The organism is Paraburkholderia sp. BCC1884 (assembly GCF_900996225.1).
In the GTDB taxonomy this organism is placed as follows: domain Bacteria; phylum Pseudomonadota; class Gammaproteobacteria; order Burkholderiales; family Burkholderiaceae; genus Paraburkholderia.
The window spans coordinates 689426-745782 of the sequence record NZ_CAAJGL010000090.1 but is presented as its reverse complement, the minus strand read 5'-3'; the positions used below and the strand labels follow the sequence as shown (position 1 = coordinate 745782).

The 56357-nt window shown below is 62.7% G+C and carries 56 protein-coding genes, 1 tRNA gene and 1 pseudogene (2 of these 58 running past the window's edge); 38 read left to right on the top strand and 20 right to left on the bottom strand.

Going from position 1 to position 56357, the window contains the following annotated elements; all coding sequences use genetic code 11:
- Together FQ705_RS22270 and FQ705_RS22265 are read right to left on the bottom strand one after the other, a co-directional pair.
- Positions 1-115: the 5' end (the start) of a response regulator transcription factor gene (locus FQ705_RS22270; protein WP_260854586.1), read on the bottom strand. 500 nt of this gene lie to the left of the window's left edge; 115 of the gene's 615 nt are visible here — the first part of the coding sequence; it begins with the start codon at positions 113-115; its stop codon lies off the left edge, out of view.
- A 306-nt stretch (positions 116-421) separates the two neighbouring features.
- Entirely contained in the window at positions 422-1762 is a 1341-nt protein-coding gene (locus tag FQ705_RS22265; RefSeq protein ID WP_144144289.1) for an MFS transporter, read from the bottom strand.
- A 95-nt stretch (positions 1763-1857) separates the two neighbouring features.
- Here FQ705_RS22265 and FQ705_RS22260 point away from each other — a divergent pair, with 95 nt between their 5' ends.
- The 7 genes from FQ705_RS22260 (at position 1858) to FQ705_RS22230 (ending at position 8498) form a co-directional block, all read left to right on the top strand.
- Entirely contained in the window at positions 1858-2745 is an 888-nt protein-coding gene (locus FQ705_RS22260) for a LysR family transcriptional regulator (RefSeq protein ID WP_144144287.1), read from the top strand.
- A 496-nt stretch (positions 2746-3241) separates the two neighbouring features.
- Entirely contained in the window at positions 3242-3958 is a 717-nt protein-coding gene (locus tag FQ705_RS22255; RefSeq protein ID WP_144144285.1) for a c-type cytochrome, read from the top strand.
- The gene (locus FQ705_RS22250; RefSeq protein ID WP_144144283.1) at positions 3955-5304 is read left to right on the top strand and encodes a c-type cytochrome; all 1350 of its coding nucleotides are present in this window, start codon (positions 3955-3957) and stop codon (positions 5302-5304) included. The genes FQ705_RS22255 and FQ705_RS22250 overlap by 4 nt, the downstream gene beginning before the upstream one ends.
- 24 nt (positions 5305-5328) lie before the next feature.
- The gene (locus tag FQ705_RS22245; protein WP_144144282.1) at positions 5329-5505 is read left to right on the top strand and encodes a cytochrome c oxidase subunit 2A; all 177 of its coding nucleotides are present in this window, start codon (positions 5329-5331) and stop codon (positions 5503-5505) included.
- Between the two features lie 2 nt (positions 5506-5507).
- On the top strand, positions 5508-6080 hold the full coding sequence (locus FQ705_RS22240; RefSeq protein WP_144144280.1) for a cytochrome C oxidase subunit II: 573 nt from the start codon (positions 5508-5510) through the stop codon (positions 6078-6080).
- On the top strand, positions 6067-7692 hold the full coding sequence (locus FQ705_RS22235) for a b(o/a)3-type cytochrome-c oxidase subunit 1 (protein ID WP_144144278.1): 1626 nt from the start codon (positions 6067-6069) through the stop codon (positions 7690-7692). Before FQ705_RS22240 ends, FQ705_RS22235 begins: the two co-directional genes overlap by 14 nt.
- Positions 7689-8498, top strand: coding sequence for a c-type cytochrome (locus FQ705_RS22230; protein ID WP_144144276.1), 810 nt, complete (start codon positions 7689-7691; stop codon positions 8496-8498). The genes FQ705_RS22235 and FQ705_RS22230 overlap by 4 nt, the downstream gene beginning before the upstream one ends.
- Before the next feature lie 57 nt (positions 8499-8555).
- On the opposite strand, the gene FQ705_RS22225 is transcribed toward FQ705_RS22230, so the two are convergent.
- Positions 8556-10193, bottom strand: coding sequence for a methyl-accepting chemotaxis protein (locus tag FQ705_RS22225; RefSeq protein WP_144144273.1), 1638 nt, complete (start codon positions 10191-10193; stop codon positions 8556-8558).
- Between the two features lie 307 nt (positions 10194-10500).
- Here FQ705_RS22225 and FQ705_RS22220 point away from each other — a divergent pair, with 307 nt between their 5' ends.
- Entirely contained in the window at positions 10501-11301 is an 801-nt protein-coding gene (locus FQ705_RS22220; protein WP_144144271.1) for a DUF4239 domain-containing protein, read from the top strand.
- Positions 11302-11382: 81 nt separating this feature from the next.
- Here the strand turns inward: FQ705_RS22220 and FQ705_RS22215 are convergent, their stop codons facing one another.
- Both FQ705_RS22215 and FQ705_RS22210 read right to left on the bottom strand, forming a co-directional pair.
- Positions 11383-11925 carry a single-stranded DNA-binding protein gene (locus tag FQ705_RS22215; RefSeq protein WP_144144269.1) on the bottom strand — a complete coding sequence of 181 codons (543 nt, stop codon included), beginning with the start codon at positions 11923-11925 and terminating at the stop codon, positions 11383-11385.
- A 135-nt stretch (positions 11926-12060) separates the two neighbouring features.
- Positions 12061-13248 (bottom strand): MFS transporter, encoded by a 1188-nt coding sequence (locus FQ705_RS22210; RefSeq protein WP_186307939.1) that lies wholly within the window; start codon positions 13246-13248, stop codon positions 12061-12063.
- A 334-nt stretch (positions 13249-13582) separates the two neighbouring features.
- Here FQ705_RS22210 and uvrA point away from each other — a divergent pair, with 334 nt between their 5' ends.
- The 3 genes from uvrA (at position 13583) to FQ705_RS22195 (ending at position 19061) form a co-directional block, all read left to right on the top strand.
- Positions 13583-16456, top strand: a complete 2874-nt coding sequence (gene uvrA, locus FQ705_RS22205) for an excinuclease ABC subunit UvrA (RefSeq protein ID WP_144144267.1) — start codon at positions 13583-13585, stop codon at positions 16454-16456.
- Positions 16457-16490: 34 nt separating this feature from the next.
- On the top strand, positions 16491-17576 hold the full coding sequence (locus FQ705_RS22200) for an AI-2E family transporter (protein ID WP_144144265.1): 1086 nt from the start codon (positions 16491-16493) through the stop codon (positions 17574-17576).
- A 258-nt stretch (positions 17577-17834) separates the two neighbouring features.
- Complete coding sequence (locus FQ705_RS22195; protein ID WP_144144262.1) at positions 17835-19061, top strand: PepSY-associated TM helix domain-containing protein; 1227 nt, start codon at positions 17835-17837, stop codon at positions 19059-19061.
- 90 nt (positions 19062-19151) lie between these two features.
- On the opposite strand, the gene purU is transcribed toward FQ705_RS22195, so the two are convergent.
- The 5 genes from purU to FQ705_RS22170 all read right to left on the bottom strand — a co-directional run bounded on the left by purU (position 19152) and on the right by FQ705_RS22170 (position 24474).
- Positions 19152-20021, bottom strand: coding sequence for a formyltetrahydrofolate deformylase (gene purU, locus FQ705_RS22190; RefSeq protein WP_144144261.1), 870 nt, complete (start codon positions 20019-20021; stop codon positions 19152-19154).
- A 114-nt stretch (positions 20022-20135) separates the two neighbouring features.
- Entirely contained in the window at positions 20136-20999 is an 864-nt protein-coding gene (locus FQ705_RS22185) for an NUDIX hydrolase (RefSeq protein ID WP_144144259.1), read from the bottom strand.
- A gap of 124 nt (positions 21000-21123) precedes the next feature.
- The gene (locus FQ705_RS22180) at positions 21124-21738 is read right to left on the bottom strand and encodes a LysE family translocator (RefSeq protein WP_144144257.1); all 615 of its coding nucleotides are present in this window, start codon (positions 21736-21738) and stop codon (positions 21124-21126) included.
- Between the two features lie 72 nt (positions 21739-21810).
- Positions 21811-22377, bottom strand: coding sequence for an adenine phosphoribosyltransferase (locus tag FQ705_RS22175; RefSeq protein ID WP_144144255.1), 567 nt, complete (start codon positions 22375-22377; stop codon positions 21811-21813).
- 93 nt (positions 22378-22470) lie between these two features.
- The gene (locus FQ705_RS22170; RefSeq protein WP_144144253.1) at positions 22471-24474 is read right to left on the bottom strand and encodes a monovalent cation:proton antiporter family protein; all 2004 of its coding nucleotides are present in this window, start codon (positions 24472-24474) and stop codon (positions 22471-22473) included.
- 149 nt (positions 24475-24623) lie between these two features.
- On the opposite strand from FQ705_RS22170, the gene kdsD reads away from it, so the two are divergent.
- The 11 genes from kdsD (at position 24624) to FQ705_RS22115 (ending at position 34035) form a co-directional block, all read left to right on the top strand.
- Positions 24624-25607: an arabinose 5-phosphate isomerase KdsD gene (gene kdsD, locus FQ705_RS22165; protein ID WP_144144251.1), complete on the top strand. Its 984-nt coding sequence runs from the start codon at positions 24624-24626 to the stop codon at positions 25605-25607.
- The gene (locus FQ705_RS22160) at positions 25607-26167 is read left to right on the top strand and encodes a KdsC family phosphatase (protein WP_144144249.1); all 561 of its coding nucleotides are present in this window, start codon (positions 25607-25609) and stop codon (positions 26165-26167) included. The genes kdsD and FQ705_RS22160 overlap by 1 nt, the downstream gene beginning before the upstream one ends.
- Positions 26164-26763, top strand: a complete 600-nt coding sequence (gene lptC / locus FQ705_RS22155; RefSeq protein WP_144144247.1) for an LPS export ABC transporter periplasmic protein LptC — start codon at positions 26164-26166, stop codon at positions 26761-26763. The genes FQ705_RS22160 and lptC overlap by 4 nt, the downstream gene beginning before the upstream one ends.
- Before the next feature lie 29 nt (positions 26764-26792).
- Positions 26793-27464, top strand: coding sequence for a lipopolysaccharide transport periplasmic protein LptA (gene lptA, locus FQ705_RS22150; RefSeq protein WP_144144245.1), 672 nt, complete (start codon positions 26793-26795; stop codon positions 27462-27464).
- The gene (gene lptB / locus FQ705_RS22145) at positions 27461-28252 is read left to right on the top strand and encodes an LPS export ABC transporter ATP-binding protein (RefSeq protein ID WP_144144243.1); all 792 of its coding nucleotides are present in this window, start codon (positions 27461-27463) and stop codon (positions 28250-28252) included. Before lptA ends, lptB begins: the two co-directional genes overlap by 4 nt.
- Before the next feature lie 182 nt (positions 28253-28434).
- Positions 28435-29952 carry an RNA polymerase factor sigma-54 gene (locus FQ705_RS22140; protein WP_144144241.1) on the top strand — a complete coding sequence of 506 codons (1518 nt, stop codon included), beginning with the start codon at positions 28435-28437 and terminating at the stop codon, positions 29950-29952.
- Between the two features lie 169 nt (positions 29953-30121).
- The gene (gene hpf / locus FQ705_RS22135; RefSeq protein ID WP_144144239.1) at positions 30122-30478 is read left to right on the top strand and encodes a ribosome hibernation-promoting factor, HPF/YfiA family; all 357 of its coding nucleotides are present in this window, start codon (positions 30122-30124) and stop codon (positions 30476-30478) included.
- 284 nt (positions 30479-30762) lie between these two features.
- Positions 30763-31278: a PTS sugar transporter subunit IIA gene (locus FQ705_RS22130; protein ID WP_081935991.1), complete on the top strand. Its 516-nt coding sequence runs from the start codon at positions 30763-30765 to the stop codon at positions 31276-31278.
- 123 nt (positions 31279-31401) lie between these two features.
- On the top strand, positions 31402-32370 hold the full coding sequence (hprK, locus tag FQ705_RS22125; protein ID WP_144144237.1) for an HPr(Ser) kinase/phosphatase: 969 nt from the start codon (positions 31402-31404) through the stop codon (positions 32368-32370).
- Positions 32371-32467: 97 nt separating this feature from the next.
- Entirely contained in the window at positions 32468-33361 is an 894-nt protein-coding gene (gene rapZ / locus FQ705_RS22120) for an RNase adapter RapZ (RefSeq protein WP_144144236.1), read from the top strand.
- A gap of 38 nt (positions 33362-33399) precedes the next feature.
- Positions 33400-34035, top strand: a complete 636-nt coding sequence (locus tag FQ705_RS22115; RefSeq protein WP_144144234.1) for an LON peptidase substrate-binding domain-containing protein — start codon at positions 33400-33402, stop codon at positions 34033-34035.
- Positions 34036-34078: 43 nt separating this feature from the next.
- Here FQ705_RS22115 and mutY read toward each other — a convergent pair whose 3' ends face one another.
- The gene (gene mutY / locus FQ705_RS22110; RefSeq protein ID WP_144144232.1) at positions 34079-35215 is read right to left on the bottom strand and encodes an A/G-specific adenine glycosylase; all 1137 of its coding nucleotides are present in this window, start codon (positions 35213-35215) and stop codon (positions 34079-34081) included.
- A gap of 7 nt (positions 35216-35222) precedes the next feature.
- Positions 35223-36053: a bifunctional DNA-formamidopyrimidine glycosylase/DNA-(apurinic or apyrimidinic site) lyase gene (gene mutM / locus FQ705_RS22105; protein ID WP_144144230.1), complete on the bottom strand. Its 831-nt coding sequence runs from the start codon at positions 36051-36053 to the stop codon at positions 35223-35225.
- Positions 36054-36140: 87 nt separating this feature from the next.
- On the opposite strand from mutM, the gene FQ705_RS22100 reads away from it, so the two are divergent.
- The 8 genes from FQ705_RS22100 (at position 36141) to hisC (ending at position 43387) form a co-directional block, all read left to right on the top strand.
- Positions 36141-37982: a tetratricopeptide repeat protein gene (locus tag FQ705_RS22100; protein WP_144144228.1), complete on the top strand. Its 1842-nt coding sequence runs from the start codon at positions 36141-36143 to the stop codon at positions 37980-37982.
- Positions 37982-38614, top strand: a complete 633-nt coding sequence (lolB, locus tag FQ705_RS22095; RefSeq protein WP_144144226.1) for a lipoprotein insertase outer membrane protein LolB — start codon at positions 37982-37984, stop codon at positions 38612-38614. Before FQ705_RS22100 ends, lolB begins: the two co-directional genes overlap by 1 nt.
- Before the next feature lie 68 nt (positions 38615-38682).
- Entirely contained in the window at positions 38683-39564 is an 882-nt protein-coding gene (gene ispE, locus FQ705_RS22090) for a 4-(cytidine 5'-diphospho)-2-C-methyl-D-erythritol kinase (RefSeq protein WP_144144224.1), read from the top strand.
- A 47-nt stretch (positions 39565-39611) separates the two neighbouring features.
- Positions 39612-39688, top strand: a tRNA-Gln gene (locus tag FQ705_RS22085).
- Between the two features lie 46 nt (positions 39689-39734).
- Positions 39735-40688 (top strand): ribose-phosphate pyrophosphokinase, encoded by a 954-nt coding sequence (locus FQ705_RS22080; RefSeq protein ID WP_144144222.1) that lies wholly within the window; start codon positions 39735-39737, stop codon positions 40686-40688.
- Between the two features lie 164 nt (positions 40689-40852).
- Positions 40853-41479 (top strand): 50S ribosomal protein L25/general stress protein Ctc, encoded by a 627-nt coding sequence (locus tag FQ705_RS22075; protein ID WP_144144220.1) that lies wholly within the window; start codon positions 40853-40855, stop codon positions 41477-41479.
- A 152-nt stretch (positions 41480-41631) separates the two neighbouring features.
- Positions 41632-42237, top strand: a complete 606-nt coding sequence (gene pth, locus FQ705_RS22070) for an aminoacyl-tRNA hydrolase (RefSeq protein ID WP_144144218.1) — start codon at positions 41632-41634, stop codon at positions 42235-42237.
- Between the two features lie 70 nt (positions 42238-42307).
- On the top strand, positions 42308-43387 hold the full coding sequence (gene hisC / locus FQ705_RS22065; protein WP_144144216.1) for a histidinol-phosphate transaminase: 1080 nt from the start codon (positions 42308-42310) through the stop codon (positions 43385-43387).
- Between the two features lie 98 nt (positions 43388-43485).
- Here hisC and FQ705_RS22060 read toward each other — a convergent pair whose 3' ends face one another.
- From FQ705_RS22060 to rsmD, 3 genes are all read right to left on the bottom strand, one after another.
- Entirely contained in the window at positions 43486-43743 is a 258-nt protein-coding gene (locus tag FQ705_RS22060) for a YfhL family 4Fe-4S dicluster ferredoxin (protein ID WP_144144214.1), read from the bottom strand.
- Between the two features lie 63 nt (positions 43744-43806).
- Positions 43807-44322: a pantetheine-phosphate adenylyltransferase gene (gene coaD, locus FQ705_RS22055; RefSeq protein WP_144144212.1), complete on the bottom strand. Its 516-nt coding sequence runs from the start codon at positions 44320-44322 to the stop codon at positions 43807-43809.
- Between the two features lie 112 nt (positions 44323-44434).
- Complete coding sequence (rsmD, locus tag FQ705_RS22050) at positions 44435-45049, bottom strand: 16S rRNA (guanine(966)-N(2))-methyltransferase RsmD (protein WP_144144210.1); 615 nt, start codon at positions 45047-45049, stop codon at positions 44435-44437.
- A 240-nt stretch (positions 45050-45289) separates the two neighbouring features.
- Here rsmD and ftsY point away from each other — a divergent pair, with 240 nt between their 5' ends.
- Positions 45290-46468, top strand: coding sequence for a signal recognition particle-docking protein FtsY (gene ftsY / locus FQ705_RS22045; protein WP_144144208.1), 1179 nt, complete (start codon positions 45290-45292; stop codon positions 46466-46468).
- A 95-nt stretch (positions 46469-46563) separates the two neighbouring features.
- Here ftsY and maiA read toward each other — a convergent pair whose 3' ends face one another.
- Entirely contained in the window at positions 46564-47208 is a 645-nt protein-coding gene (gene maiA / locus FQ705_RS22040; protein ID WP_144144206.1) for a maleylacetoacetate isomerase, read from the bottom strand.
- Between the two features lie 25 nt (positions 47209-47233).
- Positions 47234-47932, bottom strand: a complete 699-nt coding sequence (locus FQ705_RS22035) for a fumarylacetoacetate hydrolase family protein (protein WP_144144204.1) — start codon at positions 47930-47932, stop codon at positions 47234-47236.
- A gap of 228 nt (positions 47933-48160) precedes the next feature.
- On the opposite strand from FQ705_RS22035, the gene ybiB reads away from it, so the two are divergent.
- Together ybiB and FQ705_RS22025 are read left to right on the top strand one after the other, a co-directional pair.
- The gene (ybiB, locus tag FQ705_RS22030; protein ID WP_144144202.1) at positions 48161-49132 is read left to right on the top strand and encodes a DNA-binding protein YbiB; all 972 of its coding nucleotides are present in this window, start codon (positions 48161-48163) and stop codon (positions 49130-49132) included.
- A gap of 15 nt (positions 49133-49147) precedes the next feature.
- Positions 49148-49407: pseudogene (locus tag FQ705_RS22025) on the top strand (hypothetical protein); the annotation flags it as partial.
- A 292-nt stretch (positions 49408-49699) separates the two neighbouring features.
- Here the strand turns inward: FQ705_RS22025 and FQ705_RS22020 are convergent.
- Positions 49700-50083: a nuclear transport factor 2 family protein gene (locus FQ705_RS22020; protein ID WP_144144200.1), complete on the bottom strand. Its 384-nt coding sequence runs from the start codon at positions 50081-50083 to the stop codon at positions 49700-49702.
- A gap of 43 nt (positions 50084-50126) precedes the next feature.
- Positions 50127-50690: an acyloxyacyl hydrolase gene (locus tag FQ705_RS22015; RefSeq protein ID WP_144144198.1), complete on the bottom strand. Its 564-nt coding sequence runs from the start codon at positions 50688-50690 to the stop codon at positions 50127-50129.
- A 362-nt stretch (positions 50691-51052) separates the two neighbouring features.
- On the opposite strand from FQ705_RS22015, the gene rpoH reads away from it, so the two are divergent.
- The 5 genes from rpoH to cydX all read left to right on the top strand — a co-directional run bounded on the left by rpoH (position 51053) and on the right by cydX (position 55491).
- Complete coding sequence (gene rpoH / locus FQ705_RS22010) at positions 51053-51988, top strand: RNA polymerase sigma factor RpoH (RefSeq protein ID WP_144144197.1); 936 nt, start codon at positions 51053-51055, stop codon at positions 51986-51988.
- A gap of 338 nt (positions 51989-52326) precedes the next feature.
- Positions 52327-52587, top strand: coding sequence for a cytochrome oxidase putative small subunit CydP (gene cydP / locus FQ705_RS22005; RefSeq protein WP_144144195.1), 261 nt, complete (start codon positions 52327-52329; stop codon positions 52585-52587).
- Positions 52577-54172 carry a cytochrome ubiquinol oxidase subunit I gene (locus tag FQ705_RS22000; RefSeq protein ID WP_144144193.1) on the top strand — a complete coding sequence of 532 codons (1596 nt, stop codon included), beginning with the start codon at positions 52577-52579 and terminating at the stop codon, positions 54170-54172. The genes cydP and FQ705_RS22000 overlap by 11 nt, the downstream gene beginning before the upstream one ends.
- Positions 54173-54206: 34 nt before the next feature.
- Positions 54207-55343, top strand: coding sequence for a cytochrome d ubiquinol oxidase subunit II (cydB, locus tag FQ705_RS21995; RefSeq protein ID WP_144144191.1), 1137 nt, complete (start codon positions 54207-54209; stop codon positions 55341-55343).
- A gap of 28 nt (positions 55344-55371) precedes the next feature.
- The gene (gene cydX, locus FQ705_RS21990; RefSeq protein ID WP_144144189.1) at positions 55372-55491 is read left to right on the top strand and encodes a cytochrome bd-I oxidase subunit CydX; all 120 of its coding nucleotides are present in this window, start codon (positions 55372-55374) and stop codon (positions 55489-55491) included.
- Positions 55492-55643: 152 nt separating this feature from the next.
- On the opposite strand, the gene nagE is transcribed toward cydX, so the two are convergent.
- Positions 55644-56357 carry the 3' end of an N-acetylglucosamine-specific PTS transporter subunit IIBC gene (gene nagE / locus FQ705_RS21985; RefSeq protein ID WP_144144187.1) on the bottom strand. The gene runs 1074 nt beyond the window's last position, so only the last 714 of its 1788 coding nucleotides appear in the window; the start codon falls outside the window, past its right edge; it ends in the stop codon at positions 55644-55646.

Genomic DNA, 56357 nt, shown 5'->3' with positions numbered 1-56357 from the left:
GATCGATAACCAGCACGTCACACGGCGTGCTGCGGAGCATGTCGATTAACGACGCGGGATCGAGTGCCTCACCGACGACGGTGGCACCAGGGCGCACTTCCAGCGCGGCGCGCACGCCAAGGAGAACAAAGGGGTGATCGTCTGCCAGAATGATTCGAAGACTTGCCACGATTTCTCTCGCTTGTTGTAGGGATAATTAGCCGATACGCGGGGATGTGCCCTGGCGCACTTGCGCGCCAGGCCGGCAATAAAATCATCGCTACAAATGCAGGAAAATCGGAGCGCTCCGAATCCGGCGCAGAAGCGCGTGAGTGTCTGCGGCTCTTACCAGTAAATAAAATTTAAATTAAGCATCCTGAATATTTTTCGATTTTTTTCATCGCTTATTTTGCGAGCGGGGAGAAGCGGATTCACCCCTCCCCTACGTGGCGTCATATGCGCGCGACCCGCTGAGTTCGACAGCACGTGCCGGACGAGGAAAAACCGGCAGCGCGATCAAGGCGCATACGCTCGCCACGGCCCACACCATCGGCCACGAGCCGAGGCGCAACAACAGCGGAATCGCCAGCGGTGTCACGAAAAGCGTGAGAAACACGCAAGTGTTGCCGATCGCCAGCGCCGTGCCCGCGCGGTTCGTGCCCGCCAGAGTAGCGAGTTCGGTGAAAGCGACGCCGTGCCAGGCCGATGCGCTCACGCCGCCCAGTACGATCATCAGCGCGAACACCGTGGTCATCGCCGCGTGATGCATGCCGGCCACGCCCGTCACCAGTGCGAGCGAGGCGAACAGAACCGCGGTGAGCAAACTGCAGGCGCGCATGTAGCCGCGACGGTTGCCGCGCCGGTCGGTCCAGCTGCCGCTCCAGACCCGCGCGACCGCAGCGCCAGTTTGCACTGCGGCCATGGTCACGCTGATTGCCAGCACGCCGGCTCGGCTGAAGTCATGCAGAAACACCGTGCCGAAAGTGACGACGGCAAGCTGCGGTACGCACAATGCGCCCGCGCCGAGCGCCACGCGCCAGATCCGGATGTCGCGTAGCGGCGAAGCGCGACGCGACGCAACATTGGCCGCCGCTGCGCGCCGACCCGGTTGCTCGTTTTGCGTATCCCGTTGGCCGCGCGCCTCGGCCTCGACATGCGCCGGTTCGTGCAACCAATGCCACGCGAAACCCGCCGTCAACGCGCACGCCAGCGCCAGCACGCAGTAAGCGCTGCCAAAGCCGAACCGCGACGCGAGGACAGGCAACACCAATGCGCCCAGCCCACCCCCCGCGGGCACCGCCGTCTGGCGAATGCTCATGGCGAGACCGCGTTCGCCTTCGCGAAACCACGCCATCACCGCGCGACCGCTCGAACCGTTCACGCTGCCGCCGAGCAGGCCGACCAGCAATAGCCCGAGCGCAAGCGTCGTCACGCCCGGCACATGCGCGCCCGACGGCGCCGCGAACACGGCTAGGCCGCCAAGCGCGGCAGCCGTCGAAAGCAGGCCCAGCAAGAGCACGCGACGATCGCCCCAGCGGTCGGTCAGCAGACCCCACGGCAATTCGCTGACCGCAATGCCGAGCCCCAGCATGCCGAGGACCAGACCCAACGCGCCGTTATCCAGGTGATAGCCCGAACGCAAGAAAACCGCGGTCGTCGGAATCCCCGAGAACGCGGCGGAAAAACTTGCGTTCGCGGCAAAGCCCACACCCAACACTTTCCATCGATGACTCGCCCCGCGCACGTCCGTGGACTTCCACGCCGTATCCGATTGGTTATTCATGACACCCTCCGCAAAGATTCTGGAGTTATCCTACGGCGGTGCTTTCCATCGGAAAAGCCGGAAATTCAGATGACTTCCATCGGGTATGACGAATCATGAGCCAACGCGGATTTGACCTCACGCAATTGCGGACTTTTATCGCCGTCGCCGAATCGGGCAGCGTCTCGGCGGGTGCGGAGCGCGTTTTTCTCTCGCAGTCGTCGGTGAGCGAACAGTTGAAGAAGCTCGAGGAACGCGCCGGCCAGCCGCTCTTCGTGCGCAGTAAGCAGGGCGTGAGCGCCACGCCTGCCGGCAGCCGCCTGCTGGAGCACGCGCGCCGCATCATCGCGATGAGCGAAGCGGCCTTCGAAGACCTGCAGGGCCGCTCGCTCGACGGCGAATTGCGCATCGCCATCACCGATTACTACCGGCCGCACGATATCGCGCGCATTCTCAAAACGTTTTCGGAGCAGCACCCGCGCCTGAAACTGCACGTCACCGTCTTGCCGAGCGCGGTGATCGACAGCAGCGCCGGCGACGACGCCTCGTTCGACATCGGGCTCTCACTACGGCTCGTCACGGACGGCACTCGCGGCGTCAGCCGGCGGGCCAGCGCACCGAGCACCGTGGTGAGGCGCGAGAAGCTGATCTGGGTGCGCGCAGCCGATGCAAGCCCGCGCCCGGTCACGCCGTACCCGCTGGTTCTGCTGCCGTCGAGTTGCCAGCTACAGCGGTTTGTCGTGAAGCTGCTCGACGAGCACAAGGTGCCTTATCTGGTCTCGCATTCCGCCTCCGGCGTGGCCGGTTTGCAGCTGGCGTTGAAAGCCGGGCTCGGCATCTCCTGCCTGAACGAATCGTCGATCGGCGACGGCGTGGTGGCCTGCCCGGCCGCCGTCGGCTTGCCGGTGTTGCCCACCGTGGAGTTTCATCTGCTGCCGGGAAGAATCGGCGAAAGCGAACGCGTCAGCAACGCACGCACGGCTTTGATGCGCCTGTTCAGCTGAAGCTGCTTTTATCGGCCAACAACTCACACGACATGGAAGCCGAGCGCACACTGTCACATCAAACAATCACAATCGCGACTTATGATCAGCACACCTCAAATGACGCGCGAGGGAAATATTGAAAGGGCTCTCACCGGCGTCTATGATGATCTGGTATCGCGGCGATTCAACGTTCTGTTTGCTATTGACGGACCGGCTGAATTCCTGCAACCTCCTACTCGCTGCTGAACGTTTCAGGCGTTAATCGCGCAGCCCGAAAGCCGCCGCCCATCGGCGCATTCAGGCAGATCATTGTTTTTTTAAAGCAATTGCATCGCCGTAGCTTCCCCTGCCTCGCCATTCAGAAAAAGTCTGTTTCGATTTGCTGGTTTTGCAGTCGTCATAAAAGAATTTCTGGCAGAGCCGTCGTGCAGCGTTCGCGAGATCCCGTCACGATCGCCGAACCGATGCACGAGAAATAATCGAGAACAAAGAACGTTCCCCAACGAGGCTTCGCGTGCAACGTAAAGCTATTGGATCTTCGGTTCTATTTGCGTTTTACGTCGTGTGGAGCGGCATGGCCGTCGCCGCCGGCGACACGTCCACGGCCATGCCCTCGGCGATGGACGAGCGCGTGCGCGCCTGCACCTCATGCCACGGCGTGCAGGGCCAAGGCCTGAACAACGATTACTTTCCGCGCATTGCCGGGAAACCCGCCGACTATCTGTTCAATCAGCTGAGCGCCTTCCGCGACGGCGGCCGTACCTATCCGCCGATGGGCTATCTGCTTGCCTTCCTGCCCGACGACTATCTGCGCAAGATCAGCCAATACTTCGCCGATCTGCAGCCGCCCTATCCGAACGCCGATAACAGCAACGTGGCACCAGCGGTGCTCGCTGCGGGACAGCGGCTCGTCACGCAAGGCGACGCGGCGCGCAAGATACCGGCATGCATCGCCTGTCACGGAGCCAGCATGACGGGCAAGCAGCCCGGCATTCCCGGCTTGCTCGGTTTGCACGCGAGCTATATCGCCGGACAGATGGGCACCTGGCGCTCGGGCACGCGCCATGCGCTCGCGCCGGACTGCATGCATTCAATCGCGGTCAAGCTGAGCGACAAGGACATCACCGCCGTATCGAGCTGGCTCGCGCGTCAACCGCGCCCGGCCGATCCGCGTCCCGCGCCGGCATCGGCGGAACGGCTACCCCTCGCCTGCGGGAGCCAACCGCAATGAAGCCGATCCTTCGCTCGCTGGGACGTTTTCGCGCGTTGCGCGCGCTGTCGCTCGTGGCCGCGACGGCTCTGATCGTGGCGGGCGGCGCACGGCTCGCGCAGGCGCCTCACGCGTGGCTGATCGCCGATGCCCACGCCGCCGAGGTCGCACCGCCTACGACCGCCGCCTCGGCATCGATCGCCGACACGCGTCCCGACGTCGTCAAACGCGGCGAATACCTGGCGCGCGCGGGCGACTGCGTGGCCTGCCATACCGCGCCTCGCGGCAAACTGTTCGCCGGCGGTCTCGCGATGGAAACGCCGTTCGGCACGCTGTATTCGCCGAACATCACGCCGGACGCGCAATACGGCATCGGCAGCTGGAGCGAAGCGGCGTTCTTCAAGATGATGCGCACCGGCCGCACCCCGGACGGCACACTGATCTACCCGGCGATGCCGATCGCCCAATACACCAAAGTCACGCGCGACGACTCGAACGCGATCTTCGCCTATCTGAAGACCGTGACGCCGGTGCGCGAGCCAAATCACAAGCACACGCTGCGCTTTCCGTATAACCAGCGCAAGCTGCTGTACGGCTGGCGCACACTGTACTTCCGCGAGGGCGAGTATCAGCCCGATCCGACCAGATCGGTCGAGTGGAATCGCGGCGCGTATCTGGTCGACGGCCTCGGCCACTGCACCATGTGCCACACCAAGATCAATATGCTCGGCGGTTCGTCGCAAAGCGAGCAGTTCGCGGGCGGCCTGATTCCGGTGCAGAACTGGTACGCGCCCTCGCTGACTTCCGACAAGGACGGCGGCCTCGGCGACTGGAGCATCAAGGACATCGTCGACCTGTTGCAGGCGGGTATTTCCGATCGCGGCGCAGTGTATGGCCCGATGGCCGAAGTGACCTATCACAGCCTCCAGTACATGACCGAAGCCGACGTCAAGGCGATGGCCGTCTACCTCAAGACCTTGCCCGACAATCGCGGCCGCAAGTCCGGGCCGTCCGCGCCGACCAACACCAACGTGTTCGCGCTCGGCGAAAAGATCTACGCTGACAAGTGCGCGCTGTGTCACGGCGCCAAGGGCGAAGGCCAGCCGCAGCATTACCCGCCGCTCGCGGGCAATCAGTCGATCGAAATGGATTCCGCCGTCAACCCGATCCGGATCGTGCTCAACGGCGGTTTTCCGCCCGGCACCATGCGCAATCCGGAGCCGTACGGCATGCCGCCGTTCGGCCAGGAGTTGAGCGACACCGACGCGGCGGCCGTCGTCACGTATATCCGCACGGCCTGGGGCAATCACGGCCAGCCCGTGAACGCGCGTGAAGTCAACGAGTTGCGCAAGGCCCCGCTGCATTGAACCGCCGCACTGGAGAACCTCTAGATGGAAGCGAACGATACCCGCAGCGCGGCCCCGCCAACGGATGAGGAAGTGGAGCGCGTCGTCGCCGAGGGCCCGCATGGCGCGATCGCGGTGGCCGGAGTCGCCACGCTGATCGTCATGGCGATCTGGTTCGGCTTCTACTTCCTCGTCTTTCTGCCGCGCGGCGTCGTTCACTGATCATGTCGACAGATTCCAATCATCAACCGGGAAGCGGCCACGCGGTCGCCTTACGCGCCGAGCGCCGCTGGGCCATTTTCGCCACTGGGCTGATCGTCCTGATGCTGGTGGTCATCGTGTTCTCCGGGCTGCATTGGGCGATGATGCCGCCCTCCCGCGTCGAGACGATCGACCCGACGCGACTGCAACTGTCCGGCGAATTCGTCGAAGACAATCTCGGCAGCGCGGTGGAACCGGACGGCTCGGTGGTCGTGCGCTTTATCGCGCAGCAGTACTCGTTCACGCCGCAATGTCTGCTGGTGCCCGCCGATACGCCGATCACGATCCGCACCACCAGCGCCGACGTCGTGCACGGTCTGCTCGTCACCGACACCAACATCAACACGATGGTCGTGCCCGGCTACGTGTCGACACTCAACACGCGTTTCGATACGCCCGCCGATCACACCATGCCCTGCCACGAGTTCTGCGGCTTCGGTCATCAGACCATGTGGGCACACGTCAAGGTGATCGACAAAGCCACCTTCTTCGAGCAGGCCCGACAATCACGGAGGCTGAGCTGTGTTTCACGCTAAGCGACTCGTTCTCGCGCATTTCTGGCTCGCCTTCATTGCGTTTCTGATCGCGTTGTTGCTGGGCGCCTGGCAGATGCTGGTGCGCAGTCCATTACTGCCGTGGGTCGGCGACCCCGAGTTGTATTACCGCTCGGTGACCGCGCACGGCACGGTGATGGCCTATGTATTGCCCACGCTGGTTTCGATGGGCTTCGGCTATGCGATCGTCGAGCTTGCGCTGGCGCAGCGCCTCGTCGGTCTCAAGTGGGCGTGGGCCGCGCTCATCATGCTCGCCGTCGGCGCGGTGATGGCCGTGATCCCGGTGGCGCTCGGCCAGGCTTCGGTGCTGTACACCTTCTATCCGCCGATGATCGGCAGTCCGTTTTATTACCTCGGTGTGGTGCTGGTGGTGGTCGGCTCGTGGATCTGGGTCGCGCTGATGCACGTGAATCTGCGCATATGGAAGCGCGCCAATCCCGGCAAAGCGGTGCCGCTGGCGATGTTCGCCAACGTGGCAGGCGCTTATCTGTGGGCGTGGACCGCCGTCGGCGCGGCGCTCGAAATCCTGTTCCAGATTCTGCCGGTCGCCTTCGGCCTCACCAATACGATCGACGCCGGTCTCTCCCGCATCCTGTTTTCGTGGACGCTCCATGCGATCGTCTACTTCTGGCTGATTCCCGCTTATATCGCTTACTACACGCTGGTGCCGCGCGCGATCGGCGGACGGCTTTACAGCGATTCGATGGCGCGTGTGTCGTTCATCCTGTTCCTCGTCTTCGCGATGCCGATCGGCATCCACCATCTGTTCGCCGACCCGCAGGTCGGCTCGGGCTTCAAGTTCCTGCATGCAGTGTTCACGGGCATGGTGTCGGTGCCGACGCTGCTGACGGTCTTTACGATTTGCGCATCGGTGGAAATCGCCGGCAGGTTGCGCGGCGGCAAAGGCGCATTCGGCTGGCTGACCGCGCTGCCGTGGCAAAACCCGATGATGCTGGTAATCGCGTTTTCATTCGTGATGCTCGGACTCGGCGGCGCGGGCGGGCTCATCAACATGAGCTATCAGTTGAACTCGACGGTGCATAACACGCAGTGGGTGACAGGGCACTTCCATCTGATTTTCGGCGGTGCGATCGTCATCATGTACTTCGCGATTGCTTACGAGTTGTGGCCGCAATTGACCGGCCGCGCGATCGTGTCGGCGAGGCTGGTGCGCACGCAGTTATGGCTGTGGTTCGTCGGCATGATGGTGGTGACGCTGCCGTGGCACTACGTCGGCCTGCTCGGCGCGCCGCGCCGCATGGCCTACTACGACTACAACGCGCTGGGCTTGCAGTCGCAGGCATTCTGGGTAGGTATGTCGGCGGTGGGCGGATTGATTCTGGTGGTGTCCGGCGTGCTGTTCGTCTACATCCTCGCGAAATCGCAATTCGGGCCGGTGGTGCAGCAACAGGCCTTCCGCTTCGCGAGCGCGGTGCAACCGGTGGAACGCGTGCCCGCCGCGCTCAACAGCTTCGGCTTGTGGGTCGCGCTGATGATCGGCCTGACGGTCGTCAACTACAGCGTGCCGATCGTGCAATTGCTCAGATTGCCGCAGACGTCCGTGCCGGCAGTCGTCGTCGGAGCGCAGCGATGAACGAGGAACGCGTCTTCAGCTTGCGCAACCCGTGGTTCACCGTGAGCGTGGGCGGCACGATTGCAATTGCCATCGTGGGGATTCTGATCGGCTTCATCTGGTTGCCATCGGCGAATAACGCGTTCGGCGACCGCGGCTTGTGGGCGACGATCTGCAGCGCAGCCGGCGCGCCGTCGAGCTGGTACGGCGGCACCAATCTCACGGGTCCGCCGCCGAGCGAGGTAGTGGTCTTGCCGCCGCTGCATCGCGTGCATGCGGATGCGAACTCCATCGGCCGTGGCGCGACGATCGCCACGCAGAATTGCTCGATGTGCCATGGCGTGCTCGGCACGGTACAGGTGACCGCGCCCGCCCTGGCCGGTCAATTCGCCGACGTGGTCTACAAGGAATTGCGCGACTATCAGAACGGCGTGCGCCAGAACGCGGTGATGCAGGCGATTATCGCGGCGCGCAGCGATCAGGATCTGCACGACCTGGCTGCTTACTATGCGTCCTTGCCCAGAGCGCCGGCCGCCGAGATATTGCCCACCGGCGTGGGACCGGACGCGAATGCCGTGCGCCTCGCGATGCAGGGCGACCCGCAGCGCAATATCGCACCGTGCGCCGCATGCCATGGTCAACTGGATCGCAAAGGCGCCGCGCCCTGGTTGGGCGGGCAATCGTCGATTTATCTTGCGGCGCAGATGCGCGCCTTTGCTGCCGGCGCGCGGCACAACGATATCAATGAACAGATGCGCAACGTGGCGCGGCAGATGACGTCGGCGGAGATCGACAGTCTGGCGAAGTATTACGCGGCCATGCAGTAGCGACGTGACTCACTGCGCTACGCGCGCCTGCGCCTACCGTCCGCCGGACGCCACAAGTCAGGCGGCCGCGAACCCACCGGCTTGCGCCGCTTTGGAACCCTCGCGACGCAGCGCGAGCGAAGCCGGCGACGCCGAGCCACTGCCCGTCTGGAACACCGCCACCGCCGATGAAAGGCGTCGCGCCTGCTCTTCCAGCGAACTCGCCGCGGCGGCCGCCTGCTCGACCAACGCTGCATTCTGCTGCGTGACTTCGTCCATCTGCGCAACCGCGAGGTTGACCTGATCGATTCCGGTGCTCTGCTCGATGGCGGCTGCCGCGATCTCGCTCATGATCGAGCTCACGCGGGAAATCGAATTGACGATTTCCGTCATCGTCGAACCCGAACGCTCGACCAGCTGCGAGCCGGCTTGCACCCGCGCGGTCGACGCGTCGATCAAGCCCTTGATCTCCTTGGCCGCCGCCGCGCTGCGCTGCGCGAGCGAACGCACCTCGCTCGCGACCACCGCAAAGCCACGGCCCTGCTCACCCGCGCGCGCCGCCTCCACCGCTGCGTTGAGCGCGAGAATATTGGTCTGGAAAGCGATGCCTTCGATCACGCCGACGATATCCGCGATCCGCCGCGAGTCGTCGACGATGCCATGCATGGTGCCGACCACCTGCTCGGTGAGATCGCCACCTTGGGCAGCCAGGCTCGACGCGCCTTGCGCGAGCGAACTCGCCTGCCTGGCGTTGTCTGCCGTCTGCTTGACGGTCGAGGTCAGCTGTTCGATGCTCGCCGCCGTTTCTTCGAGCGACGCGGCCTGCTCTTCGGTGCGCTGCGACAGATCGGTGTTGCCGGCGGCGATCTCGCTCACGCCCGTGTCGATCGATTCCGTCCCTTGACGCACCGAGTTCACCGTCGTGATCAGCGAGTCCTGCATCTTGCGCAAGGCGGCCGCGAGACGGCCCATTTCGTTGTTGCTCGCCACCACGATCTGACCGGTCAGGTCGCCGTTGGCAATCCGCTGGAACTGCGCAATGGTGGCGTCGACCGGCGTGACGATCGCCCGCACCAGCACCGCCCGGCCGATCCACGAACCCAGCAGCGAGACCACGATGCCGATCGCCACCGTCACGCAGATCGCGAAGAACAGGTCTTGAGCATCCTGATAGCGCTGCGCGCCGTGATCGATCTGCAATTGTTCGAGCGTGAGCATCGCCTTTTCGTAGGCGCTGTAGAGCGACGGGAGCTTATGCGCCTGCAATTGCTGGAACGCAGTCCTGTCGCTCGCCTTAAGCGCGGCGAGCGCCGGGTCGACGCCCTCGCGCAGGAAGGTGTCGCGCTTGTCCTGCATGTCCTTGATCAGACGCTGTTCGTCGGCATCCGCACTGGCGCGACTCACATAATGGGAAAGGCGATCGTCAGATGCTTTCCGGTACTGATCGAAACGCTTGAGCACGGCGTTCGCGCCGTCCTGATCGTTCAGGTCCACCAACGATGCATAAGTTGCCAGTGCCAGACGCAGGCGCAGGAGCTGGCCGGCGCTGCCTTCGAGATCGGCGACGGCGGGCGTGTCCACGGTGTACATCTGTTGCAATGAAGCGTTGCTCGAGCGCAGCGACAGCAGGCCCGCAGCGGCGCCGAGCAGCAGCACGACGCCGAAGAAAGCGATCATCAAGGTAAGGCAGGTGCGAATCGACAGATTTTTCAACATCGGGCTTGTCTCCGTTGGGCTGCCTGACCGAATGTTCAATTTCAGTAATACCCCGGCCACGCGTGCTGCGCCCAAGCCCGTTCCGGCCAGGTCCGCAACTCATGTCTAAATTTAAGCGAATGCCACATTGAGGGATTACGGCGGTATTACGCAAAACTTTATAGTTAAGCGTGCAAACGATTGCGATAAATCAACGCTACCGCGAAGGTGGGACGATCCTTCGATCGCGGCGCTGCGGGACTACCCGGGTTTGCGCCGCGTCGCACTTGGTAGACATTAACGGGGCGCGTGATTCTGGAGCAGGTTCATGTCAGAAATAGGTTCGGCAGTGCTGGTTTTCGCGCTGTTGCTCGCCGCGACCGGTGTGGGCGTGTGGGTGCGGCCGCTGCTGCCCGAAGAGCACAAGGCGCACGAAACCGTTCAGTTGATCCAGCTGGTGATCGGCATGCTGGTGACGTTTGCCGCGCTGGTGCTCGGTTTGATGACGGCGTCGGCGAAATCCAGCTTCGATACGGCGTCGACGGATCTGCGCACCTACGCGTCCGACCTGATCGAGTTCGACACGACCTTGCGGCAATACGGCAGCGAGACCGACGCGGCGCGCAAGCTATTGCGCGTGTACACCGCAGCGGCGATCGCTTCGACCTGGCCGAGCGAGCCTGTGCCGAGCGGCGACTATCCAAAAGACATCGGCTCGCCTGACGATACGCAAAAGCTGGAGAACGTGCGGCTCGGCGACATGCTGAACATGGTGGGCAAGGAGTTGCGGCAACTGGTTGCGCACAGCCCTTTGCAGCAGCGTGCCCTCGATGATGCGTTGACGCAGTTCCAGCGCGTCGTCGATGCGCGCTGGAAGCTGATCGAGGAAGCGCACAGCACGATCTCGCAGCCCTTCTTCAAGACGCTGACGTTCTGGCTATGCGTGATCTTTTTGAGCTTCGGATTGATTGCGCCTCGCAACGCGCTCGCCATGGTGACGATTTCGCTCGGGGCGGTGTCGATCGCGTCCGCGATCTATGTGATGGTCGATCTGGATACGCCGTTTACGGGCCCGATCGTTATTTCCAGCGTTCCCATGCGCGATGCGCTGGATCACTTGCGACAGTGACGCGTGGTTTGGCGCGGCCTGATAAAGAAAAACCCCGCCTTGCGAGCGGGGTTTTTGATCGATTCGGCGAGTCCGGCCGATTTAAAACGGAATGTCGTCGTCCATTTCATCGAAGCCGCCGCCAGCCGGCGCGCTCGGACGGCTAGCACCACCGCCGCCACCGCCGGCATTGCCGCCACGCGAACCGCCACCCGACACTGCGCGACCACCGCCACCGCCGCCGCCGCTACGTTCCGACGGCTCGCCACGGCTATAGCCGCCTTCGTCGCCACCGCCGCCCATCGCGCCGCCGCGGCCACCCAGCATTTGCATCTGCTCGGCGACGATTTCCGTCGAGTAACGGTCGGTGCCGTCCTGCGCTTGCCACTTACGGGTCCGGATGCGCCCTTCCAGATACACCGACGAGCCCTTCTTCAGATACTCGGAGACGATTTCCGCGAGGCGGCCGAAGAACGACACGCGGTGCCATTCGGTGGCTTCCTTCATTTCGCCGGACGCCTTGTCCTTGTACCGATCCGTCGTTGCAAGGCGGATGTTCGCCACTGCGTCGCCGCTCGGAAGATAACGGACTTCCGGATCGGCTCCGAGATTGCCGACGAGAATGACCTTGTTCACGGATGCCATGAGTTTCTCCTGTTGATTCCGTTGCGGGCGGCGCGGCACTACACGGTTCGCGTCTCAGGGCCTGCGGGCCCGAGACCGGAACTGCGCCTCTGCCCGCCGCCGGGTGAGTTCTGGGTGAGTTCGGGATGCGCCGTATTACGCTTTGCGCGGCGGCGGTTTCATCTTTGCGGCGATTATAAGCCAGCACAAGACCAGCCCCGAGCAGGTAAAAAACACCGTGCTCTGACCATCCACTTTCAGCAGCCAGCCGCCGACCACGCCGCCCAAGGCGAGCCCGATCGATTGCGTGGTGTTGTACACGCCGGCCGCCGCGCCTTTGCGGGTGCCGGGCGCCAGTTTCGACACCAGCGAAGGCTGCGACGCCTCGAGAATATTGAAGCCGAGGAAGTACACGAAAAGGATCGCCGCCACACTCAGAATCGTATGCGGAGCGACGCCCAATAACAACTGTCCGATCAGGATAAGACCGATCGCCGAGAGCAGCACGATCTTCATCTTGCCGCGCTTTTCGGCGGCGATGATCGCGGGCACCATCATCACGAACGAAAGGCCCATCACCGGCAAATAGACTTTCCAGTGCGACGCGACCGGCAGGCCACCGGCTTCGAGAATGCGCGGCACGACGAGGAACAACGCGGTTTGCGTCGCGTGCAGGACCAGCACGCCGAAGTTCAGGCGCAACAGTTCGACGTTGTGCAGCACTTCGGCGAACGGTGCGCGCACATGCACCGGCTTGGGCGCATCGGGCACGATCCACAGCACCACGCCCACGGCCACGATCGAGAAGATGCCGACCAGCGTGAACAGACCGCTCATGCCGACCCATTGGAACACGATCGGCGCACCGACGATCGCCACCGCGAACGACACGCCGATACTGGCGCCGACCATTGCCATGGCCTTGGTGCGATGCTCTTCCGATGTCAGGTCGGCGATGAACGCGATCACCGCGGACGACACCGCGCCCATCCCCTGAATCACCCGGCCGACGATGATCCACGTCATGTCGTGCGCACCCGCCGCGACGAAGCTGCCGAGCGCGAAGATCAGCAGCCCCGTCGCAATGACCGGCTTGCGGCCGATTTTGTCGGAGACCCAGCCGTAGAAGATGTAGAGCATGGACTGCGTCACGCCGTACGCGCCGAGCGCGATGCCGACCAGCAACACGTTGTCGCCGCCCGGAATGGTCTTCGCGTAGATCGAGAAGACCGGCATGATCATGAAGAGACCGAGCATGCGCAGCGCGAAGATGGCGGCGAGCGACACGGTCGCACGCATTTCAGGCGCGCTCATGCGTGAGGATGTAGCGGACGGATTGGACATCGGGAGCGTTCTTTGAATGAGCTGGGCGGCGCACCGGGCGCGGCCACCCCGGCGGGATAGCCACCACCGGGCGGCTTGCCGCGGAACGACGGGAAGCTCGCGGCGCGGCACGCAGCCGACGGCCTGGCAAGCACTCCCGCTGGCGCCTCGCGGTGCCTTGTACTTGCAGGAAACGGCCCCAGTTAGACCCCTTCCCCGCAGTGCTGAACCGCTGCCTTACAGCTCGCCTCAACGCCTCTTCAGGCTGTCAGGAAGCCGTAACGGCGGTCTTGAAAAGTCGTTATAGTAGCAGGTTTAGCCTCTTCCTCTTTCCGCCAGTTCATGGAATAAATCCGTGGAACAAATCCGCATTCGTGGGGCTCGCACCCACAACCTGAAGAACGTCAACCTCGACTTACCCCGTCACAAGCTCGTCGTCATTACGGGCCTTTCCGGCTCGGGAAAATCGTCGCTGGCGTTCGACACGCTGTACGCGGAAGGCCAGCGGCGCTACGTCGAAAGCCTGTCGGCCTACGCGCGCCAGTTCCTGCAATTGATGGAAAAGCCGGATGTCGATCTGATCGAAGGGCTTTCTCCGGCAATCTCGATCGAGCAGAAGGCGACCTCGCACAATCCGCGCTCGACGGTCGGCACCGTCACCGAGATTCACGACTACCTGCGACTATTATTCGCACGCGTCGGCACGCCTTACTGTCCCGATCACGAGATTCCGCTGGAAGCGCTGAGCGTGTCGCAGATGGTCGACGCCGCGCTCGCGATGCCGGAAGAGACGAAGCTGATGATCCTCGCGCCGGTCGTGGCCGACCGTAAAGGCGAGCACGTCGAACTGTTCGAGGAGATGCAGGCGCAGGGCTTCATCCGTTTCCGCGTGCGCTCGGGCGGCGGCACCGCCAACGAGGGCGTCGCGAAGATCTATGAAGTCGACTCGCTGCCGAAGCTTAAGAAGAACGACAAGCACACGATCGACGTGGTGGTCGATCGTCTGAAAGTGCGCCCGGACATGAAGCAGCGCCTTGCCGAATCATTCGAAACGGCACTGCGTCTCGCCGACGGCCGCGCCATCGCGCTCGAAATGGACACGGACAAGGAGAAACTCTTCAGCTCCAAATTCGCCTGCCCGATCTGTTCGTATTCGCTGCAGGAACTCGAGCCGCGCCTGTTCTCGTTCAACAACCCGATGGGCGCCTGCCCGGAATGCGACGGCCTTGGCCAGATCACCTTCTTCGATCCGAAGCGGGTGGTCGCGCATCCGTCGCTGTCGCTCGCGGCGGGCGCGGTGAAGGGCTGGGACCGGCGCAACCAGTTCTACTTCCAGATGCTGCAAAGTCTCGCGGCATTCTATGAGTTCGACATCGACACGGCGGTCGAAGACCTGCCGGAGAAAGTCCGCAAGATCCTGCTGTTCGGTTCGGGCAAGCAGGAGATTCCGTTTTCCTACATGAACGAACGCGGCCGCACTTCCGTGCGCGAGCATGTGTTCGAAGGGATCATCCCGAATCTGGAGCGGCGCTATCGCGAGACCGACTCGGTCGCGGTGCGCGAGGAGCTCGCCAAGTATCAGAACAACCAGCCCTGCCCCGCGTGTGCCGGCACGCGGCTGCGCCGCGAAGCGCGCTTCGTGCGGATCGGCGCGGATAGCGACGCGCGCGGCATCTTCGAAATCAGCGGCTGGCCGTTGCGCGACGCGCTCGGGTATTTCCAGACACTGCGACTCGAAGGCTCGAAGCGCGAGATCGCCGATAAGGTGGTGAAGGAAATCGTCGCGCGGTTGATGTTCCTGAATAACGTCGGGCTCGATTACCTGTCGCTCGAACGCAGCGCGGAAACGCTGTCGGGCGGCGAGGCGCAACGGATTCGTCTCGCTTCGCAGATCGGCTCAGGTCTCACCGGCGTGATGTACGTGCTGGACGAACCGTCGATCGGCCTGCATCAACGCGACAACGACCGGCTCATCGCCACGCTCAAGCATCTGCGCGATCTCGGCAACTCGGTGATCGTCGTCGAACACGACGAGGACATGATCCGCATGGCCGACTACGTGGTCGACATGGGCCCGGGCGCGGGCGAGCACGGCGGCATGGTGATCGCCGAAGGCACGCCCAAACAGGTGCAGGCGAATCCGGCCTCGATGACCGGGCAATACATGTCCGGCGCGCTCAACATCGAGTTCCCCGACGAGCGCAAGGCGCCGGACGAGCGGCGTCTGCGTATCGTCGAGGCGTACGGCAACAACCTGCAGCACGTCACGCTCGATCTGCCGGTGGGACTGCTCACCTGCGTGACCGGCGTGTCCGGTTCGGGCAAGTCCACGCTGATCAACGACACGCTGTATCACGCGGTCTCGCAACATCTGTACGGCTCGGCGGCCGAGCCGGCGCCGCACGAGTCGATCGAAGGCCTCGAGCATTTCGACAAGGTCATCAACGTCGACCAGTCGCCGATCGGCCGCACGCCGCGTTCGAACCCGGCTACCTACACGGGCCTTTTCACGCCGATCCGCGAACTGTTCGCGGGCGTACCGGCCGCCAAGGAACGCGGTTACGATCCGGGCCGCTTCTCGTTTAACGTGAAGGGCGGGCGCTGCGAATCCTGCCAGGGCGACGGCGTGCTGAAGGTCGAGATGCACTTTTTGCCGGACGTGTACGTGCCGTGCGACGTCTGTCACGGCAAGCGCTACAACCGCGAAACGCTCGACGTTCAATACAAAGGCAAGAACATCAGCGAAGTGCTGGATTTGACGGTGGAAAACGCGTACGAGTTTTTCAAGCCCGTTCCGGTCGTGGCGCGCAAGCTGAAAACCCTGCTGGACGTGGGTTTGGGTTACATCCGGCTGGGTCAGTCGGCCACCACGTTGTCGGGCGGCGAGGCACAGCGGGTCAAACTATCGCTGGAACTGAGTAAGCGCGATACGGGTCGCACTCTATACATTCTCGACGAGCCGACCACCGGTCTGCACTTTCACGACATCGCGCTACTGCTGGAGGTGATCCATCGTTTGCGGGACCAGGGTAATACCGTCGTGATCATCGAGCATAATCTCGATGTAATTAAGACTGCGGACTGGGTCATCGATCTTGGCCCGGAAGGCGGAGCAGGCGGCGGTCAGATCATTGCTCAAGGCACGCCGGAACAAGTGGCGAAGTCGAAAGCAAGTTTTACCGGAAAGTATCTGGCGCCTTTGTTGAAACGCGCGGCCAGCAAAAAGTAACGCAGCACAACACGGGTTGGAGACGGAATAAGCCATGGCCAAGCGGAATCAGGCGCGCGACGACGGGCAAGTGCAGGAAATACGCCCACGCCCGGTCAGGCTGACTAGCGACATGAGCCTACCGAAGCTGTCGGCAGTCGAAATCGGCAGTTATCTGGTCATGTTGCTCGGCATGTGGGCAGTCATCGAACTGCGGTTGCTCGGCGCGTTGCTCGCCGGGCTGCTGGTGTTCCAGCTGGTTCACCTGATCGCGCCGCGCATCGAGCGTCACATGTCGAGCAAGCGGGCACGCTGGCTGGCGGTGGTGATCCTCTCGGTCGTGATCGTGGGCGCCTTGACGGGGATTACGCTCGGCATCATCGGCCATTTCGAGAACGATGTGCCGAGCGTGCAGAGTCTGCTCGACCAGGCCATGCAACTGGTCGACGAAGCGCGCGGCCGGATTCCGCAATTCATCGCGAAGTATCTGCCGGTGGATACGGAACAGATGAAAACCCGCGCCGCCGAGTTGATGCAGACGCACGCCAACATGCTCCAGCAAAGCGGCAAGACGGTGGCGCGCGGCTTCACGCATATTCTGATCGGCATGATCATCGGCGCAATCATCGCGGTCGGGGCGCAGAAGCATATGCAGCGGCTGCCGCTGTCCACCGCCTTTGTCACGCGCGTGACCCGTTTCGCCGACGCCTTTCGCCGCATCGTGTTCGCCCAGGTCAAGATTTCGGCGATCAACGCCGTCTTCACCGGCATCTTCCTGCTGCTCTTCCTGCCGATGTTCCACGACCGCTTGCCGCTGTCGAAGACGCTGGTGCTGGTGACCTTCATCCTCGGCTTGCTGCCGGTGATCGGCAATCTGATGTCGAACACGATCATCGTCGCCGTGGCGTTGTCGGTGAGCTTTCCGGCGGCGGTGATGTCGCTCGTGTTCCTGATCCTGATCCACAAGCTCGAGTACTTCCTGAACGCGCGCATCGTCGGCGGACAGATCGAGGCGCGCGCGTGGGAGTTGCTAGTCGCGATGCTCGTCATGGAGGCCGCGTTCGGCATTCCTGGCGTAGTCGCTGCGCCGATTTTCTACGCTTATATCAAGCGTGAACTGATTTATCTGCGGCTGGTTTGAGGCTGCGACGGCGTACACGGGTCGCCGCGACATTGACCGGCATGTAGCCGCCGCGTCGAGATTAAGCGACGCGACCTGAACCCCGCCGGGCGTAAATCTACGCAATATCGAGAACTTGGTAAGTGCGGCCTGCTCGCGCCCCACTTACGAGAAACTTGCAGCCGCTGGCACGATTCCTTAAGATGCGAATAATTCCCATTCGCTCTTCTTTGTCGTGACCCTTCACCCGATGTCCCGCTGCGTCCCGGCAACTCGCCCATGAGGCGCCAATTCGTTCGTCTGCACCGCTGGTTCGGGGTCGCCACGGCGCTATTCCTGTTCGTCTCCGGCCTTACGGGGGCGATCATTGCGTGGGACCACGAGCTCGACGCCGCGCTGAACCCGTCGTTCTTCAACGCGCACACCGGCGGCCCCGCGTTGTCGGGGCTAGAACTGGCGCGCCGGGTCGAGGCCGCCGATCCGCGTCTGCAGGTGACCTATCTGCCGCTCGCCGCCGAGCCCGGCCGTACGTTGCAGATGATGGTGCTGCCGCGCATCGATCCCGCCACCAAACAACCCTACCCGCTCGACTTCACCCAGATCGCCGTCGATCCTGCCACCGGCGAGATTCAGGGGCGCCGCGAATGGGGCGCCGTCTCGCTCGCGCGGCTCGATCTGATTCCGTTCATCTACAAGCTGCACTACACGCTGCAATTGCCGTTCACCGGCGGCATCGATATCGGCACGTGGCTGATGGGGACCGTGGGGATCATCTGGCTGTTCGACAGCATGATCGCGCTCTGGCTGTCGTTTCCGAGTTTCAAGGCGTGGCGCAAGTCGTTCGCCTTTCGTCTCGGGCGCGGCGGTTATGCGCTCACCTTCGACCTGCATCGTTCAGGCGGCGTCTGGATCTGGGGCCTGCTGACGATCGTTGCGCTGACCTCGATCTCGATGAACCTGTCGGGGCCGGTCGTGCGACCCGTCGTGTCGCTGTTCTCGAAGTTCACGCCGGACCCGCTCAACAATCCGGAAATATTGCGCGCGGCTCAGCCGGGCGATCAGGTGTTGAGCCGCGAGCGCATCGTGCAACTGGCTGAAGAAGCGGGTAAAGCGCAGAACCTGAAAGTCGGGCCGGGCGGCATCTATTACGCCGAATTCCTGCATGCGTACGGCGTGGGCTTCTACGCCACCGGCAACGATCACGGCGACATCGGCCTGGGGAACCCGTGGATGTACTGGGACGCCGCAACCGGCAAGCTGCTCGGCAAACAGATTCCGGGCAAGGGCTCGGCGGCCGACATCTTCATGCAGGTGCAATTCCCCTTGCACTCGGGCCGCATCCTCGGTCTGGGCGGACGGATTCTGATCAGCGCGGTCGGCATCGCCGTCGCCATATTGAGCGCGACCGGGCTGCTGATCTGGCTGAAAAAACTGAACGCGCGTCGACGTTCGGCACGCAATGCGAACGAGGCACGCGACGCCGGCACGTCCACCGCGCGGTCGTAAACGAAAAAGCGCCGGAAAATTCCGGCGCTTTTTTTTGCAGCGAATGATGCGGCACACGCGCGTCAAACCACGCGAGCGCGTCGACCACGTTTAACGAAACACCACCGTCTTGCTGCCGTTCAACACGACGCGATGCTCGACATGCCACTTCACCGCACGCGCCAGCGTCACGCATTCGACATCGCGGCCGATCGCCGTCAATTGCTCCGGCGTCATGCTGTGATCGACCCGCTCCACTTCCTGCTCGATGATCGGACCTTCGTCGAGATCCGTCGTCACGTAGTGCGCGGTCGCGCCGATCAGCTTCACGCCGCGGTCGAACGCCTGGTAGTACGGCTTCGCACCCTTGAAGCTCGGCAGGAACGAGTGATGAATGTTGATCGCGCGGCCCGCCAGCGCTTCGCACAGCTTCGGCGACAGAATCTGCATGTAGCGCGCGAGCACCACCAGATCGACTTGATGCTCCTCGATCACTTCGAGCACGCGCGCTTCCTGCGCGGCCTTCGCGTCGGGCGTGGCGCCCATCAGCGGAAAGTGATGGAACGGAATGTCGTAGCTCGCGGCGAGTTGATAAAACTCCTTGTGATTCGAGATGATGGCCGCGATCTCGATACCCAACTGACCGGTGCGATAACGGAACAGCAGATCGTTCAGGCAGTGACCGATCTTCGACACCATGATCACCACGCGCGGCTTCACCGACGCATCGTGCAATTCCCAGCGCATGCCGAACTGCTCGGCAAGCGTGGCAAACGATGTGCGCAACGCATCCAGCCCCGGATCGCCGCCGACCTGCTGGAAATGCACGCGCATGAAGAACTCGCCGGTGCGGCTGTCGCCGAACTGCGCCGAGTCGAGAATATTGCTGCCACGCTCGAACAGGAAACCGGACACCGCATGGACGATGCCGGGCCGGTCGGCGCACGACAGTTTGAGGATAAAGCTGTGATCGGTCGACATGACCTGGGTAACTCCCTTCTTCAATGCGTGGTTTATTCGTTACGTGGCGCTCGACGCCGGCCGCCCGAACACGCGGGTCGCGCCACGCGCCTGCACGACGCGTGAGTGCCTATCTTACGCAAGCGACGGCGGCACAAACAGCGCGTCGATCCCCGCGCAGGCTTCTTCGTCGATCCAGCGGCGGCGCAGCAGGCAATCCAGCGTGGCGAGACTCGCGTCCACCGTCATCGCGCCTTCCTCGATCCAGCGTGCCACTTCGTCGATGCGCGCGAGCCGGTGCTCACCCACTTCGCCGTCCTGATTGCGCGGCGCGAAATCGGCCGGCAACGCGAGGTCGTAGATGAAAATCTGTTCGGCCTGCGTGCCTTCCGGCAACGATTGCAGCACATGTGCCGTACGCCCCGCGACCGCGCGCGCGGCGATCTCCTCGGGTATGCCGGCTTCTTCCCAGCACTCCTTGACGATCGTCGCTTCGACGCCGAAACCCCAGCCGATGCCACCCGCAACAACGTTGTCGAGCATGCCTGGGTCGGTGGCCTTGGTGTCGCTGCGACGCGCGATCCACAACTGCGGCGCGCCCTTGGAGGCAGCGCTATGCGCATATTCTACGACGCCGTTCAGATGCACCGCGTAGGTCATCGTGCCGAAGAAGCGCGACGCCGCGCGTTCGATATACGCGAGCGGCGGCGCATCGAAGGCATTGCGGATCGCGTAGGTCTCGTTGCGCCAACCGGGAATGCGGCCCTCGGCGTCCAGCGCACCGATCACGGAGCCGAGCGCCGCGCTGCGCAGATCGACGGTGTCGAACGTGGGCGCAAGCGTCACGCGTGCGTGATCGATAGCGAACACATCGGGCCAGCGCGCCAGCAAAGGCACATCGCTCGAACGGATCCAGCCGACCTGCTGCGCGTCGATCCAGAAGGGCAGATGCGCGTGCCGGTCGAAACGGCGTGCGGCGATGAGGCAAGGCAAACTCATTCAAGGCTCCAAACTTGTTCTTCGTTCAGGCAATCGCTGTAGGTAGTTGCGGCCGGTCGTCGCTGCAAGCAGTCGCTGCGGTTACTCGCCGCGGATACTCGCAGCCAGTCAGCAGCGGCTCGCCTCAATCGCGCAACGCGACCTTGATTCCAATCGCGATGAAAGTCGCGCCCGCCAGCCGGTCGAGCCACACGCCCGCACGCGGCCGGCGCTTCAACCAGCCGCCGATGACTCCCGCGCACACACCGAACAGCGAAAACACCACCAGCGTCTGCAACATGAACAGCACGCCGAGTTCGAGCATCTGCACCGTGACGCTTTGCGTGCCCTGCGGCTTCACGAACTGCGGCAGGAACACGACGAAGAACAAGGTCACCTTCGGGTTCAGCAGATTGCCGACCACGCTCTGGCGAAATACCGTCATGAGCGGTTGCGGCGGCCGCTCGTGCGCGGTGGCGAGACCCTTGCTGCGAATCGCCTTGATGCCGATCCAGACCAGATACGCCGCGCCCGCCAGCTTGACGACCTCGAACGCAACCGGCGACGAGCGCAGCAACGCGGCTACACCGAGCGCCGCCAGCGTGGTGTGAAACGTGATGCCGGCCGCGAAGCCAAGCGCGGCAACGAGCCCCGCCGCACGTCCCTGCGAGATGCCGCGCGCGAGCACTTGCAGATTGTCCGGGCCAGGCGCCAGCGTGATGGTGATCGAAGTGGCGAGGAACAGCAGAAAGTTGGGCATCGTCCGTACCTTCTTCAGGTCATCCGGGTCATGCGGCAGAAACGTTCTCGGCAGCGAGCCGCCAAACCACGCTTAATGGCCGCCGAATCCCGTCACGGTGTAAAGCGGCAGGCCGCTATCACGCAGCAACTTCGAGCCGCCGAGTTCGGGCAAATCGATAATGGCCGCGCCCTCCACCACCACCGCGCCGAGGCGCTCCAGCAGAATCTTGCCGGCCATCATGGTGCCGCCCGTCGCGATCAGATCGTCGATGATGATGACCCGGTCGTCGGGCTTGCAGGCGTCCGCGTGAATCTCGACCGTCGCGGTGCCGTATTCGAGTTCGTACGATTGCGAGACCCGCTTGAACGGCAGCTTGCCCGCTTTGCGAATCGGAATGAAACCGAGGTTCAGCTCGTACGCGAGAATCGGCCCGATGATGAAACCGCGCGCGTCGAGCCCGGCAATGTAGTCGAGCTTCTGGTCGATATAGCGCTGCACGAACAGGTCGATCAGCACGCGCAGCGATTTCGGCTCCTGCAGGAGCGGCGTGATATCGCGAAACTGCACACCCGGCTGCGGCCAGTCGGGCACCGTGCGAATGTGGCTTTTGATGTAGTCGGCCGCATCGAGCGGCGCGCTCGAGAGCGCGTGGGACATGATGACTCCGGATGGACCTCGACAGGTCCGATGAAAGGCTGAATCAGACGCGGCCCGTTCGGACCGCGCTACGCCGCTCCGTGCGCGCACGGATCATGCCGCGGCGGCGCCCGCGCGGCGGTGCTTCGAAAGCCGCTCTTCGGCTTGCGCAAGCTGCTCGGGCAGACCGCGCAACACCACGATATCGCTCGCGCGCAGCTTGGTGGACGGATCGGGTTCGACGCCGCGAATGCCGTGCCGGCGAATCGCCGTCACTTCCACACCCAGCTCGAACAGACCCAGCTCGGCGAGCGTGCGACCCACCGCATCCGCATTTTCGTCCACGGGCACCGATTGTAGCCGCACCTGTTCGTGGCCGTCGTCGTCGTCCACGTCGTCGGCGCCGTGGAAATAGCCGCGCAGCAGCGCATAGCGTTCGTCGCGCATCTCTTCGACCCGGCGCACCACGCGGCGCATCGGCACGCCCATCACCACCAGCGTGTGCGAGGCCAGCATCAGACTGCCCTCGACGATCTCCGGAATCACTTCGGTGGCGCCGGCGGCGAGCAGCTTTTCCAGATCGGCGTCGTCGACGGTACGGACGATCACCGGCAGCGTCGGCTCCAGTTCGTGAATGTTGTGCAGCACGCGCAAGGCCGACGGTGTGTTCGCATAGGTGATCGCGATCGCGGCCGCGCGATGGATACCGGCGGCCAGCAACGACTCGCGCCGCCCGGCATCGCCGAACACGACTGATTCACCCGCAGCGGCGGCCGCCGCGACGCGATCGGGGTCCAGATCCAGGGCCACGTACGACAAACCTTCGTGCTCCAGCATGCGCGCCAGATTCTGTCCGGCCCGGCCGTAACCGCAGATGATCACGTGGCCGCTCTGCTTCAGGCTTTGCGTGGCGATGCGCGTCATCTGCAAGGACTGCATCATCCATTCCGTCGACGACAGACGCAGCACGATCCGGTCCGCGTTCTGAATCAGGAAAGGCGCGGCCAGCATCGAGAGCAGCATGGCCGCGAGAATCGCCTGCAGCAGCGTGGCGTCGACGAGATGTTTGTCGAGAATCAGGTTCAGCAGCACGAAGCCGAACTCGCCCGCCTGAGCGAGACCGATACCCGTGCGCATCGCGACGCCCGGCGACGCGCCGAACAGCCGCGACAGGCCCGTAATCATCACCGCCTTCAGCAGGATCGGCCCGATCAGGAAGCCGAGCACGATCAGCGGATGATCCCAGATCACGCGCGGATTGAGCTGCATGCCGGTGGTGATGAAGAAGAGCCCGAGCAGCACGTCGCGAAACGGCTTGATGTCCTCTTCCACCTGATGCCGGTACGGCGTCTCGGCGATCAACATGCCGGCGATGAACGCGCCGAGCGCGAGCGACAAACCGAACTTGTCCGTGATGAAGGCCGCGCCGAGCGTCACCAGCAACAGATTGAGAATGAACAGTTCCTGCGAACGGCGTCGCGCCACGACGTTGAACCAGCGCGTCATGAAGCGCTGCCCGACGATCAGCAGCAGCGCCAACGCCACCACGATCTTGATGGCGGCTACGCCGAGCGCACTGACTAGGTCTTCCGAGTTGCCGCCCAACGCCGAGATGACGATCAACAGCGGCACCACCGCCAGATCCTGGAACAGCAGCACGCCGAAAATATTGCGGCCATGCTCCGTCTCGATCTCGAGCCGCTCCGCCAGCATCTTGCTGACGATGGCCGTCGACGACATGGCGAGCGCGCCGCCCAATGCCACGCTCGCCTGCCACTTGATGTGCACCCAGCGTTCCAGCGCGAAGCCGAGCGTGACCGCCACCGCGATCGTGCCGATCACCTGCAGCAGACCGAGCCCGAACACCAACCGGCGCATCGAGCGCAGCTTGGCGAGCGAAAACTCCAACCCAATCGAAAACATCAGGAACACCACGCCGAACTCGGCGAGGTTCTGCGCGCCCACCGAGTCGGGCACGAGGCCGAGCGCGTGCGGACCGACGACGAGGCCGACCGACAGATAGCCCAGCATCGGGGGAAGATTCAGAAAGCGGAAGATCACTACGCCCACCACTGACGCCAGCAGCAGGAACAGCGTCATTTCGAGGGGGGAAATCATCGGCTAAAACGCATCGGTAAAGCGTCCTCGTTCGTCAGCGGAACCGCGCACGCAAAACGCCGTGCGACAAGGTTGAGGGGCCGGTGAAGGCAGCGGCTTGGGACAGCAGGCCCGGCGCGGCGAACAAGCGCCTTTGCTATACTCCGCGAATGATAGCGAAAATCAATGGCGACCGGGCACTCGCGCTCGCTCGCGACGTGCTCGACATCGAAGCGGACGCCGTGCGCGCGCTTCGCGATCAACTCGACGAAGGCTTCGTCGGGGCGATCGACTTCATCATGGGTTGCCGTGGGCGCGTGGTCGTTTCCGGCATCGGCAAATCCGGCCACGTGGCCCGCAAGCTCGCGGCCACGCTCGCCAGCACCGGCACACCGGCGTTCTTCGTGCATCCCGCGGAAGCCAGTCATGGCGACCTCGGCATGGTGACCGAGGACGACGTGTTCATCGCCCTCTCCAATTCCGGTGAAACCGAAGAACTCGTGGCGATCCTGCCGCTCATCAAGCGGCTCGGCGCGAAGCTGATTGCGATGACGGGACGCCCGTCGTCGAGTCTCGCACAACTGGCCGACGTGCACCTGAATTCCGCGGTATCGAAAGAAGCCTGTCCGATGAATCTCGCGCCCACCGCCAGCACCACCGCCGCGCTCGCGCTCGGCGACGCGCTCGCGGTTGCGGTGCTCGACGCGCGCGGCTTCGGCCGCGACGACTTCGCGCGCTCGCATCCGGGCGGCGCGCTCGGCCGGCGCCTGCTGACGTACGTGCGCGACGTCATGCGCACCGGCGACGAAGTCCCGAAGGTCACGCCCGAAGCGACGGTGCGCGACGCGTTGTTTCAACTCACCGCCAAGCGCATGGGCATGACCGCGATCGTCGATCAAGACGAGCGCGTCAGCGGCATCTTTACGGATGGCGACCTGCGCCGCGTGCTCGAACGCGACGGCGACTTCCGCGAATTGTCGATCGCCTCGGTGATGACCGCCGGTCCGCGCACCATCGGTCCGGATCAACTTGCTGTCGAAGCCGTGGAACTGATGGAGCGCCACCGCATCAATCAGATGCTGGTCGTCGATGAAGCGGGCAAGCTGATCGGCGCACTCAACATGCACGACCTGTTCTCGAAGAAGGTGATCTGATGGCCATCGCCCCGCTTACCGCTACCGAACGCGCCAGCCGCGTGAAGCTGATGATTTTCGACGTCGACGGCGTGCTGACCGACGGCGGTCTGCTGTTCACGGCGGAAGGCGACACGATGAAGGGCTTTCACTCGATGGACGGCCACGGCATGAAGCTGCTGCGTCAGGCCGGCATCGACACGGCCATCATCACCGGGCGCAAGTCGGGCATCGTGGCGGCGCGGGCGAAAGAAATGAACGTCACGCACGTGTATCAGGGCATTCAGGACAAACCGGCGGCATTCGCCGACCTGCTCGCGCAAACCGGCCTGAGCGCGGAAGAATGCGGCTATATGGGCGACGACTGGGTCGATCTCGCCGTGATGCTGAAGGTCGGCTTCGCGGCGGCGCCGGCCAATTCGCACCCGGAAGTCATCGCGCGCGCCCATTGGGTGAGCGAGGCGCGCGGCGGCCACGGTGCGGCCCGCGAAGTCGTCGACACCCTGTTGCGCGCGCAGCACAAATACGAAGCGCTGCTCGCGGCGGCCTGTAGCGGCGAACAGCGGGGCCTCGTCGGATGAACCAGTTTCGCCTGACTTCGCTGATTCCGCTGGTTGCGATGGCAGCGCTCGCCGGTATCACCTGGTGGCTGCTGCAAGCCACGCTGCCGCGCCAGAACGAAGGCGTGGTACGCCCCAAGGAACACACGCCGGACTATTTCGCCGACAACTTCTCGGTGTCGGAACTCGATCAATCGGGTTCGACGCAATATCGCCTGACCGCGCAGTCGCTGATTCATTATGAAGACGACGAGCTGAGCGATCTGGTCAAGCCGGCTATGCGCGCCTTCCAGCCCGGCAAACCGATCGTCACCGCGACCGGCGACACCGGCAAGGTGAACGGCGATGCCTCGATCGTCGATCTGTACGACAACGCGCGCATTTTGCGGGCGGCCGGTTACGGCGACCCGCAGATGCAAGCGGATTCGCAGCATTTTAGGGTGCTGGTCAACGACGATGTGATCGAGACCGAAAAGCCGGTTAAACTTCAGCGCGGCATGTCGGTGATGACTGCCAGCGGCATGAACTACAACAACGTCACCCGGGTGATGCAGCTGTTCGGCAACGTGAAGGGCGCAATCGCCGCCTCCGAAGCCGGTGGCAGCTCGCCCAAGTAACCCGGGTAATCCATTCCAGGCGTGACTGCATGAACGAATCGTTCCCCCGTTTTGATACCGGCCGCTCGCGCTCCCTGTCCGCGTGCCGCGCCGGACTCGCTGCACTGCTGGTCGCGTTGCCGCTTGCCGGCTTCGCGCCGCTTGCGCACGCGGACCGCGCCGACAAGGACAAGCCGCTGAACATCGAAGCGGACAACATGACTTACGACGACCTCAAGCAGGTCAACATCTTTACCGGCCACGTGGTCGCCACCAAAGGCACGATCGTGATCAAGGCCGATCGCGTGGAAGTGACGCAAGATCCGCAGGGCTATCAGTACGCCACCGGCACCTCGACCGGCGGCAACCTTTCGTACTTCCGCCAGAAGCGCGAAGGCCTCGATGAATACATCGAAGGCACGGCGATCCGTATCGACTACGACGGCAAGCAGGATCTGACCACCTTGACCACCAACGCTACGGTGAAGCGCCTGCAAGGCCTCTCTACGGTGATGGACCAGGTGCACGGCAGCGTCGTAACCTATGACGGCCAGAACGACTTCTATACGGCGAAATCCGGCAAGGACGTCGCCGGCCCGGGCAACCCGACCGGCCGCGTGCGCGCCATGCTGGCGCCGCGCAACGGCGGCGCTGCGCCGCTGAACGGCGCGTCGGCCACGCTCGCACCGTCCACCACGATCCAGGGAGCGCCGAACCAGTGAGCACCAGTACCTCCGCGTCCCTCCCCAATCGCAAGCCGGCCGGCACCAGCAGTTCGCTGGTCGTGCGCAATCTGAAGAAGCGCTACGGTTCGCGCACAGTCGTCAAAGACGTATCGCTCGACGTGAAGAGCGGCGAAGTAGTCGGTCTGCTCGGTCCGAACGGCGCCGGCAAGACCACTTCGTTCTACATGATCGTCGGCCTCGTGCCGCTCGACGCGGGTGAAATCGATCTGGACGGCAAGTCGATCAGCCTGCTGCCGATCCACAAGCGCGCCTCGCTCGGTTTGTCGTATCTGCCGCAGGAAGCCTCGGTGTTCCGCAAGCTGAGCGTCGAAGAAAATATTCGCGCGGTGCTCGAACTGCAACACGAAGACAACGGCAAGCGGCTCGACAAAGACACCATCACGAGCCGCACCGAAGCGCTGCTCGACGAACTGCAGATCGCGCACTTGCGTGCGAATCCGGCGCTGTCGCTGTCGGGCGGCGAACGTCGCCGGGTCGAAATTGCCCGTGCGTTGGCGACTAACCCCAGCTTCATTCTGCTCGACGAACCGTTCGCGGGCGTCGATCCGATCGCGGTGCTGGAAATCCAGAAGATCGTCAAATTTTTGAAGCAGCGCAATATCGGCGTGTTAATCACGGATCACAACGTACGTGAAACGCTCGGCATCTGCGATCACGCGTACATCATCAGCGACGGCAGCGTGCTGGCTGCGGGCGCGCCGAGTGACATCATCGAAAACGAAAGCGTGCGGCGCGTCTATCTGGGCGAGCATTTCCGCATGTAAGTGCCCAAGGGGAAACGCCGGCGGTGCGCACATGCATCCGCCGGTGCCCTTGCGGCAACGCACACCGCATTTTTTCTGGGCCGTTCGCGCCCAGCGCCGCTGAAAACGGGCGCACGCGTAATTGCGAATGTCGCAATGTATCGCGGTCGTGGCAAACTCTCTACAATGAATCTCAACTTGCCATGAAAGCCAGCCTCCAACTCCGCCTATCGCAGCATCTTGCGTTGACTCCGCAACTGCAGCAGTCCATCCGGCTGCTTCAGTTGTCTACGCTCGAACTGCAGCAGGAAGTCTCAATGGCGATCTCGCAGAATCCGCTCCTCGAAAACGAGGATGACTGGATCGCGAGCCCGTTGCGTGTGGCGGCCGACGGCTCGCTGATCGCCCAGTCACCCAACTCCTCCGCGCCGCCCGATCAGATGGGCGGCAACACGTCGTCTTCGTCCAGCAGCAGTAGCGAGCGCGCCGAGAACGGCGAGCCGCAAGGCGTAGACGAATACAACGGTCTCTCGGGCGACAGCAACGGCGACGCATCGCAGTGGAATCTCGACGACTACGGCCGCTCCGGCAATGCGTCCGACGACGACGACCTGCCGCCGCTGCAAATCCACGAATCGAGCACGTCGCTGCGCGATCACCTGATGGCGCAATTGCGCGTGACGCAGGCGGGCCAACGCGACCGCGCGCTGATTACCTTCCTGATCGAATCGCTCGACGACGACGGTTATCTTTCCGCCACGCTCGAAGAAGTCCTCACCGATCTGCCGGAAGAGCTCGAAGTCGATCTCGACGAGTTGAATGCTGCGCTTGCGCTGCTGCATAGCTTCGATCCGGCGGGCGTGGGTGCGCGCTCGGCGTCCGAATGTCTGAAGCTGCAATTGCTGCGGCTCGATGGATCGCCGACCCGAACGCTCGCGCTCGATATCGTCGCCCACTATCTGGAACTGCTGGCGGCTCGCGACTTCACGCGCCTGCGCAAACACCTCAAGGCAAACGACGACGATCTACGCGATGCGCATGTGCTGATCCGCTCGCTCGAACCGTTTCCGGGTGCTGCCTACGGCAAGGCGGAGGCAGACTACGTCGTGCCCGACATCATGGTGCGCAAGACGGCTCAAGGGTGGCAGGCCGAACTGAATCCGGAGGTGGTGCCGAAGCTGCGCATCAACCATCTGTACGCGAATATTCTGCGCAATAACCGGGGCGATCCGGGCAGCGGATCGTTGCGCCAGCAACTGCAGGAAGCACGCTGGCTGATCAAGAATATCCAGCAGCGATTCGAGACGATTTTGCGTGTGGCGCAGGCAATTGTGGAACGTCAGAAGAGCTTTTTTGTCCACGGCGAAATTGCCATGCGCCCCTTGGTTTTGCGGGAAATTGCTGATACGCTGGGCCTACACGAGTCAACTGTCTCGCGTGTGACAACCGGTAAATACATGCTGACCCCATTCGGGACGCTTGAATTTAAGTACTTCTTCGGATCACACGTTTCGACTGACACGGGCGGCGCGGCGTCTTCAACGGCGATCCGCGCGCTCATCAAGCAACTGATAGGAGCGGAAAACCCGAAATCTCCTCTTTCAGACAGCCGCATAGCCGAACTGCTGGCGGAACAGGGCTTCGTGGTCGCACGGCGGACCGTGGCGAAATATCGCGAAGCGCTCAAGATTCCGGCAGTCAACCTGCGCAAGTCTCTGTAGCCCGTCGCTTCCCGTGGCGGGCATTTACCGGCCGCTCCGCAGTTGGCGGACAGGCCGGCCGATGCGACCTGCCAGCAGTCAGTCACCGGGGGGCGACTCAGGCAAGCCACAGATCGACCGGACCTTCCTCATCGTGCGGGCCAAGCGGCCATTAGCTTGGAGAAGCACTATGAATCTGCAGATCAGTGGACACCACCTCGAAGTAACGCCTGCGTTGCGCGAATACGTGATCACCAAACTGGATAGGGTGCTAAGACATTTCGATCAGGTCATCGACGGCAGTGTGGTCCTCTCGGTCGACAACCATAAGGAAAAGGACAAGCGTCAAAAGGTTGAAATCAACCTGCATGTGAAGGGCAAAGACATCTTTGTCGAGAGTTGTGACAGCGACCTCTACGCTGCAATCGATCTGATGATCGACAAGCTCGACCGGCAGGTGATACGCCACAAGGATCGTCTGCAAGGCCACGCGCACGAGGCGATCAAGTATCAGCCCGCGCCGCAACTCGACGTACCGCCGCAATAAGGGAAATTAGAAGCATCACTTCATATTCCCTGCCCCAGCCAAACCGCCCGAAACCGGGCGGTTTTTCGTTTCCGGCGCGGCTTTTTCGCACGATTCGCAGCGCGTGGACTAATTCGTTGAAAACCCATCGCGCATCGATGGCGCGCCGCACCATCTGTTGCTACCCTGTTCTATAATGTTCCGGTTACCATCGGGGTCAAGCTATAAGCTAGCTCATCCGGAACTCGGTCTGCCGGAGTCCTGTGCTTTCGGACTTCAACGCGCGTCCCGCGAGCATCAAACGAATGGAACGCCACTCAAACGCCCCAGCGAGGAGAATCCAGGCCACGTTTTCGCCTGTCAACATGAATCGTTTAGCCAAATTTCTTCCCCTCGAGAACGTCGTCGTCGGACTATCGGTCACCAGCAAGAAACGCGTATTCGAGCAAGCGGGCCTGATCTTCGAGAACCAGAACGGCATCGCCCGTAGCACGGTCACTGACAATCTGTTTGCGCGTGAGCGCCTCGGATCGACGGGGCTCGGCGAAGGCGTCGCGATTCCGCATGGCCGGATCAAAGGCTTGAAGCAACCGCTCGCCGCGTTCGTCCGCCTTGCTGAACCCATCCCCTTCGAATCTCCCGACGGTCAGCCGGTCTCGCTGCTGATCTTCCTGCTCGTGCCCGAACAGGCCACCCAGCAGCACCTCGAAATCCTTTCGGAAATCGCCCAATTGCTGTCCGATCGCGAAGCCCGCGAGCGTCTGCACACGGAAGAAGACCGCGAATCATTGCATCGCCTGCTCACTCAGTGGCAACCTTGATGCATCGGCGGTTATCCGCACGCCCGGCTCCCGCGCACATGCGGGTACGGGCTGGCGAGGTGGGCCGCGCGCACTAGCGCGGCCTTTTGGCCGGCAAGCGGCCCACACTGGAGTCACTGACTCATGGATACGTCCAGCATCAACGCCCAAAGTATTTTCGACGACAACGCCGCCACGCTGAAACTCAGCTGGCTGACAGGGCATGAAGGCTGGGAACGCGGCTTTTCTTCGGAATCGGTCGCCAATGCCACGTCGAGCGCCGACCTCGTCGGCCACTTGAACCTGATCCACCCGAACCGGATCCAGGTGCTCGGCGAAGCCGAAGTCGATTACTACAAACGCCAGACCGACGAAGACCGCTCGCGCCACATGGCCGAGCTGATCGCATTGGAACCGCCGTTCCTGGTGGTCGCGGGCGGCGTCGCCGCCCCACCGGAACTGGTGCTACGTTGTACCCGCTCTTCCACGCCGCTCTTCACCACGCCGATGTCCCCGGCCGCCGTGATCGACAGCCTGCGGCTCTATATGTCGCGCATCCTCGCGCCGCGCGCCACGCTGCATGGCGTGTTTCTCGACATCCTCGGCATGGGCGTGCTGCTCACGGGTGATTCGGGCCTCGGCAAAAGCGAACTCGGCCTGGAGCTGATCAGTCGCGGCCACGGCCTCGTCGCCGACGACGCGGTGGATTTCGTCCGCCTCGGTCCGGACTTCGTCGAAGGACGCTGCCCGCCGCTCCTGCAAAACCTGCTGGAAGTGCGCGGCCTCGGCCTGCTCGACATCAAGACGATCTTCGGTGAAACCGCCGTGCGCCGGAAAATGAAGCTGAAGCTGATCGTGCAACTGGTGCGCCGCCCCGACGGCGAATTCCAGCGTCTGCCGCTGGAAAGCCAGACCGTCGACGTGCTCGGCCTGCCGATCAGCAAAGTCACGATCCAGGTGGCGGCCGGCCGAAATCTCGCCGTGCTGGTCGAAGCGGCCGTGCGCAACACGATTCTCCAACTGCGCGGCATCGATACATTGCGTGACTTCATGGACCGCCAGCGCCTCGCCATGCAGGACCCCGACAGCCAGTTTCCCGGCAAACTGATCTGAGTCCGCGACACCATGTCGCGCCCGCGGCCAACGGCAGGCTGCGGGCACGTGCAAGGGGACCAGATGCTATGATGAAATCTACGGTTTTGACGACTCCATGCGCATAATCCTGATCACCGGTATATCCGGCTCCGGCAAGTCAGTTGCTTTGAACGCGCTTGAAGACGCAGGCTATTACTGCGTCGACAATTTGCCGCCGCGTTTTCTGCCGCAACTGGCCACCTATCTCGCCGAAGCCGGGCAAGAACGCCTCGCGGTCGCGATCGATGCGCGCTCGAGCGCCTCGCTCGACGAAGTGCCCGCGATGATCCGCGACCTGTCCCGCGCTCACGACGTGCGCGTGCTCTTTCTGAACGCCAGCACGCAGTCGCTGATTCAACGTTTTTCCGAAACGCGCCGCCGTCATCCGCTGTCCGGTTCCACCGCGCACGACGCCGACGTCGGCCTGCTCACCTCGCTCGCCGAAGCCATCGAACGCGAGCGCGAGCTCGTGGCGGGTCTCGCCGAGTTCGGCCATCAGATCGACACCAGCAATCTGCGCGCGAACGTGCTGCGCGCGTGGGTCAAACGCTTCATCGAACAGAAAGATGCCGGGCTCGTGCTGATGTTCGAGTCGTTCGGCTTCAAGCGTGGCGTGCCGCTCGACGCGGATTTCGTGTTCGATGTCCGCACGCTGCCGAACCCGTACTACGATCATGAATTGCGGCCGCTCACGGGCCTCGATAAACCGGTGGTGGATTTTCTCGATGCGCTGCCGGTGGTGCATGAAATGATCGACGACATCGAGAAGTTTCTCGCCAAATGGCTGCCGCATTTCCGCGACGACAACCGTAGTTATCTGACCGTCGCGATCGGTTGCACGGGTGGCCAACACCGCTCGGTGTTCATTGCGGAGACGCTCGCCGCGCGTCTCGCAGGGTCGGCGAATGTCATTGTGCGGCACCGCGATGCGCCGGTCGAAGCCGGCGAGTCATCGAAGTTAGTGGCTTAACCGGCCGCATCGCGCGGCCTCAACCGAAGCGTTGCGCCATGTCTTCTACCTCTACTGTGCTTGCCGATGTGCCGCTGTTTCCGCTGCATACGGTGCTATTCCCCGACGGCTTGCTGCCGCTGAAAATCTTCGAAGCGCGCTACCTCGACATGGCGCGCGACTGTCTGCGTGAAAAGACGCCGTTCGGCGTGTGTCTGCTGAAAAGCGGCGCGGAAGTAGCGCGCGAGGAAGAGCCTTCGGTGCCCGAAGCAATTGGTTGCCTTGCCGAGATCGAAGAGTGCGACGTCGAAGCCTTCGGCATGCTGCTGATTCGAGCGCGCGGTACGCGGCGCTTTCGTCTGCTTTCGCATCGCGTGGAAAATAGCGGTTTGCTGGTCGGCATGGCTGAAGCGCTCGGTGAAGACGCGCCGCTCGAGGGCAACGAACAGCTGGAGAAATTTGGCGCATGCGCGGAAGTGCTGGAACGGATCATCGCGACGATCCGCGAGCGTGACGCCGACAGCCTGCCGTTCGCCGAGCCGTTCAGACTCGAAGATCCGTCATGGGTGTCGAATCGCCTTGCCGAAGTCTTGCCGATCGCGCTGCGGGCGCGCCAGAAACTGATGGAATTGCAGGACGCCGGCGCGCGGATCGACGTGGTTCATCACTACATGCAGCAGCATCAGCTTCTGTAGCCTGAAGCTTGAGCGCGGCCACGCACACCAACGATTCGATCGTCTAAATCAGCGAGCCCTGCAAGGCGTCCAGCAACTTGCGCACGGGCGCCGGCACGCCGAACGAATCCAGATCGCTCAACGCGACCCACGCTGTGTCCGCATCGCCGAGCGCGGCGAGCACACCTACGGTGTGATCCAGCTCCGCGAGCCGCGGCTCGATATCCAGCTTGAAATGCGTGAAGACGTGCGTGAGCGGCGCAAGCCGCGACACCGCACCGTCGCCGCCGAATTCACGCGCGCGTGCAGCGAGCGCGGCTTCGTCGGCGGCTTCGGGAAGACTCCACAAGCCGCCCCAGATACCCGACGGCGGGCGTTTTTCCAGCATCACCGCGTTGCCGTCGCGCAGCACCAGCATGTAGGTGTGGCGCGTCGGGACGGCTTTCTTCGGACGCGACGTCGGCAATTCGCGCTGACGCCCGGTCACGTTGGCCACGCAATCGGGGGCGAACGGACAGCGCAGGCAGTCCGGCTTGCCGCGCACGCACAGCGTTGCGCCGAGATCCATCAAGCCTTGCGTATAGGCGCTGACTTCGTCGTCCGATGCGTTCGCCGGCAGCAGCGATTCCGCCAGCGTCCACATCGCGTTTTCGACCTTCTTCTCGCCGGGGAAACCTTCGACGCCGAACACTCGCGCCAGCACCCGCTTCACGTTGCCGTCGAGAATCGTCGCGCGCGCGCCGAAGGCGAACGATGCGATCGCCGCCGCCGTCGAGCGGCCGATGCCCGGCAATTCCGCAAGCGCTTCGGGCGACGCTGGAAACGCGCCGCCATGCTGCTCGAGCACGGCTTGCGCGCAACGGTGCAGATTGCGCGCGCGCGTGTAGTAGCCGAGGCCGGCCCACAGCGCCATCACGTCGTCCACCGGCGCGGTTGCCAGCGCAACGACCGTCGGAAACCGCGCCAGAAACTTCGCGTAGTACGGAATCACCGTCGACACCTGAGTTTGCTGCAGCATGATCTCCGACAGCCAGATGCGATACGGATCGCGCGTGTTCTGCCAGGGCAGATCATGGCGGCCGTGCTGACGCTGCCACGCGATCAGGCGCGACGAAAATTTAGCGGTGAGCGCGGAGACCGGCGCTTGTGGCGTAGCAGCGGAAGCGGAGACGGCTGAACGCGGAATGACACGTGAAGGCATTGAGGATTTAGCGCTGGCAGGTGGGACAAAAATACGTGGAACGCTGCCCCTGCACGATCTGCTTGATCGGTGTTCCGCACACGCGGCATGGCAGCCCGGCGCGATCATAGACGAAATAGTCGAGCTGGAAGTAACCGCTCTCGCCGTCGCTGCCGACAAAATCGCGCAGCGTGCTGCCGCCCTTTTCGATTGCCGCGGCGAGCGTGACGCGCACGGCGTCCGCCAGCAGTTCGTAACGTACGAGCGAGACACGGCCCGCCGCCGTGGTCGGACGAATACCGGCACGAAAGAGACTTTCCGACGCGTAGATATTGCCCACGCCGACCACGATTTCGCCGGCGAGCACCGCCTGCTTCACCGAAACCTTGCGCCCGCGCGTGAGCCGGTGCATGAGCGCGCCCGAAAACGCCGGCGAAAACGGCTCGACGCCGAGGCTCGCCAATAACGGATGCCCGAGCACGTCGCCGGCTTCGCGCGGATGCCATAGCACCGCCCCAAAGCGCCGTGGATCGCGATAGCGCAGAATGAAGTCGTCGAAGATCCAGTCGATGTGATCGTGTTTCGCCGCGGCCGGCGGATGCGGCACGTGGCGCAGCACCCGCAGCGTCCCAGTCATGCCAAGATGCACGATGAACCAGCCCGCGTCGATTTCGAATAGCAGATACTTGCCGCGCCGCTCGACCTTGCGCACCACGTGGCCACGCAAGGTTTTGGCAAGGTCGGCCGGAATCGGCCAACGCAGCGCGGGCGTGCGTACGTCGACGCGTTCAACCTTGCGGCCGGACACATACGGTTCGATTCCCCGTCGGGTAACCTCAACTTCTGGCAACTCTGGCATGTCTAACTGGTCTGCAACTTGCGTGAGTGGTTGTGCGCGTATTGTAGCGAGCGCGTTACAATCGTCCGAAACATTGAACGGATTTCCATGAACTTGTCCTTCGTGAAGCTGTTTTCGAAGCGCCCGGCTAGCGCATCCCGCGTCCCGCACGCCGTGTCCGCCCGCCGGATGCTCGGCGCCGCTGCGCTCGCCGTCTGGGCGCTGGCCGCCGTGCCCGCGCACGCGCAGGACCCCTCGCCGGATTCGGATGACACGTCGGTCACCCTGCCGGACCCGCTCGGGCCCGCGTCGGCGGAGGATCAGAAGTCCTTGCCCGACGTGCCGCTGACCAGTCAGATCGTATTCCAGGTACTCGCCGCCGAAGTCGCACTGCAACGCGACCAGCCGGCGCCCGCCTATCAGACCTATCTCGCCCTCGCGCGCGACACGCACGATCCGCGTATGGCGCAGCGCGCCACCGAAATCGCGCTGGCCGCGCAGAGCCCATCGGATGCACTGGCCGCCGCGCAATTGTGGCAGCAGTATGCGCCGAGTTCGGAACGCGCCGCGCAACTCGACGCGTCGCTGCTCGTGCTGTCCGGCAAGCCCGACGACGCCGAGCCGATCCTCGCTCGCGAACTCACGAAAGTGCCCGCGGACAATCGCGGCAGCGCGATTCTCGCGTTGCAGTTGCTGCTCTCGCGTGGCCCGAACCGCATCGGCGGCCTGCATGTGCTGCAGGATCTGCTGAAGAACGACATGAACCGGCCGGAAGCGCAGTTGGCGATCGCTCGCCAGCAGCTCGTATCCGACGACGCACCGGGCGCGCGCAAGTCGCTCGAACAGGCGCTGACGCTCAAGCCCGACTATTTGCCCGCCGCGCTGACGCTGTCGCAGATGGGCCCGGAAGAGCGCAAGGAAGGCATCGCGTCGCTCGAAAAGTATGTGCAGCAAAATCCGAAATCGCATGACGCGCGGCTCGCGCTCGCCCAGATGTATCTGGCGAGCGACCGTCTGGACGACGCGCAGAAGCAGTTCGAGGTCATGCACAAGAACAACGCAAGCGACCTCACGCCGTTGATGGCGCTCGCGCTGATCAAGATCCAGCAGAAGAATTTCACCGACGCGCAAACCTATCTGACCCAGTACGCGCAACAGGCCGAGAAAACGCCGGGCGCCGATCCGGGCCAGGCGTATATCTATCTCGCGCAACTGTCGCTCGAACAGAAAAACGAACCGGCGGCGGGTGACTGGCTGAACAAGATTTCGCCGTCGAGCCAGCAATACGTGCCGGCGCAGATCACGCGCGCGCAATTGCTCGCCAAGCAGGGCAAGACTGACGACGCGCGCAAGCTACTCGCCGGCCTGCAGGCGCCCGATCCGCGCGACCAGGCGCTGATCGCGCGCACCGACGCGGCGATCCTGTTCGACGCGAAGCGCTATCCGGAAGCGGAAACGCGCCTGCAACAAGCCACGGCGAATTTCCCCGAAGATCCCGATCTCGCCTACGACTACGCGATGTCCGCGGAAAAGACCGGCCATTACGACGTCATGGAAGCGCAGTTGCGCAAGCTGATCCAGACGCAGCCGGACAACCCTCAGGCGTACAACGCGCTCGGCTATTCGCTGGCCGACCGTGGCCAGCGTCTCGCGGAAGCGGACAAACTGGTCGAGAAAGCCTCGTCTCTGGCGCCGAACGACGCGTTCATCATGGATAGCGTCGGCTGGGTCAAATACCGGATGGGCGACACGTCGGACGCGATCAAGCTGCTGCGCAAGGCCTACGACATGCAGCCGAACGCCGAAATCGGCGCGCATCTCGGCGAAGTGCTGTGGAAAACCGGCGACCAGGATCAGGCGCGCGCGGCCTTCCGCGACGCGCGCAAGCTCGAACCGGACAACGACACGCTGGTCAAAACGCTCCAACGACTTCAGGTGAACGATCTTTGATGCGTCTTTCCCGTTTGTTTTCTTTTGACCGGGCGCCGCGTGGCGCGGCGCTCGGATTCGCAGCGGCAGCGGTGGTCGCTTTGGCGGGCTGTGCTTCGGTCAAGCCACAAGGGCCGTCCACGTCGAATGCCGCGACCTCCGTGACCGCGCAAACCAGCCGCTCCTATCAGGGCCGTTTCTCGATCCAGTACAACGATCAGAACGGTCAGCAGCGCAATGCGTACGGCAACTTCACGTGGCAGGAAACTGGCGACACGGTGACTCTGCAATTGCGCAATCCGCTTGGGCAGACGCTCGCGGTCGTGACGTCGTCGCCGGCCTCGGCCACGCTTGAACTGCCCAACCGTCAGCCGCTTACAGCAGACAACGTCTCGACGCTGATGCAGAACGCGCTTGGTTTTGCGTTGCCGGTCGAAGGCCTGCGTTATTGGCTGCAGCCGTCGCCCGCGCCTACGTCGCGTGCGAAGACCGAGAAGGATCCCGAGCAGCCGTCGCGTCTGAAGCAGATTACCCAGGACGGCTGGACGATCGACTACCTCGCCTACGCGGACGCGCCGGCCACCGGCGTGAAGCGCCTGAACCTCAGCCGCTCGGAACCGCCACTCGATATCAAGCTCGTACTGGATCAGTAACCCGCGCCGCGCCTCGTCGCGCGGCTTTGCCGCTTCTTCGGCGCCGCCTGGCGCATGTAGCCCGACTCATGATTGAAACCACCGATTCGCTGCGCGACTGTCTCGCGCCAGCGAAACTCAACCTCTTTCTGCACATCACAGGCCGTCGGCCGGATGGCTATCACACGCTGCAAACGGTCTTCCAGCTGCTGAACTGGGGCGACACGCTCCACTTCAAGCGGCGCAACGACGGCCTCATCACGCGCAGCACCGAAATCGCCAACGTGCCGCCGGAACACGATCTGACGGTGCGTGCGGCCACGCTACTCAAGACGCATACCGGTTCGCCCGAAGGCGTCGATATCGAGATCGAGAAACGCCTGCCGATGGGCGCGGGCCTCGGCGGCGGCAGCTCCGACGCGGCGACTACGTTGCTGGCGCTCAACCGTCTCTGGAAGCTCGATCTGCCGCGGCTGGAATTGCAGGCGCTGGCCCTGAAACTTGGGGCCGACGTCCCCTTCTTCGTGTTCGGAAAAAATGCGTTTGCAGAAGGTGTCGGAGAAGCATTAGACGTTGTACAATTGCCGCCGCGTCATTTCCTAGTTGTGACGCCGAGGGTGCAGGTTCCAACTGCAGCGATTTTTTCCGAAAAAGCGTTGACAAGGGATTCAAAGCCTCTCATAATTACGGACTTTCCTGCAGAACTTAGCTGCAACACTGAATGGCCGGAAAGTTTTGGCCGTAATGACATGCAGCCGGTTGTCGTAGGAAAATACGCGGAAGTAGCGCAAGTGTTGCGATGGTTTGAAAACTTCGCGCCGGCGCGGATGTCTGGATCAGGTGCAAGTGTCTTTGCAGCGTTCCGTAGTAAAGTTGAAGCAGAAGCGGTGCAAGCCAAACTGCCCAGCGAATGGAACAGCTCAGTGGCCGCCAGTCTAGATCAGCATCCACTCTTTGCTTTCGCGTCATAAGTTTTGCCTCGTCGGACTCCACGTTCGGCGAAGCTCAGAGTTAGTGTAGGGGAGTCGCCAAGTTGGTTAAGGCACCGGATTTTGATTCCGGCATTCGAAGGTTCGACTCCTTCCTCCCCTGCCAAAATTTCTCGCATTTCCCCTCGCCCCCAGCCTGAAGTAGGTGCACGATGAGCAGCCATGACGGCCTGATGGTTTTTACTGGCAACGCAAATCCCGCGCTTGCACAGGAAGTCGTCAAAATCCTCGGTATTCCCCTCGGCAAAGCAATGGTTAGCCGTTTCTCGGACGGCGAAATCCAGGTCGAGATTCAGGAAAACGTGCGTGGCAAGGATGTCTTCGTCCTGCAATCCACGTGCGCGCCGGCGAATGACAATCTGATGGAACTGATGATCATGGTCGATGCGCTTAAGCGCGCATCTGCTGGCCGGATCACCGCAGCCATCCCCTACTTCGGTTATGCCCGTCAGGATCGTCGCCCGCGTTCGGCGCGCGTCGCCATTTCGGCGAAGATCGTGGCGAACATGCTGGAAATCGCCGGCGTCGAGCGGATCATCACGATGGATCTGCATGCTGACCAGATTCAAGGTTTCTTCGACATTCCGGTCGACAATATCTACGCTACGCCTGTGCTGCTCGGCGATCTGCGCCAGAAGAACTACGAGAACCTGCTGATCGTTTCGCCGGACGTCGGCGGCGTCGTGCGGGCTCGGGCTCTGGCCAAGCAACTGAATTGCGATCTCGCGATCATCGACAAACGCCGCCCGAAGGCGAACGTTGCCGAAGTGATGAACATCATCGGCGAAGTCGAAGGTCGTACCTGCGTGATCATGGACGACATGGTCGACACCGCCGGCACGCTCTGCAAGGCAGCTCAGGTTTTGAAGGAACGCGGCGCGAAGCAGGTGTTCGCTTACGCTACCCACCCGGTTCTGTCGGGCGGTGCAGGCGAGCGTATCGCGGCTTCCGCACTCGACGAACTCGTCGTCACGGACACAATCCCGCTCGGCGAAGAAGCTCGCTCGTGCCCCAAGATCCGCTCCTTGACCAGCGCCGGCCTGCTCGCCGAAACGTTCTCGCGGATTCGCCGCGGCGATTCGGTGATGTCGCTGTTCGCTGAATAAGTATTTGCGAAGGCGCTGCGTATCGCTTCATGCGGCACGCAGCGCTTTTGCACAATCGGCATGAACGAACGAAGGTTCGTGCCGCAGCTCTGGGGCCTCAGCCATAACGGCTTGCAGGCCCCGTTTTTACTGCCTGGTCGCGGGCAGTGCATTGGAGATTCAACATGAAAGTAGTCGCTTTCGAGCGTTCTTTGCAAGGTACGGGTGCGAGCCGCCGCCTGCGTATCTCGGGCAAGACCCCGGGTATCGTATATGGCGCGGGTGCTGACACGCAATTGGTCGAACTGGACCACAACGCACTCTGGCACGCGCTGAAGAAAGAAGTTTTCCACTCGTCGATCCTCGAATTGGAAGTGGCCGGCAAGTCGCAACAGGTTCTGCTGCGCGACGTGCAATACCACCCGTTCCGTCAGCTCGTGCTGCACGTGGACTTCCAACGTGTCGACGCGAAGAAGAAGCTGCACACCAAGGTGCCGCTGCACTTCATGAACCAGGAATCGAACCCGGCAGTGAAGCTGTCGAGCGCGGTGATCTCGCACGTCATCAACGAAATCGAAATCGAGTGCCTGCCGTCGGCACTGCCGGAATTCCTCGAAGTTGATCTGGCGACGATCGAAGCAGGTCACTCGGTTCACGCCAAGGACATCAAGTTGCCGGCAGGTGTGGCGCTGGTTGCTCACGTCGAAGCAGAAAACCCGGTGATCGCAGCTGCAACGATCCCGGCTGGCGCAATCGCTGAAGGCGACGCTGCCGCTGCTGCTGAAGGCGAAGGCGAAACGCCGGCTGCTTAAGCGCCATTCAGGCACTGAGCAAGTAATCCTCTCGATCCGTTTCCATGAAACGGTCGATGTGACCCGCCGAGGTTCGCCCCGGCGGGTTTTTTTTCGGTTTTTTTCGGCTCGCGGCCACGTTCGGCTCCGAAGCCTGAGGGACCCAGGCAATCATGATCAAGCTGATCGTCGGACTCGGCAATCCGGGCGCCGAATACACCGCGACACGCCATAACGCAGGTTTCTGGCTGGTCGATCAACTGGCTCGCGAAGCAGGCACGACGCTGCGCGACGAACGCCGCTTTCACGGGTTCTACGCGAAGGCGCGGCTGCATGGCGAAGAAGTGCATCTGCTGGAGCCGCAAACCTATATGAACCGCTCGGGTCAGTCGGTCGTGGCGGTTGCGCAATTCTTCAAGATTCTCCCCGACGAAATTCTGGTCGCGCACGATGAACTCGATATCTCGCCGGGCATCGTCAAGCTGAAGCTGGGTGGTGGCAGCGGCGGTCATAATGGCCTGAAGGACATCACCGCGCATTTGTCGTCGCAGCAGTATTGGCGGTTGCGGATCGGCATCGGTCATCCGCGGGATCTGATTCCTGAAAGCGCGCGTGCGGGCGCCAAGCCGGATGTCGCCAATTACGTGCTGAAGCCGCCGCGGCGCGAAGAGCAGGACGTGATCGATGCGTCGATCGAACGTGCGCTTGCCGTCATGCCACAAGTCATCAAGGGCGAGATCGAACGGGCCACGATGCAACTGCATCGCAATAATTCCTGAGCGTCCTCCGCCGCAACCGTATCCGCTGTATAGCTGCACCGCTGTGTATCGTCATCGACAGGAGAATCGCTTGAGCCGCTATTGGAGTGACGTCGTTCACCGTCTGACGCCGTACGTGCCGGGCGAGCAGCCCGCGGTTGCGCATCCAGTCAAGCTGAACGCCAACGAGAACCCCTACCCGCCGTCGCCCCGCGTGCTCGCCGCGATCCAGCAGGAACTGGGCGACGCCGCCGAGTCGCTGCGCCGCTATCCCGACCCGACCGCGCGCAAGTTGCGCGAGACAGTCGCCGCTTACCACGGCATCCGCGCTGAACAGGTGTTTCCGGGCAACGGTTCGGACGAAGTGCTGGCGTTCACCTTCCAGGCCTTGCTGAAGCACGACAAGCCGCTGCTGTTCCCCGACATCGCCTACAGCTTCTACCCGACCTTCGCGCGCCTTTTCGACGTCGACTACCAGACGATCCCGCTCAACGACAGCTTTGCGATCAACGTCGACGACTACGCCATGCCCAACGGCGGCGTGTTGATCGCAAACCCGAACGCGCCGACCGGACATCCGCTGCCGCTCGCGGACATCGAACGTCTGGTGGCGAACAATACCGATTCAGTCGTCGTGATCGACGAGGCGTACGTGGATTTCGGTGCTGAGTCGGCGATCGCGTTGATCGACCGATTTCCGAATCTTCTGGTGATTCAGACCGTATCGAAATCGCGTTCGCTTGCCGGCATGCGCGTGGGCTTCGCGTTCGGCAACCCGGAACTGATCGACGCGCTGAACCGTGTGAAGGACAGCTTCAACTCGTATCCGCTGGACCGACTGGCGCAAGTCGCCGCCACGGCGGCCTACGAAGACGACGCGTGGTTCCGCGACACCTGCGCCAAGGTGGTCGCCAGCCGCGAACGGTTGGCAGCGGGACTGACCGCGCTGGGTTTCGACGTAGTGCCATCGGCGACGAATCTGCTGTTCGCACGGCATGAGGGTTGCGACGCCACCACGCTCGTCTCGCGGCTCAGGGAAAAAGAAATTTTCGTACGCCATTTCAATGCGCCGCGTATCGATCAGCATCTGCGGATCTCGATCGGCACGGACGCCGAATGCGACACGCTGCTCGCCGCATTGCGGGACATCCTGAGCGCTTACGTCGGTTAGAACGACGGCACAGCGCAAGAAAAACGCACGCGCAAATAAAAACGGCGAGGCTGTGAAGCCTCGCCGTTCATTTCCGTACCAACGGCGTTAAACGAACCTCAAGCGCTCTTCTCAACCTGCAGCGCGTGATACTTCGCCATCAAACCGTCCGGCGTCTCAAGATGCTCCGGATCGCGCGGAATACACTCCACCGGACAAACCTGAATGCACTGCGGCTCGTCGAAATGGCCGACGCATTCGGTACATTTCTTCGGGTCGATCACATAGATTTCCGGGCCCATCGAAATCGCGTCGTTCGGGCACTCGGGCTCGCACACGTCGCAATTGATGCACTCGTCGGTAATCATCAAGGCCATACTTCTCTCACTTCGCGCCGGCCGCAGCCAGCTTTGATCCGTCAAACCGACAGTTTACGCCGGTTACGGTTGTCCCGCCGAAGCGTCACTGCTGTTATCCAGCGCCGCAACCTTCTCCGTCAGCCATTTTTCGACCGACGGGAACACGAATTTGCTGACATCGCCGCCCAGTTGGGCAATTTCGCGCACGATAGTGCCCGAGATGAACTGATACTGGTCCGACGGCGTCATGAACATGGTTTCGACGTCCGGCAGCAGATAACGATTCATGCCGGCCATCTGGAACTCATATTCGAAGTCCGATACGGCGCGCAGGCCACGCACGATCACGCGGGCGTTATTGCTGCGCACGAAGTCCTTCAATAGCCCCTTGAAGCTCATGACCTGAACGTTCGGATAGTGCCCAAGCACTTCGTGAGCGATGTCGAGCCGCTCTTCCAGCGTGAAGAACGGCTTCTTGTTGCGGCTGTCCGCGACGCCTACCACCAGCGTGTCGAAAATGCTCGACGCGCGCCGAACGAGGTCTTCGTGACCGCGCGTCAGCGGGTCGAACGTGCCCGGGTACACGGCGACTACCATGAGAACTCTCCTCTCTTCAGACAAAGGGGCACGTCAAAGCGTCCACGCGACGCATTTAGCACCGACCGCACACGTAACGGCGAACCGCCCGGCGCTTGTTTTGGAACGCGCATTATTCCTTATTTTCGCGCTGCAGCAAATGAAAGTGGACAGCACCCGCCTTCCCTTGCCGGACGACTTCCCAGCCGGTCAACATTTCGTTTCCGTCGAGTTCGATCTCTTCGCCCGCTTCCACATAGAGAAAGCCCACTGCGCTAACCAGCGGCACGGCCAGCGCAAGCGCCTTGCCGAGCAGGTTGTCGTCGAATGGCGGGTCGAGAAACACCACGTCGAACGATCCGGGCGCGAGACTTGCAGCAAGCCGCAAGCCATCCGCCTCAACGATTTCGATCGCGCGCGCCGCGAGGCGTTCCTGATTGGCGCGCAACTGCGCAGCGGCACGCGCGTTGCGCTCCACCATCAACACTCTCGCCGCGCCGCGCGAAGCCGCCTCGAAGCCGAGCGCACCGCTGCCGGCGAACAGATCGAGGCAGCGCTGACCGTCCAGCCGCTGGCCGAGCCAGTTGAAAAGCGTCTCGCGTACGCGATCGGGCGTGGGGCGCAGGCCGTCGAGGTCGAGCACGGGCAACGGCGTGCGCTTCCAGTCGCCGCCGATGATACGAATAGCGTGCGGCTTGCCGCCTTTGGACGAAGCGCCTTGGGCGCGTGAAGGTGCGGAACGAGGCATGCAGTTTCGATTGCGTAATGTGGGTGCCCGCCACGCCAGGGCGTGCGGTCAGGAGCGCCAACGTTACCACAGCGACGCCGCGCGTCCAGCCTGGCCAATCGGCCGATACGACGCTCGGCGGCGCGCCTGATAAAATGTGCGGCTTCCAGCGCCTTGCATCCCGCATCGCAACGCTGCCTGCGCTTTTGCCGGTCCTGCACCGGCTGCGCGCACCGGCGCGCGCTCTCACCATGCCAGATCATGTTCAGCTTTTTCAAACGATTCAAGGGTTCGAAAGAGTCCGACAACGCGCCAGAAGAATCGCAAACCGCGCCGGATGGCCTGTCGCCCGAACGCGCTGAAGAGCCGCCGCTGGCGCCCGTCGCGCCGTCGGCTCCGCGTCCCGTTGCTGCGCCGGTAAGCGTCGAAACACCGGCCGCCGCGGCGCCCGCCATCGAGCACGCACCCGATTACGAGCCGGAACAACCCGCGCTCGAAACCGTGGAAATCCTGCCGCCTCCGGCCCAGGACGCGAGCGCGAAGCGTTCGTGGCTGACGCGCCTGAAAACGGGCCTGTCGAAAACGAGTTCCAGCCTGACCGGCATTTTCGTTGGCGCGAAGATCGACGAGGATCTGTACGAAGAGCTCGAAACCGCGCTGCTAATGTCCGACGCCGGGGTCGAAGCCACAGAATTCCTGCTCGAATCCTTACGTGAAAAAGTGCGCGCCGAGCGCCTCACCGATCCGCAACAGGTCAAAACGGCATTGCGTACGCTGCTAATCGACCTCCTCACGCCGCTCGAAAAGTCGCTGATGCTCGGTCGCGCGCAGCCGCTCGTGATGATGATCGCGGGCGTCAACGGTGCAGGCAAGACCACCAGCATCGGCAAGCTTGCCAAGCATCTGCAGAGCTTCGACCAATCCGTGCTGCTGGCCGCCGGCGACACGTTCCGCGCCGCCGCGCGCGAGCAATTGGCCATCTGGGGCCAGCGCAACAACGTCACCGTCGTGCAGCAGGAAAGCGGCGACCCAGCTGCAGTGATCTTCGACGCAGTCGGCGCCGCCCGCGCGCGCAAGATCGACGTGATGATGGCAGACACGGCCGGCCGTCTGCCGACCCAACTGCACCTGATGGAAGAGCTGCGCAAGGTCAAACGCGTGATCGGCAAGGCGCAAGACGGCGCGCCGCATGAAGTGCTGTTGGTGATCGACGCCAACACCGGCCAGAACGCCCTCGCGCAAGTGAAGGCGTTCGACGACGCGCTCGGCCTCACCGGCCTGATCGTCACCAAGCTCGACGGCACGGCGAAGGGCGGCATTCTCGCCGCGATCGCGCGGCAGCGCCCGATTCCGGTGTACTTCATCGGCGTCGGCGAAAAGGTCGAGGATTTGCAGCCGTTCAGCGCGGAAGAGTTTTCGGACGCATTGCTGGGCGGCTGAACGCGGCGAGCTTCGTCGCGCAATGCAAGAAAAAAGGGCACTCCATGGAGTGCCCTTTTTTCGCTCAACCGTTCAACGTCAACACGGGAATCAAGTTACTCGGCGTCTGGCTGAACGCCCGGCGCCGCGCGAGCAAACACGTCGAGTTGCATCGCGTGATCGTAGATCCGCTGGATCGTCGGAAACTTCGCCGTGTCGATCTTGAAGCGCTGCGCGTTGAACACCTGCGGAATCAGACAGGCGTCGGCCAGCGTAGGCGTCTCGCCGAAACACAGCTTACCGGTGCGTGGATCGCCCGCCAGATGCGCTTCGAGCGTCGCAAAGCCGGAGTCGATCCAGTGCCGGTACCACGCGTCCTTGGCGTCGTCGTCGACACGCAAGGTGTGCTTCAGATACTTCAGCACGCGCAGATTGTTGACCGGATGAATCTCGCAGGCCACCTGCAAGGCGAGCGACCTTATATACGCGCGGTCCGCCGGTGAGCCAGGCAGCAGCGGCGGCTCGGGATGCGTTTCCTCCAGATACTCGATGATCGCCAACGATTGCGGCATTACCTCGCTGCCATCGACCAAAGTCGGCACGATGCCGTCCAGATTCACTTTGCGATACTCGGGCTTCAACTGCTCGCCACCGTCGCGCACGAGGTGCACGGGCACGTAGTCGTACGGCAAGTTCTTCACGTTCAGCGCAATGCGCACGCGATAGGACGCCGAGCTGCGGAAATAGCTATAGAGCTTCATCTCGTCTGTCTCCCCCAACGGCCCGTCAGACGACCCGCACGCTCAGTTCGCCGAGCCCGTCTACGCCGCCCTTCATCAAATCGCCCGGCACCACCGCACCGACGCCTTCCGGCGTGCCGGTGAAAATCAGATCGCCGGGTTGCAATTCGAACAGCGTCGACAGATAGGCGATTGTCTCGGCAACCGACCAGATCAATTGCGACACGTCCGAGCTTTGCTTTTCCTCGCCGTTCACCGAGAGCCAGATCGCGCCCTTGGCGATCTGACCCACCGTTGCCACCGGATGAATCGGGCCGAGCGGCGCGGAATGGTCGAAGCCTTTGGCGGTGTCCCACGGCCGGCCCAGCTTCTTCGCTTCGGCCTGCAGATCGCGGCGCGTCATGTCGAGACCGAGCGCGTAACCGTAGACGTGATCGAGCGCGCTGTCGGCGGGGATGTTCTTGCCGCCCTTGCCGATCGCCGCCACCATTTCCATTTCGAAGTGGACGTTTTTCGACAGCGACGGGTAAGGAAACTCGCCGGTGGCGCCGGGCGCGACGTACAGGACGGCGTCGGCGGGCTTGGCGAAGAAGAACGGCGGTTCGCGATCCGGATCGTGGCCCATTTCGCGCGCATGCGCCTCGTAGTTGCGGCCGACGCAGTAGATGCGGCGCACCGGGAACTGCTCGCTGGAACCCACAACTGGCACCGCGACCACCGGTGCCGGTGCAAAGACGTAACTCATCCCGTTCTCCGTTCTTCGATATTCGTGCCGCAAGCGGCGATAAAACGTCGAGTGTAACGCGCGGCCAAGGACGGCGCGCGTCAGTCCGGCTGGCGTCGGCGGGACCGCCGCGGCGGCCACCGTCTCTCGCGGCAGCGCCATAGATGCGATACTCACACTGAAAAGTGTCCTTTGAATAGTGTGGCGGACCGCTTTGCGGCGGCACGCCACCACGCCCCATTGCGCCCGATGACCGACTCCGCCGACACCGCTGCTCCCTTCCCCTGCGCCCGTTTTATCAAGGAAATCGGCCGCGGCCCGAATGGCGCCCGCGCGCTGACCGCCGACGATACCCGCTCGCTCTACGCCGCCATGCTCGACGGTCGCGTGGCCGATCTCGAACTCGGCGCGGTGCTGCTCGCGTATCGCGTGAAGGGTGAAACCGCCGACGAACTCGCCGCGATGCTGGCAGGCGCCCATGCGTCGTTCGAGCCGATTCATCTGCCGCATGGTGCGTACCGGCCGGTCTCGATTCCGAGCTACAACGGCGCGCGCAAGCAACCGAATCTGGTGCCGCTGCTCGCCATGCTGCTGGCGCGCGAAGGCGTGCCGGTGCTGGTGCACGGCGTGACCGAAGATCCCGGCCGCGTGACGAGCGCGGAAATTTTCACGCATCTGCGGATTCCGCATGCGCAGTCGCACGCCGATATCGAAGACGGTCTCGCCGAGCGCCGTCTCGCGTTCGCGTCGATCGAGGTGCTCGCACCGAAACTCGCGCGTCTGCTGGCCTTGCGCCGGCGGATGGGCGTGCGCAACTCGACGCACACGCTCGTGAAAATCCTGCAGCCGTTCGCGCTGGCGGGATTACGGCTCGTGAACTACACGCATCCGCCGTATCGCGACAGCCTCACGCAGCTTTTCAACACGCACCCGGACGCGGCCGCCGGCGGCGCCTTGCTGGCGCGTGGCACTGAAGGCGAAGCGGTCGCCGATACGCGGCGTCAGGTACAGGTCGACTGGCTGCACGACGGCGTCTGCGAAACGCGCGTGCCGCACGAACGCTCGTCGCCGGATGCGCCTGAAGTCGACCTGCCCGAGGCCAAAGACGCCGAGACGACCGCCGCATGGATCGCCGCCGTGCTGCGCGGCGAAGCGCCCGTGCCGAGCGCGATCGAGCGGCAAGTCGAGCTGATCGTGGACGTCGCGAAAATGCCCGTTTGAGAGGGCGACGTCCGGCTGACCGGCCGCAAATGGCCGAGCCGCACGATCAAACAGACGCCGGGCCGGATGAGCACCGATTTGCGTGACGGCAATCAGGCGTTGATCGAGCCATGAGCGCGGCGCAAACGCTCGAATTTTTCGAGATGCTGGTCGCGATGGGTTTCAAGGAGATCGAGGTCGGCTTTCCGTCTGCCTCGCAAACCGACTTCGACTTCGTGCGCAAGCTGATCGAGGAAAACCGTCTTCCCAACGACGTCACCATCGAGGTGTTCGTGCCGAAGGCTGTCTGTCCGGCAACGGCGAGCGCACCGGCAATCTCGATCTCGTCGCGCTGGCGATGAATCTCGGCCTTTGGAGAGAAAAACGCGCAGCGGTCGGGCGCCGCGCCTTGCGACCGAGCGGCCGAGGCCGATGCAGAGGTCGCCGGTGAATGGCCGCACGTCGCCCGGGAAGGCCTCGCGGCTTGAGGATCAGGCACGAGCGCGCTTATCCGCCCGCTCGTGGCGGCCGGACGCGCATGACGCGCAACCGGCCTGACTTACAGTGAGGCCGCCCCAAAAGACTGGCTCACTCGATCGCACAGCGCGTCGCCTGCCAGGCAATCAGCCGCCAATGACCGTCTTCCTGCGTGTGGATCGCCGTGTAGGCAATCGGGAACAACAAGGCGCCGTTGTTCGCTTCCATCTCGATCAGCGCCCGGCCAGTGACGACGCAGGTCTCGCGCCCTACCGGCAAGACGTCCTGCGATTGCACCTCGATCTGCCGATAGCGGCGACGCCCTGCGATGATGCCGTCGATGAACTGCCGCTTGGTCTCGCGCTTGCCATTCGTGTGGACATAGCTCACGTTTTCCGCGAGCAGGGTATCGAGCGATGGCCCGTCGCCATCGACCATCGCACGAAAGCGCTCTCGCTCGAGCCCGCGGATCGCTTCGATCATCTTTGCCACCATCGCTCAGCCCCTCGCACCGGTGAGCCGAACGTGGCCACGGTCGTCAGAAGTTATATTGCAGATATAGCTGGTGGAAATTTATACCAGGATTGGGCTCTTTGATACCGCCGTTCGAAATATGCTGAAAGCGGTAGCCCACCTCGTACTGCTGATGACTGCCCATCTGCATGCCGACCCCCGCCATGTCGGCGAACTGGAACGCCGTGCCCAGTGTGAAGGTCGAAGAAAGGCGCGGACTCGTCAGTATCCGCACACCGGCGCCCAATTCCGCGTAGGGCCGCAGTGACCCCGATCCCTTGATGAAGCGGATGATCGGCGTAACCCCGAATTCGCCGATGTTCTCGTGCACGTTGCCTTCGTTGGTGTGCCACCACGACGCATGCGCCTCGCCGATCAGCGCGAAATGCCAGTCGCCGATCTGCCACCAGGTCAGGTTCGGATCCCAGACCAGGCCGAGATCCAGTTTCTTGACGTGGCGATCGCCTACACCGCCCGTTACCTGTACGCCGAACTGGTCAGCCGAGGCCAATCCCGATGTCCCGAAAAGCAAGGCCGCTGCCGCAGCTTTTAGCGCCAGACCACGCACCGCGTTCTTTTTGTTGTCCATGTAACACCCGAGCTCGCCGAACGTTGAACAATTTGTAAAAGCCCGCTTATTCTAAATAGAAACCCGGTTTGATGGATCGTCTGAAGAAACCTTAATTTCTGCAATTAGTCACTTCTAAAAGTGGAAAGGATGGTCACTTATGAGACTGAAGGCTCTTTGTTAGGAAATTTCTACGGCCCGCACTTGTCTTTCGAGAAGAGCGTACCATGGCTATTAGATTCCAAATTTCAATAGGAATTTGCGGAACTTGGATGTCCCTACAGCCTCTAAGTATTAGCACTCGGCAAATCAGAGTGCTAACATCCAACGCTGGAGTCGTTTAACTGAATACGCTTTTGTCTGATTCCAAAGGAGTTTCCTACGTGAGCCATGCAATGACCCTTCCGAGTACTTTGAGCCCGTCGTCGGCTAAGGCCGCTTCGGCAGGTGCACTGGCGCTCTCGCATTCCTCGCTGCTGCCCGGTCAACTGGGCAATATCGACGCCTACATCCAGGCCGTTAATCGGATTCCGATGCTGACGCCGGCGGAAGAACGCCAGTTCGCCACCGAATTTCGCGAGCAGGACAATCTCGAGTCCGCGCGCCGTATGGTCCTGTCGCACTTGCGGCTGGTCGTATCGATCGCGCGTAATTATCTCGGTTATGGCCTGCCGCACGCCGACCTGATCCAGGAAGGCAATATCGGCCTGATGAAGGCCGTGAAGCGCTTCGACCCGGAGCAGAACGTACGTCTCGTGTCGTACGCCATGCACTGGATCAAGGCTGAGATCCACGAATACATTCTGCGCAACTGGCGGATGGTGAAGGTCGCCACCACCAAGGCGCAACGCAAGCTGTTTTTCAACCTGCGCAGCCACAAGCAAGGTCTGGGCGCTTTCACGCCGGACGAGATCGAAGGTCTCGCCAAAGAGCTGAACGTCAAGCGCGAAGAAGTTTCCGAAATGGAGACGCGTTTGTCCGGCGGCGATATCGCGCTCGAAGGCCAGGTTGAAGACGGTGAAGAGTCGTACGCGCCGATCGCCTACCTGGCGGACTCGCACAGCGAACCGACTGCCGTGCTGGCTTCGCGCCAGCGCGACAAGCTGCAAAGCGACGGTATCGCGAGCGCGCTGGACGCACTCGACGCCCGCAGCCGCCGCATCATCGAGGCTCGCTGGCTGAAGGTGGAAGACGACGGTTCGGGCGGCTCGACGCTGCACGAACTGGCCGACGAATTCGGCGTGTCGGCAGAACGGATTCGCCAGATCGAAGCAAGCGCGATGAAAAAAATGCGCGGCGCATTGACCGAATATGCGTAAGGCCTAGTGCCGCTTCGGCATGCCGGTTCGTTCGGCGCGCGCCAAGCTTCACACACAAACCCACCCTCGCAAGAGGGCGGGTTTTTTTTCGCCCATCCGGCGGCGTACTCACGTCCGCACACCAACTCAAGAACATGCCCAATCGGCATACGTTTTCTTGACGTATCACAAACCAGATAGCAATACTGTTTAAACGGGGCGGATTGAGCGACCCAATGCCGCAGCGCTGAACTCATGCGCACGGGGTTCTGCTCCTAGAATCGGGATGCACTCGCCGGACCGCTCACGTGGCCTGGTTCCAGCCGGATACACCGGCGTGAAGTCGCCTTCGACCGATCATGACCATTGCCCTGAATCGCAGCAGCACCCCCCGCCGGAGTTGGCGCAAACGGCTCGCCGGTTGGGTGCGCGGTCCGACGCTGGCGCGGGATATCGCCATCGTCCTCGCCATCAAGTTCGTACTGCTGATGGCGCTCAAGTACACCTTCTTCAATCATCCGCAGGCAGAGCATATGTCGATGCCGCCTGAACAAGTCGCGCAGGCACTGTTATCCGTGCCTGCCTCGCATCCGTCCCAAGGTGATCAACATGCCCGTTAGCGAAGTCGTAGAACTGTCGCGCCTCCAGTTCGCCATCACGGCGCTTTATCACTTTCTGTTCGTGCCGCTCACGCTCGGTCTGTCGTGGTTGCTGGTCATCATGGAGTCGGTCTATGTCATGACCGGCAAGCAGATCTACAAGGACATGACCCAGTTCTGGGGCAAGCTGTTCGGTATCAATTTTGCAATGGGCGTGACCACGGGCCTCACGCTGGAATTCCAGTTCGGCACCAACTGGTCGTACTACTCGCATTACGTCGGCGACATTTTCGGCGTGCCGCTCGCGGTTGAAGGCCTGATGGCGTTCTTCCTCGAATCGACCTTCGTCGGCCTGTTCTTCTTCGGCTGGAACCGGCTCTCGAAAGTTCAGCACGTGATGGTCACGTTCCTCGTCGCGCTCGGCTCGAATCTGTCGGCGCTGTGGATTCTGGTGGCCAACGGCTGGATGAACAACCCGGTCGGCGCGACCTTCAACTACCAGACCATGCGGATGGAACTCGACAGCATCTTCTCCGTGCTGTTCAACCCCGTCGCACAGGTGAAGTTCGTGCATACCGTGTCGGCCGGTTACGTGACCGCGTCGATGTTCGTGCTGGGGGTGTCGTCGTGGTATCTGCTCAAGCGGCGCGACACGGAATTCGCGCTGCGCTCGTTCGCGATTGCCGCCGGCTTTGGACTCGCGTCGACGTTGTGCGTGATCGTGCTCGGCGACGAATCGGGCTACCGCACCGGCGAAGTTCAGCAAGTGAAGCTGGCCGCGATCGAATCCGAATGGGAGACCGCGCCCGCCCCAGCGCCTTTCACGATCATCGGCATTCCGAACCAGAAGGAAGAGCGGACTGACTACGCGATCAGGATTCCGTACGCGCTCGGTCTCATCGCCACGCGATCGATCGACGAACCCGTGGTCGGTCTGAAAGACCTGATGGCGCAGAACGAAGTGCGCATCAAGAACGGCATGCTGGCCTATGCCGCGCTGCAAAAGCTCAAGCAGGGCGACGTCACCGACGAAGCCAAAGCCGCTTTCGACGCGCACAAGAAAGACCTCGGCTACGGCCTGATGCTCAAGCAGTTCACGGCCAACGTCACCGATGCCACGCCGGATCAGATCGTTCAGGCGGCCAAGAAGACGATTCCGCCGGTCGCCCCCGTGTTCTTCTCGTTCCGCTTGATGGTCGGCCTCGGCATCCTGTTCCTCGCCACCTTCGTGCTGGCATTCTGGTTCTGCGCCCAGCGCACGCTGCTGCTGGAAAAACGCCGCTGGTTCCTGCGCTGGGCGGTGTGGGCGATTCCCTTGCCGTGGCTCGCCGCCGAGTTCGGCTGGATCGTGGCCGAAGTGGGTCGTCAACCGTGGACCATCGCCGGTATTCTGCCGACCAACCTGTCCGTCTCGAGTCTGACGCCGGGCGACCTGTATCTGAGTATCGGTGGCTTCGTGGTGTTCTACACGGTGTTGTTCATCATCGAGATCATGCTGATGTTCAAGTACGCGCGGCTGGGACCTTCATCGCTGCATACGGGCCGCTACCACCACGAACAGGAACAGCCGCTGAATCAGCCGCTGCCGACCAACTCGGCCGCGTGATTCGCCGATACTCAGCTCCAAGGGAAATATCATCATGGATTACGCAACCCTCAAACTGATCTGGTGGGCGTTGATCGGCGTGCTGCTGATCGGCTTCGCCCTCACCGACGGCTTCGACATGGGCGCGGCGATTCTGCTGCCGTTCATCGGCAAGACCGACGTCGAGCGGCGTATCGTCGTGAACACGGTCGGCGCGACGTGGGAAGGCAATCAGGTGTGGTTCATCACGGCGGGCGGCGCGATGTTCGCGGCGTGGCCGCTGGTGTACGCGGCATCGTTCTCCGGCTTCTACTTCGCAATGCTGCTGGTGTTGTTCGCGCTGTTCTTCCGGCCAGTCGGTTTCGACTACCGCAGCAAACGCGAGGACCCGCGCTGGCGCAGCGCGTGGGACTGGGCTTTGTTCGTGGGCGGCTTCGTGCCGTCGCTGGTGTTCGGCGTCGCGTTCGGTAATCTGCTGCAAGGCGTGCCGTTCGCGTTCGACTCCGATCTGCGCGTCACGTATCACGGCAGCTTCTTCGAACTGCTCAATCCGTTCGCGGTGCTGTGCGGCCTCGTGAGCGTGTCGATGCTGGCCGCGCACGGCGCCGCGTTCGTAAAGATGAAGGCGGACGGTGTGGTCGCCGAGCGCGCGTCGTTGGCGTTGCGAATCACGTCGTTCGTAGCGGTCGTGCTGTTCCTGATTGCGGGCGCATTGATCGCGACGATGATCGGTGGCTATCAGGTCGTCGACGCCGCGCCGCTCGATACGGTCGCCAATCCGTTGACCAAGACCGTGATCGGCGCGCCCGGCTTGTGGCTCACCAATTACGCCAACTATCCGTGGATGGTCGTGGCGCCCGTGGCCGGTCTGCTCGGCGGCGTGCTGGCCTTGTTGCTGGCACGCTCGCGCTTCGAGAAGAGCGCGTTTCTGTCGACCTCGCTGATGATCATCGGCGTGATCCTCACAGCGGGCTTCTCGATGTTCCCGTTCATCATGCCCTCCTCGCTCGACGGCCGCAGCAGCCTCACCGTGTGGGACTCCACCTCGAGCCGCCTGACCCTGCAGATCATGCTGTTCGCGGTAATCGTGTTTCTGCCGATCATTCTGATCTACACGAGCTGGGTGTATCGCGTGATGCGCGGCAAGGTGACCGCCGCCGCGCTCGAAGAAAACCATCATTCCATGTATTGACCGGCAGCACGCTTAACAGGAGTTTGCGATGTGGTATTTCACCTGGATTCTCGGCATTGGTACGGCTCTGGCGTTCGGCATCATCAACGTGATGTGGCTGGAATCGAGCCGGCCGGCGGCAGCCTCGAAGCGTAAGACGCGCGAATAGGACAGCACTTTCCGGCGTTGCGCCGGTAAACGAAAGCGGCACCTTGAGGAATCAAGGTGCCGCTTTTCTTATTGCTGCATGACACGCAGCGGAGCAACGCCAGCTACGGAGCAGCGCGTGCCACTCCGCATGGCTATTGCCTCAGCTCGCGCTTATGCCAGCGCAGGCGTGGCGCCGCCGCCGCTTTGCGACATACGCGTCGCCAGCACCGCCGCGTAACGTTGAGCGGAATCGCCAACGACGATATGGAACGTCTCAGCCGAGACCCACGCCGTATCGAGCGACGCGAGACGCTGACGATCCACCGCCGACGGATCGCGCACGACGATGCGCAGACGCGTCGCCGCCACTGCATCGAGCGACACCACGTTGCCCGCGCCGCCGAACACGGCGAGCCAGCGCAGCGGATCGGGATCGAGCGGACCTGCTTGAGCGCCGGCCGCAGCCGTAGCGGCCGTCGCCACCGCCGCCGCCGGAGCAGCGGCAACTGGAGCCGCCGCCGCCGTCGTCACCGCATCGCCACCACCTTGCGCGATCACCGTACGCATTTCATCCGCAATGATGTCCGCTTCCGGTCCGATGATCACTTGCACGTTGGTCGAGCCGCGCTTGAGCACGCCGCGCGCGCCGATCGTCTTCAGTTCGTTTTCCGAAACCTTGTTCGAGTCCACCACCGACAGACGCAGACGCGTCGTACAAGCATCCACCACCGTCAGATTCGACGCACCGCCAAGCGCAGCGATATAACGCTGCGCACGCGGCATCGCCGCACCCGCAACCGGCGCAGCGAAGCCGCCGGTCGAAGACGAATCCACTTGCTCATCGGTAGCGGGTTCGCGGCCCGGCGTCGCCATGTTGAATTTGCG

Coding starts and splice junctions, on each gene's coding strand:
- FQ705_RS22080 (WP_144144222.1), top strand. CDS start 39,735: ATGAGCAGCCATGACGGCCTGATGGTTTTTACTGGCAACGCAAATCCC.
- FQ705_RS22215 (WP_144144269.1), bottom strand. CDS start 11,925: ATGGCATCCGTGAACAAGGTCATTCTCGTCGGCAATCTCGGAGCCGAT.
- FQ705_RS22075 (WP_144144220.1), top strand. CDS start 40,853: ATGAAAGTAGTCGCTTTCGAGCGTTCTTTGCAAGGTACGGGTGCGAGC.
- purU (WP_144144261.1), bottom strand. CDS start 20,021: ATGTCGACCGATCACAGCTTTATCCTCAAACTGTCGTGCGCCGACCGG.
- FQ705_RS22175 (WP_144144255.1), bottom strand. CDS start 22,377: ATGTCCCACGCGCTCTCGAGCGCGCCGCTCGATGCGGCCGACTACATC.
- rapZ (WP_144144236.1), top strand. CDS start 32,468: ATGCGCATAATCCTGATCACCGGTATATCCGGCTCCGGCAAGTCAGTT.
- FQ705_RS22265 (WP_144144289.1), bottom strand. CDS start 1,762: ATGAATAACCAATCGGATACGGCGTGGAAGTCCACGGACGTGCGCGGG.
- FQ705_RS22200 (WP_144144265.1), top strand. CDS start 16,491: ATGGCCAAGCGGAATCAGGCGCGCGACGACGGGCAAGTGCAGGAAATA.
- FQ705_RS22210 (WP_186307939.1), bottom strand. CDS start 13,248: ATGTCCAATCCGTCCGCTACATCCTCACGCATGAGCGCGCCTGAAATG.
- FQ705_RS22260 (WP_144144287.1), top strand. CDS start 1,858: ATGAGCCAACGCGGATTTGACCTCACGCAATTGCGGACTTTTATCGCC.
- FQ705_RS22160 (WP_144144249.1), top strand. CDS start 25,607: ATGGCCATCGCCCCGCTTACCGCTACCGAACGCGCCAGCCGCGTGAAG.
- FQ705_RS22035 (WP_144144204.1), bottom strand. CDS start 47,932: ATGAGTTACGTCTTTGCACCGGCACCGGTGGTCGCGGTGCCAGTTGTG.
- hpf (WP_144144239.1), top strand. CDS start 30,122: ATGAATCTGCAGATCAGTGGACACCACCTCGAAGTAACGCCTGCGTTG.
- cydB (WP_144144191.1), top strand. CDS start 54,207: ATGGATTACGCAACCCTCAAACTGATCTGGTGGGCGTTGATCGGCGTG.
- ispE (WP_144144224.1), top strand. CDS start 38,683: ATGATTGAAACCACCGATTCGCTGCGCGACTGTCTCGCGCCAGCGAAA.
- lolB (WP_144144226.1), top strand. CDS start 37,982: ATGCGTCTTTCCCGTTTGTTTTCTTTTGACCGGGCGCCGCGTGGCGCG.
- lptC (WP_144144247.1), top strand. CDS start 26,164: ATGAACCAGTTTCGCCTGACTTCGCTGATTCCGCTGGTTGCGATGGCA.
- ftsY (WP_144144208.1), top strand. CDS start 45,290: ATGTTCAGCTTTTTCAAACGATTCAAGGGTTCGAAAGAGTCCGACAAC.
- FQ705_RS22015 (WP_144144198.1), bottom strand. CDS start 50,690: ATGGACAACAAAAAGAACGCGGTGCGTGGTCTGGCGCTAAAAGCTGCG.
- hprK (WP_144144237.1), top strand. CDS start 31,402: ATGGATACGTCCAGCATCAACGCCCAAAGTATTTTCGACGACAACGCC.
- FQ705_RS22020 (WP_144144200.1), bottom strand. CDS start 50,083: ATGGTGGCAAAGATGATCGAAGCGATCCGCGGGCTCGAGCGAGAGCGC.
- FQ705_RS22220 (WP_144144271.1), top strand. CDS start 10,501: ATGTCAGAAATAGGTTCGGCAGTGCTGGTTTTCGCGCTGTTGCTCGCC.
- cydP (WP_144144195.1), top strand. CDS start 52,327: ATGACCATTGCCCTGAATCGCAGCAGCACCCCCCGCCGGAGTTGGCGC.
- pth (WP_144144218.1), top strand. CDS start 41,632: ATGATCAAGCTGATCGTCGGACTCGGCAATCCGGGCGCCGAATACACC.
- lptA (WP_144144245.1), top strand. CDS start 26,793: ATGAACGAATCGTTCCCCCGTTTTGATACCGGCCGCTCGCGCTCCCTG.
- FQ705_RS22185 (WP_144144259.1), bottom strand. CDS start 20,999: ATGAGTTTGCCTTGCCTCATCGCCGCACGCCGTTTCGACCGGCACGCG.
- mutY (WP_144144232.1), bottom strand. CDS start 35,215: ATGCCTTCACGTGTCATTCCGCGTTCAGCCGTCTCCGCTTCCGCTGCT.
- kdsD (WP_144144251.1), top strand. CDS start 24,624: ATGATAGCGAAAATCAATGGCGACCGGGCACTCGCGCTCGCTCGCGAC.
- FQ705_RS22230 (WP_144144276.1), top strand. CDS start 7,689: ATGAACGAGGAACGCGTCTTCAGCTTGCGCAACCCGTGGTTCACCGTG.
- FQ705_RS22115 (WP_144144234.1), top strand. CDS start 33,400: ATGTCTTCTACCTCTACTGTGCTTGCCGATGTGCCGCTGTTTCCGCTG.
- FQ705_RS22250 (WP_144144283.1), top strand. CDS start 3,955: ATGAAGCCGATCCTTCGCTCGCTGGGACGTTTTCGCGCGTTGCGCGCG.
- FQ705_RS22170 (WP_144144253.1), bottom strand. CDS start 24,474: ATGATTTCCCCCCTCGAAATGACGCTGTTCCTGCTGCTGGCGTCAGTG.
- FQ705_RS22060 (WP_144144214.1), bottom strand. CDS start 43,743: ATGGCCTTGATGATTACCGACGAGTGCATCAATTGCGACGTGTGCGAG.
- mutM (WP_144144230.1), bottom strand. CDS start 36,053: ATGCCAGAGTTGCCAGAAGTTGAGGTTACCCGACGGGGAATCGAACCG.
- coaD (WP_144144212.1), bottom strand. CDS start 44,322: ATGGTAGTCGCCGTGTACCCGGGCACGTTCGACCCGCTGACGCGCGGT.
- FQ705_RS22240 (WP_144144280.1), top strand. CDS start 5,508: ATGTCGACAGATTCCAATCATCAACCGGGAAGCGGCCACGCGGTCGCC.
- FQ705_RS22000 (WP_144144193.1), top strand. CDS start 52,577: ATGCCCGTTAGCGAAGTCGTAGAACTGTCGCGCCTCCAGTTCGCCATC.
- FQ705_RS22225 (WP_144144273.1), bottom strand. CDS start 10,193: ATGTTGAAAAATCTGTCGATTCGCACCTGCCTTACCTTGATGATCGCT.
- maiA (WP_144144206.1), bottom strand. CDS start 47,208: ATGAAGCTCTATAGCTATTTCCGCAGCTCGGCGTCCTATCGCGTGCGC.
- FQ705_RS22245 (WP_144144282.1), top strand. CDS start 5,329: ATGGAAGCGAACGATACCCGCAGCGCGGCCCCGCCAACGGATGAGGAA.
- cydX (WP_144144189.1), top strand. CDS start 55,372: ATGTGGTATTTCACCTGGATTCTCGGCATTGGTACGGCTCTGGCGTTC.
- FQ705_RS22100 (WP_144144228.1), top strand. CDS start 36,141: ATGAACTTGTCCTTCGTGAAGCTGTTTTCGAAGCGCCCGGCTAGCGCA.
- rsmD (WP_144144210.1), bottom strand. CDS start 45,049: ATGCCTCGTTCCGCACCTTCACGCGCCCAAGGCGCTTCGTCCAAAGGC.
- FQ705_RS22195 (WP_144144262.1), top strand. CDS start 17,835: ATGAGGCGCCAATTCGTTCGTCTGCACCGCTGGTTCGGGGTCGCCACG.
- FQ705_RS22140 (WP_144144241.1), top strand. CDS start 28,435: ATGAAAGCCAGCCTCCAACTCCGCCTATCGCAGCATCTTGCGTTGACT.
- FQ705_RS22180 (WP_144144257.1), bottom strand. CDS start 21,738: ATGCCCAACTTTCTGCTGTTCCTCGCCACTTCGATCACCATCACGCTG.
- FQ705_RS22130 (WP_081935991.1), top strand. CDS start 30,763: ATGGAACGCCACTCAAACGCCCCAGCGAGGAGAATCCAGGCCACGTTT.
- ybiB (WP_144144202.1), top strand. CDS start 48,161: ATGACCGACTCCGCCGACACCGCTGCTCCCTTCCCCTGCGCCCGTTTT.